This is a genomic window from Helicobacter sp. 12S02634-8 (genome assembly GCF_002272865.1).
GTDB lineage: Bacteria > Campylobacterota > Campylobacteria > Campylobacterales > Helicobacteraceae > Helicobacter_J.
This window is the reverse complement of the sequence record NZ_MLAP01000001.1, coordinates 173015-230685: the sequence shown is the minus strand read 5'-3', so window position 1 is coordinate 230685 and position 57671 is coordinate 173015. Positions and strand designations below refer to the sequence as shown.

Annotated in this window: 53 protein-coding genes, 1 tRNA gene and 1 pseudogene (1 of these 55 cut by a window edge); 30 read left to right on the top strand and 25 right to left on the bottom strand. The window is 41.9% G+C overall.

Annotation, left to right across the window (positions count from 1 at the left end; genetic code table 11):
* Window positions 1-328: the 3' portion of an AAA family ATPase gene (locus BKH46_RS01155; RefSeq protein ID WP_095224978.1), read on the top strand. The gene continues 1349 nt to the left of window position 1, outside the view; only the last 328 of its 1677 coding nucleotides appear in the window; its start codon lies off the left edge, out of view; its stop codon occupies window positions 326-328.
* Entirely contained in the window at window positions 318-851 is a 534-nt protein-coding gene (bioV, locus tag BKH46_RS01150; RefSeq protein ID WP_095224977.1) for a pimelyl-ACP methyl ester esterase BioV, read from the top strand. Before BKH46_RS01155 ends, bioV begins: the two co-directional genes overlap by 11 nt.
* An 85-nt stretch (window positions 852-936) precedes the next feature.
* On the opposite strand, the gene BKH46_RS01145 is transcribed toward bioV, so the two are convergent.
* From BKH46_RS01145 to BKH46_RS01125, 5 genes are read right to left on the bottom strand one after another with little or no spacing between them, the layout of a single operon-like run.
* Window positions 937-1716, bottom strand: coding sequence for a TIGR02757 family protein (locus tag BKH46_RS01145; protein WP_095224976.1), 780 nt, complete (start codon window positions 1714-1716; stop codon window positions 937-939).
* Window positions 1713-3533, bottom strand: a complete 1821-nt coding sequence (gene flgK / locus BKH46_RS01140; RefSeq protein WP_095224975.1) for a flagellar hook-associated protein FlgK — start codon at window positions 3531-3533, stop codon at window positions 1713-1715. Before flgK ends, BKH46_RS01145 begins: the two co-directional genes overlap by 4 nt.
* 8 nt (window positions 3534-3541) lie before the next feature.
* On the bottom strand, window positions 3542-3970 hold the full coding sequence (locus BKH46_RS01135) for a hypothetical protein (protein ID WP_095224974.1): 429 nt from the start codon (window positions 3968-3970) through the stop codon (window positions 3542-3544).
* Window positions 3971-4027: 57 nt separating this feature from the next.
* Entirely contained in the window at window positions 4028-4231 is a 204-nt protein-coding gene (locus BKH46_RS01130; protein ID WP_095224973.1) for a flagellar biosynthesis anti-sigma factor FlgM, read from the bottom strand.
* A gap of 57 nt (window positions 4232-4288) precedes the next feature.
* A complete protein-coding gene (locus BKH46_RS01125) occupies window positions 4289-4498 on the bottom strand; it encodes a hypothetical protein (protein ID WP_095224972.1) in 210 nt (69 codons plus the stop codon).
* Between the two features lie 133 nt (window positions 4499-4631).
* Here BKH46_RS01125 and BKH46_RS01120 point away from each other — a divergent pair, with 133 nt between their 5' ends.
* From BKH46_RS01120 to BKH46_RS01100, 5 genes are read left to right on the top strand one after another with little or no spacing between them, the layout of a single operon-like run.
* Window positions 4632-5789, top strand: coding sequence for a peptidoglycan DD-metalloendopeptidase family protein (locus tag BKH46_RS01120; RefSeq protein ID WP_095224971.1), 1158 nt, complete (start codon window positions 4632-4634; stop codon window positions 5787-5789).
* Window positions 5790-5792: 3 nt separating this feature from the next.
* The gene (locus BKH46_RS01115) at window positions 5793-6398 is read left to right on the top strand and encodes an NUDIX domain-containing protein (protein WP_095224970.1); all 606 of its coding nucleotides are present in this window, start codon (window positions 5793-5795) and stop codon (window positions 6396-6398) included.
* 2 nt (window positions 6399-6400) lie between these two features.
* Window positions 6401-7150, top strand: coding sequence for a plasminogen-binding N-terminal domain-containing protein (locus tag BKH46_RS01110; protein ID WP_143428894.1), 750 nt, complete (start codon window positions 6401-6403; stop codon window positions 7148-7150).
* A 16-nt stretch (window positions 7151-7166) separates the two neighbouring features.
* Entirely contained in the window at window positions 7167-8552 is a 1386-nt protein-coding gene (locus BKH46_RS01105; RefSeq protein ID WP_095224968.1) for an FAD-linked oxidase C-terminal domain-containing protein, read from the top strand.
* A 3-nt stretch (window positions 8553-8555) separates the two neighbouring features.
* Window positions 8556-9038 carry a methylated-DNA--[protein]-cysteine S-methyltransferase gene (locus BKH46_RS01100; RefSeq protein WP_095224967.1) on the top strand — a complete coding sequence of 161 codons (483 nt, stop codon included), beginning with the start codon at window positions 8556-8558 and terminating at the stop codon, window positions 9036-9038.
* Between the two features lie 71 nt (window positions 9039-9109).
* Here BKH46_RS01100 and BKH46_RS01095 read toward each other — a convergent pair.
* Window positions 9110-10993 (bottom strand): annotated as a pseudogene (locus BKH46_RS01095) (motility associated factor glycosyltransferase family protein); the annotation flags it as partial.
* A gap of 76 nt (window positions 10994-11069) precedes the next feature.
* Window positions 11070-12614 (bottom strand): flagellin B, encoded by a 1545-nt coding sequence (locus tag BKH46_RS01090; protein ID WP_095224965.1) that lies wholly within the window; start codon window positions 12612-12614, stop codon window positions 11070-11072.
* A gap of 128 nt (window positions 12615-12742) precedes the next feature.
* Between BKH46_RS01090 and topA the strand changes: the two genes are divergently transcribed.
* Both topA and BKH46_RS01080 read left to right on the top strand, forming a co-directional pair.
* Window positions 12743-14944 carry a type I DNA topoisomerase gene (topA, locus tag BKH46_RS01085; protein WP_095224964.1) on the top strand — a complete coding sequence of 734 codons (2202 nt, stop codon included), beginning with the start codon at window positions 12743-12745 and terminating at the stop codon, window positions 14942-14944.
* A gap of 2 nt (window positions 14945-14946) precedes the next feature.
* Window positions 14947-15873: a radical SAM protein gene (locus tag BKH46_RS01080; RefSeq protein ID WP_095224963.1), complete on the top strand. Its 927-nt coding sequence runs from the start codon at window positions 14947-14949 to the stop codon at window positions 15871-15873.
* Here BKH46_RS01080 and BKH46_RS01075 read toward each other — a convergent pair whose 3' ends face one another.
* Both BKH46_RS01075 and BKH46_RS01070 read right to left on the bottom strand, forming a co-directional pair.
* Window positions 15874-17178: an NCS2 family permease gene (locus BKH46_RS01075; protein ID WP_172402513.1), complete on the bottom strand. Its 1305-nt coding sequence runs from the start codon at window positions 17176-17178 to the stop codon at window positions 15874-15876.
* Between the two features lie 268 nt (window positions 17179-17446).
* On the bottom strand, window positions 17447-20044 hold the full coding sequence (locus tag BKH46_RS01070; protein WP_095224962.1) for an AAA family ATPase: 2598 nt from the start codon (window positions 20042-20044) through the stop codon (window positions 17447-17449).
* A 204-nt stretch (window positions 20045-20248) separates the two neighbouring features.
* Here BKH46_RS01070 and BKH46_RS01065 point away from each other — a divergent pair, with 204 nt between their 5' ends.
* The 13 genes from BKH46_RS01065 to mog all read left to right on the top strand — a co-directional run bounded on the left by BKH46_RS01065 (window position 20249) and on the right by mog (window position 28986).
* On the top strand, window positions 20249-21589 hold the full coding sequence (locus BKH46_RS01065; protein ID WP_095224961.1) for a S41 family peptidase: 1341 nt from the start codon (window positions 20249-20251) through the stop codon (window positions 21587-21589).
* A gap of 9 nt (window positions 21590-21598) precedes the next feature.
* Window positions 21599-22309 (top strand): phosphoribosylaminoimidazolesuccinocarboxamide synthase, encoded by a 711-nt coding sequence (gene purC / locus BKH46_RS01060; RefSeq protein ID WP_095224960.1) that lies wholly within the window; start codon window positions 21599-21601, stop codon window positions 22307-22309.
* An 11-nt stretch (window positions 22310-22320) separates the two neighbouring features.
* A complete protein-coding gene (gene purS / locus BKH46_RS01055; RefSeq protein ID WP_095224959.1) occupies window positions 22321-22566 on the top strand; it encodes a phosphoribosylformylglycinamidine synthase subunit PurS in 246 nt (81 codons plus the stop codon).
* A gap of 3 nt (window positions 22567-22569) precedes the next feature.
* Entirely contained in the window at window positions 22570-23220 is a 651-nt protein-coding gene (gene purQ / locus BKH46_RS01050; RefSeq protein ID WP_095224958.1) for a phosphoribosylformylglycinamidine synthase subunit PurQ, read from the top strand.
* A 12-nt stretch (window positions 23221-23232) separates the two neighbouring features.
* Window positions 23233-24324, top strand: coding sequence for an SH3 domain-containing protein (locus BKH46_RS01045; RefSeq protein WP_095224957.1), 1092 nt, complete (start codon window positions 23233-23235; stop codon window positions 24322-24324).
* Window positions 24314-25009, top strand: a complete 696-nt coding sequence (locus tag BKH46_RS01040) for a lysophospholipid acyltransferase family protein (RefSeq protein WP_095225037.1) — start codon at window positions 24314-24316, stop codon at window positions 25007-25009. Before BKH46_RS01045 ends, BKH46_RS01040 begins: the two co-directional genes overlap by 11 nt.
* A gap of 46 nt (window positions 25010-25055) precedes the next feature.
* Window positions 25056-25131: transfer RNA gene (locus BKH46_RS01035), tRNA-Val, on the top strand.
* Window positions 25132-25328: 197 nt separating this feature from the next.
* Window positions 25329-25934 carry a GTP cyclohydrolase II gene (gene ribA, locus BKH46_RS01030; RefSeq protein WP_095224956.1) on the top strand — a complete coding sequence of 202 codons (606 nt, stop codon included), beginning with the start codon at window positions 25329-25331 and terminating at the stop codon, window positions 25932-25934.
* A 12-nt stretch (window positions 25935-25946) separates the two neighbouring features.
* Window positions 25947-27191 carry a molybdopterin molybdotransferase MoeA gene (locus BKH46_RS01025; protein ID WP_095224955.1) on the top strand — a complete coding sequence of 415 codons (1245 nt, stop codon included), beginning with the start codon at window positions 25947-25949 and terminating at the stop codon, window positions 27189-27191.
* Between the two features lie 12 nt (window positions 27192-27203).
* Window positions 27204-27455: a MoaD/ThiS family protein gene (locus tag BKH46_RS01020; RefSeq protein WP_095224954.1), complete on the top strand. Its 252-nt coding sequence runs from the start codon at window positions 27204-27206 to the stop codon at window positions 27453-27455.
* A 10-nt stretch (window positions 27456-27465) separates the two neighbouring features.
* Window positions 27466-27903: a molybdenum cofactor biosynthesis protein MoaE gene (locus tag BKH46_RS01015; protein WP_095225036.1), complete on the top strand. Its 438-nt coding sequence runs from the start codon at window positions 27466-27468 to the stop codon at window positions 27901-27903.
* A complete protein-coding gene (locus BKH46_RS01010; protein ID WP_095224953.1) occupies window positions 27903-28463 on the top strand; it encodes a molybdopterin-guanine dinucleotide biosynthesis protein MobB in 561 nt (186 codons plus the stop codon). The genes BKH46_RS01015 and BKH46_RS01010 overlap by 1 nt, the downstream gene beginning before the upstream one ends.
* Window positions 28456-28986, top strand: coding sequence for a molybdopterin adenylyltransferase (gene mog / locus BKH46_RS01005; RefSeq protein WP_095224952.1), 531 nt, complete (start codon window positions 28456-28458; stop codon window positions 28984-28986). The genes BKH46_RS01010 and mog overlap by 8 nt, the downstream gene beginning before the upstream one ends.
* 210 nt (window positions 28987-29196) lie before the next feature.
* Here the strand turns inward: mog and BKH46_RS01000 are convergent, their stop codons facing one another.
* Window positions 29197-29745: a DUF4149 domain-containing protein gene (locus BKH46_RS01000; RefSeq protein WP_095224951.1), complete on the bottom strand. Its 549-nt coding sequence runs from the start codon at window positions 29743-29745 to the stop codon at window positions 29197-29199.
* Between the two features lie 47 nt (window positions 29746-29792).
* Here BKH46_RS01000 and yaaA point away from each other — a divergent pair, with 47 nt between their 5' ends.
* The gene (yaaA, locus tag BKH46_RS00995; RefSeq protein WP_095224950.1) at window positions 29793-30584 is read left to right on the top strand and encodes a peroxide stress protein YaaA; all 792 of its coding nucleotides are present in this window, start codon (window positions 29793-29795) and stop codon (window positions 30582-30584) included.
* A gap of 63 nt (window positions 30585-30647) precedes the next feature.
* Complete coding sequence (locus BKH46_RS00990; RefSeq protein WP_095224949.1) at window positions 30648-32498, top strand: pyruvate/oxaloacetate carboxyltransferase; 1851 nt, start codon at window positions 30648-30650, stop codon at window positions 32496-32498.
* Between the two features lie 9 nt (window positions 32499-32507).
* On the opposite strand, the gene BKH46_RS00985 is transcribed toward BKH46_RS00990, so the two are convergent.
* From BKH46_RS00985 to BKH46_RS00965, 5 genes are all read right to left on the bottom strand, one after another.
* Window positions 32508-33398: a DMT family transporter gene (locus tag BKH46_RS00985; RefSeq protein WP_172402512.1), complete on the bottom strand. Its 891-nt coding sequence runs from the start codon at window positions 33396-33398 to the stop codon at window positions 32508-32510.
* Window positions 33399-33524: 126 nt separating this feature from the next.
* Window positions 33525-34328 carry a ferritin-like domain-containing protein gene (locus BKH46_RS00980; protein WP_095224947.1) on the bottom strand — a complete coding sequence of 268 codons (804 nt, stop codon included), beginning with the start codon at window positions 34326-34328 and terminating at the stop codon, window positions 33525-33527.
* Window positions 34329-34409: 81 nt separating this feature from the next.
* Entirely contained in the window at window positions 34410-36449 is a 2040-nt protein-coding gene (locus BKH46_RS00975; protein WP_095224946.1) for a hypothetical protein, read from the bottom strand.
* Window positions 36446-38722: a dynamin family protein gene (locus BKH46_RS00970; protein ID WP_095224945.1), complete on the bottom strand. Its 2277-nt coding sequence runs from the start codon at window positions 38720-38722 to the stop codon at window positions 36446-36448. The genes BKH46_RS00975 and BKH46_RS00970 overlap by 4 nt, the downstream gene beginning before the upstream one ends.
* Before the next feature lie 45 nt (window positions 38723-38767).
* Window positions 38768-39271 carry a peptidylprolyl isomerase gene (locus BKH46_RS00965; protein ID WP_095224944.1) on the bottom strand — a complete coding sequence of 168 codons (504 nt, stop codon included), beginning with the start codon at window positions 39269-39271 and terminating at the stop codon, window positions 38768-38770.
* A gap of 92 nt (window positions 39272-39363) precedes the next feature.
* Here BKH46_RS00965 and BKH46_RS00960 point away from each other — a divergent pair, with 92 nt between their 5' ends.
* A complete protein-coding gene (locus BKH46_RS00960; protein ID WP_095224943.1) occupies window positions 39364-40284 on the top strand; it encodes a hypothetical protein in 921 nt (306 codons plus the stop codon).
* Window positions 40285-40358: 74 nt separating this feature from the next.
* Here BKH46_RS00960 and tsaD read toward each other — a convergent pair whose 3' ends face one another.
* Complete coding sequence (gene tsaD / locus BKH46_RS00955) at window positions 40359-41408, bottom strand: tRNA (adenosine(37)-N6)-threonylcarbamoyltransferase complex transferase subunit TsaD (RefSeq protein WP_095224942.1); 1050 nt, start codon at window positions 41406-41408, stop codon at window positions 40359-40361.
* A 63-nt stretch (window positions 41409-41471) separates the two neighbouring features.
* Between tsaD and BKH46_RS00950 the strand changes: the two genes are divergently transcribed.
* Genes BKH46_RS00950 through hypE form a run of 3 tightly spaced genes read left to right on the top strand, consistent with a single transcriptional unit; the run spans window position 41472 to window position 45845 of the window.
* Window positions 41472-42482, top strand: a complete 1011-nt coding sequence (locus tag BKH46_RS00950; protein ID WP_095224941.1) for an agmatine deiminase family protein — start codon at window positions 41472-41474, stop codon at window positions 42480-42482.
* A gap of 12 nt (window positions 42483-42494) precedes the next feature.
* Window positions 42495-44774, top strand: coding sequence for a carbamoyltransferase HypF (gene hypF / locus BKH46_RS00945; RefSeq protein WP_172402511.1), 2280 nt, complete (start codon window positions 42495-42497; stop codon window positions 44772-44774).
* A 60-nt stretch (window positions 44775-44834) separates the two neighbouring features.
* On the top strand, window positions 44835-45845 hold the full coding sequence (hypE, locus tag BKH46_RS00940) for a hydrogenase expression/formation protein HypE (protein WP_095224939.1): 1011 nt from the start codon (window positions 44835-44837) through the stop codon (window positions 45843-45845).
* Here the strand turns inward: hypE and BKH46_RS00935 are convergent.
* Complete coding sequence (locus tag BKH46_RS00935; RefSeq protein WP_172402521.1) at window positions 45842-47071, bottom strand: ammonium transporter; 1230 nt, start codon at window positions 47069-47071, stop codon at window positions 45842-45844. The genes hypE and BKH46_RS00935 overlap by 4 nt on opposite strands.
* Before the next feature lie 118 nt (window positions 47072-47189).
* Window positions 47190-47537, bottom strand: a complete 348-nt coding sequence (locus BKH46_RS00930; protein ID WP_095224937.1) for a P-II family nitrogen regulator — start codon at window positions 47535-47537, stop codon at window positions 47190-47192.
* A gap of 136 nt (window positions 47538-47673) precedes the next feature.
* Between BKH46_RS00930 and ciaB the strand changes: the two genes are divergently transcribed.
* A complete protein-coding gene (gene ciaB / locus BKH46_RS00925) occupies window positions 47674-49545 on the top strand; it encodes an invasion protein CiaB (protein ID WP_095224936.1) in 1872 nt (623 codons plus the stop codon).
* Window positions 49546-49679: 134 nt separating this feature from the next.
* On the opposite strand, the gene BKH46_RS00920 is transcribed toward ciaB, so the two are convergent.
* The 5 genes from BKH46_RS00920 to rplI are packed head-to-tail and all read right to left on the bottom strand — an operon-like array spanning window position 49680 to window position 53930.
* Entirely contained in the window at window positions 49680-50675 is a 996-nt protein-coding gene (locus tag BKH46_RS00920; RefSeq protein ID WP_095224935.1) for a L,D-transpeptidase family protein, read from the bottom strand.
* Between the two features lie 20 nt (window positions 50676-50695).
* Window positions 50696-51598, bottom strand: a complete 903-nt coding sequence (gene era / locus BKH46_RS00915; RefSeq protein ID WP_095224934.1) for a GTPase Era — start codon at window positions 51596-51598, stop codon at window positions 50696-50698.
* Window positions 51598-52914, bottom strand: coding sequence for an HslU--HslV peptidase ATPase subunit (hslU, locus tag BKH46_RS00910; protein WP_095225035.1), 1317 nt, complete (start codon window positions 52912-52914; stop codon window positions 51598-51600). The genes era and hslU overlap by 1 nt, the downstream gene beginning before the upstream one ends.
* Before the next feature lie 20 nt (window positions 52915-52934).
* Window positions 52935-53480 carry an ATP-dependent protease subunit HslV gene (hslV, locus tag BKH46_RS00905; RefSeq protein ID WP_095224933.1) on the bottom strand — a complete coding sequence of 182 codons (546 nt, stop codon included), beginning with the start codon at window positions 53478-53480 and terminating at the stop codon, window positions 52935-52937.
* A 3-nt stretch (window positions 53481-53483) separates the two neighbouring features.
* Window positions 53484-53930 carry a 50S ribosomal protein L9 gene (gene rplI, locus BKH46_RS00900; protein ID WP_095224932.1) on the bottom strand — a complete coding sequence of 149 codons (447 nt, stop codon included), beginning with the start codon at window positions 53928-53930 and terminating at the stop codon, window positions 53484-53486.
* Window positions 53931-53985: 55 nt separating this feature from the next.
* Here rplI and BKH46_RS00895 point away from each other — a divergent pair, with 55 nt between their 5' ends.
* Complete coding sequence (locus BKH46_RS00895) at window positions 53986-54633, top strand: SprT family zinc-dependent metalloprotease (protein ID WP_095224931.1); 648 nt, start codon at window positions 53986-53988, stop codon at window positions 54631-54633.
* A gap of 23 nt (window positions 54634-54656) precedes the next feature.
* On the opposite strand, the gene BKH46_RS09770 is transcribed toward BKH46_RS00895, so the two are convergent.
* Both BKH46_RS09770 and BKH46_RS00885 read right to left on the bottom strand, forming a co-directional pair.
* The gene (locus BKH46_RS09770) at window positions 54657-55871 is read right to left on the bottom strand and encodes a hypothetical protein (protein WP_275542174.1); all 1215 of its coding nucleotides are present in this window, start codon (window positions 55869-55871) and stop codon (window positions 54657-54659) included.
* A gap of 305 nt (window positions 55872-56176) precedes the next feature.
* Complete coding sequence (locus BKH46_RS00885) at window positions 56177-57382, bottom strand: 2,3,4,5-tetrahydropyridine-2,6-carboxylate N-succinyltransferase (RefSeq protein ID WP_095224930.1); 1206 nt, start codon at window positions 57380-57382, stop codon at window positions 56177-56179.
* Between the last annotated feature and the right edge of the window lie 289 nt (window positions 57383-57671).

Below are 57671 nucleotides of genomic sequence, written 5' to 3'. Positions count from 1 at the left end.
TAAGAGCGAGATGAATAATAAAATCAAAGTCCATCTGAGTGGTATCATCGCTTTAGAGCTTATCTGCAAAGAAAAATACACCAATGCCCAAGATGACATCAAAAAAGCGTGTCAAATCGCTAGAGAAATGTGCGAAGAATATGGTATGGCAAGCCGCATTATCGCAAGAGAGGGGGATATTTCTGAAATCCTCACACTTGCTTTTGAAGAGCAAAAGGAATTTTTGAGTAATTCTAAAGAAAGCATACTTTTGCTAGCCAAGCAACTGCTAGAAAAAGAAAAACTCAATAAAGAAAGTATCAAAGAAATCACCCAAAATGTATTTTAGTGGGTTTTGTTTCCAAGGAGAGCAAGAAGTTTTTAAGCCCCTGATAGCAGATATGGGGGCTTATGATGTGTGTGGGTTCAGTCGTGGCGCTCAGAGGGCTTTTGAGTGGGCTTATGAAAGGCTGGAGAATCATTGGCGTATCCAGAAAGTGATTTTGCTCTCTCCAGCGCTATTTCAAGACAAAACCAAGGCTTTTAAAATCGCTCAAATGCGCGCTTTCAAAAAGGACGCACAAGGCTATGTGGAGAGATTTTTGCAAGCAGCAGGGGTAGATAAAGAGATGGAAAGATATATCCATACAGAAAATGTCGATGCGCTGCAGGGGTTGCTTGAGTATGTGTGGAGTGAGGAAAAATTACAAAAAATGCACGCACATCAAGTAGAGATTGAAGTTTATTTGGGGGGAAGAGATGGGGTGATTGACGCTAATTATGCACGCGATTTTTTTGCCCGATATGCGAGGGTGTATTGGATCAAATCGGCCAATCATTGCTTGAAAACTTCTATAGAAAATAAAGCATAGAACATACAAGCAAAGAATATGCAAAAAGAGAGATTTGCGTAAAGATATGCATAAAGTTTGTGTGTTTGAAGTGGTTCAAAAAATGCTAGATTGCTGTTTGGAGTGTCTTTTCTTGCCCGAGTCTATAGAGGGCGAAGTCATATTTTATGGGGTCGATGGGATCGAATTTTTTCAGTGCTTGAGTGGCTAGGATAGCTGCATAGAGGTCATAGGTCTTTCTTTGGAGGAGCTTGAGCTTGTGGCAAGTATGGAAAGTATGCGTATCTAAGGGCAGAATTAATTTTGATGTATCTATCACCCCCTCCCATACTCCAAAATCTAAAGCGTCTTTTCTACTCAACCAGCGCAAATACATATTCCAACGTTTTAAAGGTGAGCTGCCTTTTGGGTTTGGCTTGATAGTGCCAATGAGGAAGTCTAGTCCTCTAGTTTTTGCTATGGGTTCTAATATCTCATAGAGATGTCCCATAGCCAAGTGGATACCCTCGATGACATTTTGATGGCGTCTATAACCCTTAAAAATGAGCTCTCTGATTCGTGTGGTCTGTATGAGCTTGTGGATGGCGATAAAAAAAACTCGGATATCATTAGAAGTCTGGAAGCGATAAAATGGGAAATCTGCTTTTTCAATCGCCCCCACACAAGAAGTGAGGAGTGAAAAATCTAGTCGCTTGAGTAAAAGCAGGATTTGTTTGGCATTGCCATAAGAAAACAGAGCACAAATCAAAGCAATCTCTTCAAAAAATTCGTGGTTTTGGTAGTTTTTGAGCACCAAAAGGGGATCGGGCTTATCTTCTGTGAGCTCAAGGGGATTGTTTTTGTGTGCGTAATGCTGATCTAAGAAAAACTTCAGATCCTCTCTCACTGCTTGATACCTAGTAATGTATCGATCATTTTATCAATAGTGGTGATGACTTTTGCATTGGCTGCATAGCCGCCTTGGAATTTGATGAGATTGACCATTTCTTCATCAATACTGACTTGAGAGATGGCTAAGCTTTCTTTTTTGATAGCTTCAAAGACTGATGTTTTAGTGTCTAGGGTTTGCTGGGACTTTTCGGTATCTGTGGCGATTTTTCCTGAAACATATTGATAAAATTCACTAAGTTTCATGGGCTCAATATTGAATTTATCATCATAAAAATCAACATTTTCATATTGGAGCTGCTGCATCATATTAGCGACATCAAAGTTACCATTGATGGGCGCTAGCCAAGGTCTGATATAGGTAGGGTCATTTTTATATTTTGTATGCAATCGGATATTTTGCGCATTATCCCCTTCAAAAAATGGATTCAGACCCAAAGCCCCTGTGAAGTTGGTGCCATTGTCTTTGAGGGACACATAAAGCCCTTTTGATGGCTCTTTGGCTTGGATATAGAACTTTTTGGCATCGTTATCAAAATATGCTTGGAAATAATCATCAAAATCATTGGTCGCATTGTTATCGTGGTTGTCATCAGTGTTGGCATTGATGGCTTTGATGAGGTCTTGCATTGTGGTGATATCATCGATTTTGATAGTTTTTTTGGCAATTTCTTTACCATCGGTGCTATAGGCGATGAGGTCAAAAGTCCCGTTTTTGATGTTGTAGTTAGTGTCTTTGAACGCTTCATTGTTTTCAAAATCAAGCTGGGCGCTTTCGATTTGGTGGCTAGCGCTTTGGGCATAGATAGCATTGCTTGATTCGATCAGTCCTTTGGCAAAGGAATCTAAAAGATTGATATAATTTTGGAGTTTGCCTATTTTAGTGCCATCATAGCCGCTATTATAGAGCCCAATCAAAGCCCCGACTTTGCCTTGGTTGAGCTTGTCTGTAATATCTACATTTTTAAAATCATCGCCTCTGAAATAGATCCGATTGAGATAATCGGAGTTATTTTTTTTCTCGATACTCAAAGGGTGGAATATCGTCCCATCAACGATATTAAAGCCTTGAGCGATGTTTAAGACATAGCCATCATCAAAATCAGCTGTTTTTTTATCATTGAGTGCGTTGGTTTTGAGATTGCTTTTTGAGATATTGCCCCCGATAAGCTCTTTGAGATGGAACTCTAACTGATCTCTCCTATCGCGGAGTTCATTGGCTTGCTTGAGTATTTTGGGGTCTTCCATTTCTTTGAGTTTTTGATTGATTTGCGCGATTTGTGCACCCAGATTATTGACTTCTTTGATCGTGCTCTCAAGCTCTTGACTTGCTTTTTGCTGGAGTGTGCTAAGCTTGGCGCGCGTGTCTTTGATGTTGTGAGTGAGCACTTCGGTGTTTTTGGCTAGGACTTGCTTTTGGGCAGGGTCTTTGGCGTTTTTGGCTAAATCTTTCCACGCATTGAAATACTGCTCTAAATCATTATAAATCCCCACACCATCGACATCAGGGAAGTAGGCTGAAGCCTCTCTGAGATTGGCAAATTCTGTTTCATAGAATTCGTGGTCTTGGGCAGCCTTGGCATATCGAGAAAACACAAATTCATCATGGACTCTCTGGATACTCTCCACCTCCACGCCTCGACCAACATTTTTGCCCTGCACAGAAAGGGGGGGTTCTGGTTTGGCGATGACTCTTTGTCTGCTATAAAATTCATCGCTAGCATTTGAAATGTTGTTTCCTGTTACATCTACCATCACTTGATGGGCTTGGAGCCCTGTGTAGGAGGTGTTGAGTGAAGATAAAATACCGCCCATATGCTGCCTTAAGCTTGGATTTTCAAAAAACTGCTCTCAGGGGGTCTGTTCCCTTTGTAATCACAGATTTCGTGGGGAATGATCTTTTGGATCAAAGATGAATAAAACTCCGATACAGCAAATACAATGCGTGCGTAGTTGGCATTGAGTTCTTTGAGCTCTTGGAGGTTTTTTTTCATAGCGCCTAAAAGCTCGCTAGAGGTTGCGTCAATGAGGTCATTGAGTGGCTTGTTGGGGAATTGATTTTTGAGATGGAGCATTTCTTGATCGATGAGAGTTTTTTTGCTCTCAAAGGCTTTGATGAGTTCTTGTTTTTTGTGATTGCGCGAAAAGATAATTTCGTGGTGAGCGACCTTGATATCATCAATATCAGAACAAGTCAGCTCTATCAGCGAAGAGAGATCGGAGATGGCACCTTTTAAGTAGCTATGCAACATAAGTTTGATCCTAAAATATTCATTTTTAGACCCCTATGTTTGATGGGATCGCAATGTCTATGATAGGTTAAGCAAATTTGATGCCATTTTTTCAGAAGTTTTTTGTAAATCAACGCGATAAGCGTCTTTTTTGATCAATTCTCTGATTTGAGCGATTTTGTCTGTGATTTCTTTGGCTTCGTGTGGCTTGATACTTTCTGAAGATTTTTTATTCTCATTCATAATCAAAGCAGTATTGAGCGTTCCTACGGGGTTTATCATCTGTTTCTCCTTGGCTTTAGAAGGTATGCATTAATATCGACATAAATATGAAACATTTTAATTAGTTTTTTTGATTTGCTTGAGCATTTCTTCTTTGAATTTAGCGATATCGACAACGCCATTTTGGGGCTTAGCATTTTCAAAAAGCGATACATCGGTATTGGATGCATAAGTATAGATAATGACAAAGGTCATACTATAACAAAAGAGAAAAAAGCAAATTGTGGGAAAAAGCCAATTTTTCCAATCAAATTTTTCAAAATCCATCTCAAACTATCCTTTGGGAAAATGCTGTATTTTTGTGATTATAGCAAAGTTTGCTCTCTATTTTGCTTCCATCGTCGCATTTGTCTAAATAATATATAATCATTTTTTAAATCTTAAGGATTCAAGGCTTTTGATGAAGAAACTTCTACTGCTTTGTTGTTTATTTTTTTCCATAAGCTTTGGAGCTATAGGGGAAAGACTTGTTTGGGATAAGGGTGCTACATTGCTTACTTTTTTTGAGCAAAATGGCATTTCTTTGCGGCTTTATTATAATCTCTCTCCTCAAGATAAGGAGCTGACTGCTGAGATCTATGCGGGGATTTCATATTATGTGTTGCGTGATGAGAATAATGACTTGCTCCAAGCCCTGATTCCTATCAGTGAAGATGTCCAGATACATATTTATAAAGACAAAGAAGACTATAAAATGGATTTTATCCCTATTGTTTCTTTTTCTGTCGAGAAAATCCTCACGCTCGCTGTCCAAAAATCCCCATATCAAGACATTATAGACACAACCCACGATGTCAATCTTGCCAATGAATTTGTCAATGCTTATAAAAAAAGTATCAATTTTAAGAAATTCGTGATTAAAGATGATAAGCTCGCGATTCTCTATACTAGAAAATACCGATTGGGGCGGCCTTTTGGCTCGCCTGATATCAAGGCTGCGATGATTGAAACCAATAAAAAGCCCAACTATATTTTTGCCTATAAAAATGGTCGCTTTTATGACAAAAACGCTAAAGAAATCGCAGGCTTTTTGCTGGAAGTCCCCGTGCAATATACGCGCATTTCTTCGCGCTTTTCTTATGGGCGATTGCACCCGATTCTCAAAGTGATCCGTCCCCACTATGGCGTTGATTATGCTGCGAGAATGGGGACTTTGATCCACGCTGCTGCTGATGGTCGTGTCGTGTTTGTGGGAGTAAAGGGTGGTTATGGGAAGACGATTGAAATCAACCACGGCAATGGGCTCAAAACTCTCTATGCCCATATGAGTGCTTTTGCGCGGGGGATTAGAAATGGTATGTATGTCAAAAAGGGGCAAGTCATTGGCAAAGTCGGGAGCACAGGTGTGAGCACGGGCCCACATCTGCATTTTGGTGTGTATAAAAACAATCGCCCCATCGACCCTCTAGGGAGCATACGCACAGCAAAAAGTGAGCTCAAAGGCAAGGACAAAAAAGAATTTTTGCAAGTGGCACAGGGTTATCAAAAAGAGCTCCAAGAGGCCTTGCAACAATATACATTTGATGAGCAAAAAGCTCATATTTCTATCAAAGGCTAGGTGATGGATTATTTCCCTAAAATCTGCTCGAAAGTGGATTTTGACTCGATGTATTTTGAGCCTTGTGAGCATTCTGTGTATATCAAGCCCAAACGCATACATTACAGAGAAAATGGCAAAGACAAGGTCTGGGATATCGTTTCTTCTCACGATAGCGTGTCTATTTTGCTTTATCATTTGGAGTTTGATAGCTTTTTGGTTGTAAGGCAGTTTCGCCCTGCTGTGTATTTGAGCAATCAAGATGGCTATACTTATGAATTGTGTGCAGGGCTTGTGGATAAAGAGGGCAAGAGCTTAGAAGAGATTGCTTCTGAAGAGGTGCTTGAGGAGTGCGGCTATGGCGTGGAGGCTTTGAAAATCCAAAAGATTGCAACTTTTTATACCTCCACAGGTATTTCTGGGAGTAGGCAAACATTATTTTTTGCTTCTATCTCAGAAAAGGACAAACGCACTGCAGGTGGTGGGATCGATGATGAGTGTATTGAGGTTTTATTTTTGCCCGTATCTAGGGCTTTTGAGTTTATCAATGATGAAAAGATGGCTAAGACTACAGGCTTGAGCTATGCTATCATATGGTATATGGATAAATTTTTGCAAAGGAACAAATAGTGTTGAAGCGATTTTTAAGTCTGGGCGTGTTGGTGTGTTTGGGGGCTGTGATAGCGATGGGAAAGGAATACAATGAAGTGCTTAAAATCAACATAGACAAGGTCGATCCAGCACAAAAAACGCTCACTTTCCCAGCCTATGATCTCAAAGTAGGGGAGAGTGGATTTGTCATCACCAAACTCACTGATTATAATGTCATATCAGCAAAGCTGCAAGTAGAATCGATCCGTGATGGGATTGCTACAGCTAAGTTTGGTGCTTTTGATACAATGGCGCAAAAATATCTCCCCACACCGCGCCTACAGCCCCATACTGGCGATATGGCAGTATTTAGAGAAACCAATAATCGTGCCTTTTTGATTGCGCCTGATGCGAGCACTTATGAGAGGATCAAATCGCAAATCAAAGATGTGATTTTTATGAGTTCTGATTTGATGATGGGGTATTTGAGCGATTATGGGGGGTTTGACCCTAAGCCGAAGTTTTTAAGAAAGGTCTGTGAGGTCTATAGCGTGGGATTGCTCTATGTCGTTGGCACAGGGAGTATTAGCGTCTTAGATTGTCAGAGTCTTGCGCCTTTAGATAAAATCGCCTTTGATACCTCTAAGGTAAAAACCACCTTTGCACCCTTTTTCTCGCGTATCCAAGAAGTCAAGACAGGCAGCCTTGCGAGTGCGTTTTATAGTAAAAAATCCAAAGATTATTTTAGATATTATGATACTTTGATCCAACAAGGCCCTAACTCTAAATAAGAAACAAGGAAATACAATGCTAGATTCCAAGCACATTGCAGCACTTAAAAATATCGTTGGCAACGAAAATGTCTATAATGACCCTGCCCATTTGATTGCTTATTGTTATGATGCGACAAGGGAGCGCTATGCCCCTGAGGGGATTGTCTATCCCAGAGATGAATCTGATGTCAGCAAAGTATTGTCTTATTGCAATGAACATAAAATTTCTATCGTGCCTCGCGGGGCAGGGAGCGGCTTTACAGGAGGTGCTTTGCCTGCTTGTGGGGGGATTGTGCTTGCGATGGAGAAGTATTTCAACCAAATCCTAGAGATCGATGAAAAAAACTTAATTGCTAGAGTCCAGCCCGCAGTGATCAATAAACACTTTCAAGAGAGTGTCGAAAAAATGGGCTTGTTTTATCCCCCCGATCCTGCTTCTCAAGAATACAGCACGCTAGGAGGTAATGTGAGCGAAAATGCCGGTGGAATGCGTGCGGCAAAATATGGGATTACTAAAGATTATGTGATGGCATTGCGCGCTGTTTTGCCTAATGGCGCAGTGATTAGAGCGGGCAAAAAAACAATCAAAGATGTCGCAGGTTTTAATGTCGCAGGGATTTTGATTGCAAGTGAGGGGAGTTTGGCTGTGATTACAGAGATTACCTTAAAACTCCTAGCAAAGCCCAGATTCAAGCAATCGGCTATGGGGGTATTTCCCAATATTGGGAGTGCGATGGACGCTGTGTATAAAACAATGGCAAGTGGGGTCGTGCCTGTGGCAATGGAATTTTTGGATCATCTGACTTTGAGGGCTGTGGAGGAGAAGTTCCATAAGGGTCTGCCTACCAAAGCAGGGGCGATACTCATCACGCAAGTAGATGGAGATATCCCCGAGCAACTCCAATGGCAGCTAGCAAAGATTCAAGAAGTGTTTGGAGAAAATGGCTGCCTTGAGTTTAAGATCGCACAAAATGAAGAAGAAGAAGCGGATTTGTGGTTTGCAAGGCGCAATGCTTCTCAAAGTATCACAATCTATGGCAAAAAAAAGCTCAACGAAGACATTACCGTTCCGCGCTCAAGGCTGCCAGAGCTTTTAGAACATATCGATCGTGTGGGCAAAAAATACGGCTTTAAGATACCTTGTTTTGGGCATACAGGTGATGGCAATGTGCATACTAATGTGATGGTGCCAAACCCTGAAGATAAAGAGGAGTTGCAACGGGGTTATGCAGCGATTGAAGAGATTTTTAAAATCACGATTGATTTAGAGGGGACTTTGAGCGGGGAGCACGGCATAGGACTTTCTAAAGCGCCTTTCATGCCCTTAGCTTTCACTCCTGCAGAGATGGAGCTTTTTAGAAGTATCAAAAGGGCTTTTGACCCTAACTCTATTCTCAATCCCTCTAAAATGGGGCTGTGAGCTGTGCTTGGGCTCAAACATTACTTTTTGGATACGCCTTTAGGGCTAGAGGCTAGGTATATCCATATTTGTGCGAGTGATACGGGCATTAGAGGTGTGCATTTTAGTGATAAGAAAACACATCAAGAAGCACTAACGCCTTTGATATCTTCTTGTATTCAGGCTTTGGAGGGGTATTTTGATGGTTTAGTATTTTCTTTTGACCTGCCTTTAGAAATACAAGGCACGCCCTTTCAAGAAAGGGTCTGGAGTATTTTGCCTCAAATACCCTATGGAAAGACTTGGAGCTATAAAGACTTGGCTTTGCAAGTGGGTTCGATACGCTATTCTCGGGCTGTAGGGGGTGCTAATCATAGAAATCCCATTGCTATAATCATCCCTTGCCATCGTGTGATTGGTAGTGATGGGAGGTTGGTTGGGTATGCAGAGGGTGTGGGGATCAAAAAGTGGCTTTTGGAGCACGAGCAGTCATTTTTGCCCCACTAGATTGATGTTTTTTGGGCTTTTTTAGACTTTTGGGGAGGGGTCGTATTGTGTTGCGTGTTTTGGGGAGAATCCCAGCTTTGGAGGGCTTCTTTGACCGTTTCTATCACACAATCAATCCCACCAGCAAGGCTAAAAAGCCAATATTTATGGGCATAGATCCACTCAAGCTGCTTAGCTTGGGTCTGTAGAGTGTCTTTTGTGTAGCGGACTAGGAGTTTGGCGATATCGAGCTCTTGGTGGAGTATGTATGATTGGATCGCATCGACAAAATAGTCGTTGAATTTTTTATCCTCAAAAAGCTTTTTGATTTTATCGATTTGATTGCTGAGTGTGTTGAGTTTTTTGAAATCGATTTTTTCAAGCTGGTTTTGATGGTTGAGTTTTTCTAGCTCTTCGGTGTAATGGGCGACTTTGAGGAAAAGTTTTTCAATCAAAGACTTTTTTTGCAGCCCATAAGCGATGATGTCTTCACATTTTTCTTTGGCGATTTTGATATTTGCTTGGATTTCTTTTTGTGTGGGATAGGTGAGCTTGATAGGGGCTTTGGGCTTTGTGGTATCGCAAGCTTTGAGTGCGTCTTTAAAGCACATCTCTTTGGTGCCGTGTATCCTAGCTCCCCCTTCGGTGGCATTGATGACTTCGAGTTTATAGGGCGTTTGGGCAATGTCTTTTTCAAAAAATTCTAAAAATAATTTCCAGACCTTTGTCGTTTCTACCTCGCCATTGCCCCCATATTTTTCTATGAAAATCTTCTCTTCAGTGGGCTTGGGCTTGATCTCATCACTCCCATAGAGGGCTTCTTGGGCGTGGCTTTTGCCATCAGTGCTAAAGCTCAAATCCTGTCCGATAAGAATACACCGCTTGAAGCGAGCGTGGACGATGAGTTCATAAGCCATATTGGCCGCACTCATTCCAATCCCTAAATAGCCATATTGATGGAAACCAAAGAGATTAGTATAGCCAAAGGGTCGGAAACTGAATTGCTTCACACCTTTTGTGATCGAGTCTTTGAGCCTTGGGTGCACAATAGAAGTGATAGCAAAGATAATACCCTCTTGGTATTCTTGCGGGGTATCATAATAAAATCTCGCAGTCGCCTCCACGCGCTCTAAGGAGAGCACAATATCGGGTTTGATACCGTGTTTGCATAAAATCGGGAAAGACGCATCGATACAAAACAAAGTCACATAAGGTGCAATCGCTTTGAGAGTATCTAACTGCTTGGTGAGGCTAGGGCCTGTGGATACGATGATAGCAGTGTCTTTGTGCTTGAGATTTTCTAATAAATCTAAAAGCGTGGGCGAGGATAGGACATCAGGCAAGTTTTGAATATGCTGTTTGATACCGATGATAGCGTCTTTTGTGTCATTGCCAATACTGATAATGCTGTGTTCAATGGCTTTGATAAAATATTGATTGAAGCGCAGTATTTCGGATTGATGGCGTTCGTAATAGGGATTGAAAATATGCAAATCATAGACTTTTGAATAAATCCTAGCTTTTTTATCCATTTCAAAAAGAGAAGCGATGAGATGGTAGCTGCAGAGCTTAGAATACAAAAAAATAATGCGATCAGAATATATTTCTTCACAAAAATCTAAGAGATTGAAAATAATAAATAAAATTTCAAGCTCTGGTTCGATCACTACAATCCGTTTGTGCTGCTCATTTCCTAAAAGCAAGCGATAAAACACGCCATTTCCCGCACCATAAAAATACAAATAAGGATAGTAGGTATAGGGCGTGAAATCAGTGATTTTTTGCATTGTTTCATCAAGGGGCTTGCCTAGAAATATCGGAGTATGGGAGTCTTTTTCGATGATATTAAAATTAGCCCCATCGTGATCCATAAAGACTTCAAATTTTTGATTGGGCTTGAAGCCATACAAAGCAAGGGCTAAAAGCGGGTCTTTGACCTTGAGGGCAGCGAGATTTTTCTCATAGATATTTTGCATAAAATTCCTTAAAGCACTCACATATCTACCCCATAGTTGGGCTAAAAGCCCTTATGAGATCAGTGAAATCATAGAGTTATTGGAGGAGTCGGAGGACATTTTGCTGGACAGCATTGGCTTGGGCCATGGCAAAGCTTCCGCTTTGGGCAAGTATGTTGTATTTAGAGAAGCTTGCAGATTCAGCAGCAAAATCCACATCACGGATTTGGGATTCAGCAGCTTTGACATTGACTTGAGTGACGGAAACATTGTTGATGGTTGAAACAAGTTGTATCTGCACAGAGCCTATGTCTGCACGGATTTTATCAAGTTGCGTGCGCGCTGCATCGGCCATATCCATCACCACCATCGCACCTTGAAGGCTTGTTACCCCAGCGCCGATACCTTGTGCGTTCAAGTCAGCTTGAGCGATGTTTGCATTAGCCCCTGAAGCAGAAGCAACATTTGCATCAAAGACCCCACGCAAGGCGCGTAGATTCACGGTGTATTCAGATATGCCTTGCGCAGAGTGCAAGCCGATATGGCTGAAATTGATACCACTGACAATGATATCTCTAGCGTCTGTGCGTGTGAGGGTCAAACGCCCAACAATAGCGTGGTTGAAGCCTGAGATACCTGCGAAGTTCCCCCCGCCAAAGACTTGACCTGAAGCGCTGTTTGTGTGGATAGAAATCGCACGGCCGTCATTGGATTTGAGATTGATCCTCCCTGTGATATCCAAAAACGCTTCCACGCCTGTTTGGTCTTTGACAGAATTCACTGCGTTGATGAGCCTACCATCAGAGTCATTTTTGCGCACATCATTGATAGTCCCTATAGATACGCCATTGATGATAAGCCCTCTGATTGTCCCAGATTGGACAGGCACGCCCCCTGTGGCCATAACATTATAAGAAGCGCGCACACCCAATGTGTTAGAAAAACGATTGATAATCTCGCTCAATGCCCCAATACCCGTGCCTGCAGAGGTTGAGATTTTCGCAGCTTCGATTTCATAGTCATTGACTCCATCGACTTGTTTGAAATTGAGTGCAACTTCTGTGAGGTTTGCCCCTGCTGCAGATGCACGCATTCCTGTGCCATCAAATGAAGCAGTTTCCATGCGGATATGCCCGATTTTATCTGAGCTTGTTGGGCCAATGGAAGCTTTGATAGTGGTGTTGGAGTATGCCCCGATTTGGAATTCTTTGTTAGAAAAGCTCCCTGAGAGCATTTGTTGGCCATTGAAGCTTGTGGTGTTAGCGATGTTGTCTAGCTCTTCAAGGAGTCTTTGGATATCGCTTTGGAGGGCTTTTCTGGATTCGAGTGTTTGTCCATCTTGCGCAGCTTGTATGGCTTTTGTTTTGATGGTATCGAGTATTTTTATCTGTTCGTCCATAGCCTTATCGGCTACTTGTATCATACCGATAGCGTCATTTGCATTTTTGACTGCTTGCCCCAAGCTATCGCTCTGACTCCGCAAACTATCGGCAATAGCCATACCCGAAGCATCATCAGCAGCTTTATTGATCCGAAGCCCTGAGCTGAGCTTTTCTAAAGAACTTGCAAGGTTTCTGTTGTTTTGCACACCGACAGCGTGGGCTGTGAGTGCTGCTATGTTTGTGTTGATCCTAAAACTCATAATCGCATCCTTTGCTAAAATTTGATCTCCAAAGTGCAAGCAAGAGCTGTTCCAAAAAACTTTCTGAGAAAAAAAGAAAAATGTGTTAGAATTTCTGGCTATATTTAAGACTTGATAAAGAGAGATAGATGAAGAATTTGATTATCGTAGAGTCCCCCGCTAAAGCCAAAACTATTAAAAATTTTTTGAATAGTGATTTTGAAGTTATCGCTTCTAAGGGGCATATCAGGGATTTGCCTAAATCTCATTTTGGTATCAAAATCGAGCAAGGGGAGTTTATCCCTGAGTATAAAATCGATAAAGACCATAAAGATATTGTTGCAAAAATCACCTCTTTGGCTAAAAAGGCTAAGGTGACTTATATCGCTACTGATGAGGATAGAGAAGGAGAGGCCATTGGTTTTCATATCACGCAAGCCATAGGCAGAGATGTGGAGAGCTTTCCTAGGATTGTTTTTCATGAGATCACAAAAACAGCTATCAATAATGCTCTAAAATCTCCTAGAAATATCGATATGGATAAGGTCAATGCACAACAAGCGCGAAGGCTTTTAGATAGGATTGTGGGCTTTAAACTCAGTGGGCTGATTTCAAGCAAGATCAATAGGGGGCTTTCAGCTGGTAGGGTGCAGAGTGCGGCTTTGAAAATTATCGTTGATAGAGAGCGAGAAATCAGGGCTTTTGTGCCTGTGGAATATTATACCATTGATGCACTTTTTTCTGGAGGGATCCAAGCAGAATTAGCAGTTTATGAGGGGGAAAAGCTCAAAAAACAAGGCATTACGGATAAAAAATTAGCCCAGAGTATGCTAGAAGAACTCAAAAAATCTTCTTATCAAGTCGGCGAGATTCTGAAAAAAACAAAAAAATCTCCCACGCCTCCACCTTTTATGACCTCGACCTTGCAGCAGAGTGCTTCTAGTTTGCTGGGGTATTCACCATCTAGGACAATGAGTATCGCCCAAAAGCTCTATGAGGGCGTAGAAACTAATAAGGGCGTGATGGGCGTGATCACTTACATGCGAACAGATAGTCTTCATATCGCTCAAGAAGCCCAAGAGAGTGCAAGAGAGAAGATTTTGTCTGATTTTGGCAAGGAATACTTGCCCCCAAAGCCCAAAAATTACGCCACCAAGAGCAAAAACGCCCAAGAAGCCCACGAGGCAATCCGTCCTACTGATGTTGCCTTTACTCCACAGATTGCTAAGGCCTATCTCAAGCCCGATGAACTCAGGGTCTATACTTTGATTTATCATCGTTTTTTGGCCTCTCAAATGGTGGATGCAGTTTTTGAAAGCCAGAGCATTACATTTGTATGTGCAAAAGGTGTATTCAAGGCTAGCGGACGCAAGCTCATTTTTGATGGGTATTATAAGCTTTTAGGGAGCGAAGATAAAGACAAGCTTTTGCCTGATTTAATGCCAGAATCTCCCATCAAGCTAGAAGAAATCCAGAGCAATCAGCACACCACAGAGCCGCCTGCTAGGTATTCTGAAGCCTCTTTGATTAAGACCTTAGAGGGCTTGGGGATCGGCAGGCCTAGCACTTATGCTCCCACGGTTTCATTGCTGCAAAATCGAGAATATATCATCGTAGAAAAAAAGCAGATTTTTGCCCAAGAGAGTGCTTTTAAGGTCGTGGAAATGCTTGAGGTGTATTTCAATGAAATTGTTGATGCAAAATTCAGTGCGAGTATGGAAGATAAACTCGATGATATTGCACAAAATAAGGCAGATTGGCAAAAAGTATTGATAGAGTTTTATGAACCTTTTATGCAAAAAATCACAGATGGCAAGCTCCATATCCCCTCACAAAAAGTCATCGTTCCTACAGGCGAATTCTGCCCCCAATGTGGCAAAGAATTAGTCAAAAGAAGCGGGAAATATGGCGAGTTTGTCGCTTGTAGTGGTTATCCAAAATGCAAATATATCCAACCCCAAGAGTCCCCACAGACTCCAGTAGAAGAGGGTGGGGAGCTGTGTGAGAAATGCGGGAAGCCAATGGTAAAAAAGCGTGGCAGAAATGGTGAATTTATTGCTTGCAGTGGTTATCCTGAGTGCAAGAATACTAAATCTTTGAAAAACCCCTCTGGCAAAGCCCAAGTATCCCTAGAGGTCAAATGCCCAGAGTGTGGGGGAGATATTTTGCTGCGTAAGAGTAGGCGAGGGGCGTTTTATGGTTGCGGGAATTATCCCCAATGTAATTTTATCTCCAACCACGAACCCATAGAAAAAAAATGCCCAGAGTGTGGCTATATGATGGCACAAAGAACCTATAGGGGCAAAAATATATGCGAGTGTATCAAATGCAAACACAGGATTGAAATGTAACGATGGAAAATATTGTATTTGGGCCTGTCATATCCCGCAGATTTGGGCTGTCTTTAGGCGTGGATCTCTCACCGAGTGCTAAGCAGTGCAATTTTGATTGCTTGTATTGTGAGCTAGAGGGAAAGAGGGCGATGGCAAAGATGGAGGAGGTCTTAGAGCTTGAAGTTTTAGTTCAAAGTGTCTTGAAAGCTTTGCGTCAAAATCCAAAAATCGATGTTTTAACCATCACAGCAAATGGCGAACCCACGCTTTATCCGTATTTGTTTGAGTTCATGGAAGCTATCAAGCCCTATGTGCCATCAAATGTAGCGACTTTGATTTTAAGCAATGGCTCTCGATTTGGCCATAAGGAAGTGCAGAGAGCTTTGTGTTTGTTTGATATTGTTAAGTTTTCTTTAGATGGGGCTGATACAGAGAGCTTTTTGCGTGTGGATAGACCCCATAGGGATATTTCTTTGGGGGGGATACTTGAGGGAATCAGGGATTTTGCTAAGATTTATCACGGAGAGCTTGTCGCTGAAGTGCTCTTGGTCGAGGGGGTCAATGACACAGCAAGCAATATCCAATCGATTGTAAAATTCTTACAGCAAATTTCTGTGAGTCGCATAGACCTTGGCACAATCGATAGACCCCCAGCCCATAAGGCAAACGCACTCAGCTATGAGCAGTTATCAATGATTGCTAGGGAGTTTGAGGGAATGTATGTGAGCTTGCCATTACGGAAGCAAGATATGGATTTTATGGGGCTAGCATACTCCAAAGAAGCACTGATTGAATTTATCGCTAGGCGACCTGTGAGTGTGAGCGAGGCTCTAATTTTGTTTGAAAAAGCGACATTGGAGCGATTGGAAATATTATTGCATGAGGGGAAAATATCACGCAAAAAGGTCGCTAATCTGGAGTTTTATACCCTCAAAAGAGAGAAATAATCAGTTTTGAAATACAAAAGGTATCACGCTGATAGCAAACAAAATCAAAATACCCATATTGATACGTTGCCATTGTCTTTGGAAACAACACATCAAAACATAGACGATAAACCCACTTGCTAAGCCTGTAGTGATCGATGAGCTCAAAGGCATTAAAAGAATCGTAAAAAAGCTCGCACACCCAATGGGGAGGTCTTGGAAATTGATATGCCTGATTTCAGCAAACATCAATGCCCCCACCACAATCAGAGTCGGATAGATTGCATAATCAGGGATCGCACTAAAAATAGGGAGAAAAAACAAAGTCAGTGCAAAGAAAATCGCACAAAAAACAGCACTCAAGCCCGTGCGCCCACCTGAGGCCACCCCTGCAGAGCTTTCTAAAAAAGCTGTCGTTGTTGATAGTCCGAATGCTGCACCTGCTGTTGTTGCAATCGCATCAACTTGCAGAGTTTTTTCTAGTTTTTTGTCCTTGCCACTTGTGTCTTGAAACATATTGGCCTTTGCTCCCACGCCCGCTAGAGTCCCCAAAGAATCAAACAAATCTGTAATCAAAAGGGCGATAATAGCTGGAATCAGTGCGATATGGATCACACCAGCAAGGTCAAATTGCAAGGCGATCCCTGAAATGCTTGAGGGCATGGAGAGGACTTTTGATGGGGTGGTGGCAAATCCTAAAATCCAAGCAATCAGGCTGCAAGCCAAAATCCCTATGATAAATGCCCCTTGGACTTTAAGGGTGTGTAACAAAAGCATTAAAATCACACCAAAAATACCCATCAAAATCTGTGGAGAGCTGAGATTTCCTAGAGTCATCAGTCCTGAGGGCGTGATGGTGATAAAGCCCAAAGATTTCAGACCAATCGTTGCAATAAACGCCCCAAGCCCAGCGCACAAGGCAAAACGGAGGTCTTTAGGTATGCTTTGCATGATCCAAACTCTAAGCCTTGTAAATGAAATGATTAAAAATATCACACCCGATAAAAACACTGCCCCCAAAGCCTGCTGCCAGCTTAGCCCCATGCCTTGGACAAGTCCATAGGTAAAATAAGCATTTAGCCCCATTCCCACGCTCATAGCCACAGGAGTATTTGCCCATATGCCTGTGAGTAAGGTGGCTAGGGCTGTGACTAGTGAAATTGCAGTGATGAGTTCATCTTTTGGCATGCCTGCTTGTGAGAGGATTTGAGAGCCTACAGGAATAATATAAAGCATTGTCAAAAATATTGTAAAGCCTGCTAGGGCTTCGATTTTGATATTTGTGTGGTTTTGTTTGAGCTGAAAAAATCGATCCAAAAACCCCATTACTGCCTCCAGTGTCTGATTGAGATGGGGAATTGTAAAGTATTTGTTCATAAAAGCAAATAAAATACAATCAATTTATTCGGTTTTTGCAAGCTTTAAGCTTTGGATAAGACTGCAAGCAAGCCTTAAATAGATATATGGCACTTTTATAATGCCAAATGATTGCAAAAGCTATAGGCGACACAACCCCCCCCCTCTCTTTTTTGATGGCTTGAAGGTAGGTTTTTTGGGGAGTGGTGTGAGGGAGAGGGAGGGAGTGAGAGAGAGGTTAGACCTGAGTGATTTGGGGGATAATACCTCCACTATCTCCATCACCTCCATCTTGGAAGTCAAATCGCACGATACTCCCCTCGCTGACTTTGTCTTCTAAGATGAGATCTGCAAGCCTGTCTTCGACCTCTTCATACAAAGCCCTTTTGAGTGGTCTTGCACCATACACAGGGTCAAAGCCGACTTTAGCGATAAATTCTTTTGCTTTTTGTGTGAGCTGGAGTGTGATACCTTTTTCAGAAACTTTTTTAGCGATTGTTTCAAACATAATATTGACAATCTCAATAATGCCTTGCAAGCTCAAGGGATTGAAAATCACAATATCATCTAAACGATTCAAAAATTCAGGCTTGAAATACTGCTTGAGTGCTTCACGGACAGCCTTTTCCCTCTCGGTGGTATCAGAGATTTCTATGATTTTATCACTAGCAATATTGCTTGTGAGGATAATGATAGTGTTTTTAAAATCCACACTCACCCCTTTATTATCCGTCAAACGCCCATCATCAAGGACTTGGAGCAAGACATTGAATACATCAGGGTGCGCCTTTTCAATCTCATCAAAAAGCACTACAGAATAAGGTTTTCGCCGCACTGCCTCTGTAAGCTGCCCGCCTTCTTCATAGCCCACATACCCTGGAGGTGCCCCGACTAATCGGCTAGCAGCGTGCTTTTCCATATATTCACTCATATCAATACGGATCAGATTTTTATCACTATCAAAAAGAAAATGTGCCAAAGATTTCGCACTTTGGGTCTTACCCACCCCAGTAGGCCCTAAAAACAAAAAGCTTCCAATGGGTCTGCTCACATCGCTCAAACCTGCTTTGTTTCGTTTGATCGCTCTTGCAATCGCCTTGAGTGCTGTATCTTGCCCCACCACGGTTTTTCTCAAAGCATCTTCTATGCCTAAAATCTTTTCTTTTTCACTTTGGAGCATTTTTTTGATAGGGATTTGCGTCCAGCGACTGATGATACCAGCGATACTTTCTTCTGTTACGGCGTTTTTGAGTAATGTGCCATGCGCTTGCATTTTGTCCCATTTGGCATTGAGCTCTTTTTCTTTGGCTTCATTTTGAGGGATTTTGCTGTAATCGATTTCTGCAGCTTTGTTGTAATCACCATTGCGTTTGGCTAGCTCAGATTCTCTTTTGAGTGTATCGATATCGTTTTTAATCCCTGCAATTTCTTTGAATACAGATTTTTCATTTTCAAATTGTGCTTCCAAACGGATTTTTTCTTCATTGGCGTCGCTGAGCTCTTTATGGATTTCTTCGATCCTTGCTTGGTTGCTCTCTTTTTTCTCCATATTCAAGGCTTGTTTTTCGACTTCAAGACGTTGGATTTGTCTTTTGATTTGAGAGAGTTCTGTGGGTTCAGACTCGATTTGCATTTTGAGCTCAGCAGCCCCTTCATCAATCAGATCTATCGCCTTATCGGGCAAAAATCTATCTGTGATATAGCGGCTAGAAAGCTTGGTAGCTGCTATGAGGGCTGAATCTGTGATATTGACATTGTGATGGGCTTCAAGCTTTTCTTTTAGACCACGCAAAATTTGCAAAGCTTCATTGATGGTGGGTTCATTGAGCGTGATGGGTTGGAATCGCCTTGTGAGGGCAGCGTCTTTTTCAAAATATTTGCGATATTCTTTCAGAGTGGTTGCCCCGATGGTATGGAGCTCGCCCCGTGCAAGTGCAGGTTTTAAGATATTAGCTGCGTCCATACTGCCCTCAGAAGCGCCTGCCCCTACGATGGTATGGATTTCATCGATAAAGAGTATGATATTTCCAGCCTTTTTTACCTCTTCGATCACTTTTTTCAGACGCTCTTCAAACTCTCCTCTATACTTAGCCCCAGCGACTAAGGCACTCATATCTAGGGCAATGACTTTTTTGTTTTGCAAAGAAGTTGGGACTTCTTTTTTGATGATTCTTTGCGCGAGCCCTTCAACAACTGCAGTTTTCCCTACACCCGGCTCTCCTAGGAGGATCGGGTTGTTCTTGGTCTTGCGGATAAGGATTTGCATCATTCTTGAGATTTCTTCATCACGACCAATGACAGGATCAAGAGTGTTTTCTAGGGCTTTTTGAGTGAGATCGATACCAAATTTTTCCAAAGATTCCAGATTGGAATCATCATTTTCACTCTGTATCTTTGCCCCACCGCGTATGCTTTCTAGGGTTTTTTTCAGTTCATTTGTATCTATATATTTGCCAAAAACTTGCATGAACGCTTCTGACTTGATATTAGCGATGATAAAAGTATCTACAGCAATGTATTTATCGCCATTTTTTGCACTCATTCCCTCTGCTTGATGGAGCGCATCTTGGAGTGATTTGCTGAGTGTGATACTTTCTTTGGCGATATGAGAGCTTTTAGGCAGCTTGTCTGTGAGGCTTTTGGCTTCAAGCTCTAAGGCGATTTTATCGATATTCATTTTATTGAGGGCTTGATTGAGAATCGATTGTGTGTTTGTGAGCATTGCCCAGATAATATGGGCTGTATCGACTTCTTGATTTTTACCATAAAGTGCTAAAGAAACCCCTTGATCCAGAGTTTCTTTGAGTTGGTGGGTCATTTTTTCAAATAAATTCATGAACGCTCCTTGTCATAATGGGATAAAATTTTATATGTCGAGTATTATATAAGTTTAGTCTAATAATGTCAAGTTATTTTATTCAATTATGCTAAAACTTTTCAAATTGAGCTAAAAGGCTTGTTTGTTTGATTAAAATAATGAATTTTTAGATAAAATCCTAAGTTCATTAAAAACAACTTTCAGCAAATACAGGAAAATGAGATGAATAAATTTTTTGTTTCTGGCGTGCTTGCGTCATTTTTGGGCGTGTCCTTAGTGTTAAATGGACTTTATGCCAAAGATGAAGCCAAAGATAATAGTGTTGCCTCCCAGCAGCAAAGAATAGAAGCTTACAACAAGCTCACCAAAGTCATCAACACAATCGAAGCCTATTATGTCGATAATGTAGGGATCAATGAGATTGTAGATAAGGCAATTGAGGGGCTTTTATCCAATTTAGACGCCCATTCAGCGTATTTGACTGAGAAAAAATTCAAAGAATTAAAAGTCCAGACAGATGGTGAATTTGGTGGTTTGGGGATCACTGTGGGTATGAAAGATGGCGTGCTTACCATCATCGCACCACTTGATGACACCCCAGCGAGCAAAGCAGGGCTCAAAGCTGGAGATGTGATTTTAAAAATCAATGGTGAAAGCACCTTGAATATGACTATTGATGATGCAGTCAATATCATGCGGGGCAAGCCAAAAACCTCCTTGAAGCTCACTATCGTGAGAAAAAATGAAAACAAACCTCTTGATTTTGATATCATGCGCGATATTATCCGAGTCAAGTCTGTGCACGCTAGGAAAATCGATGGGAGCAAATACCTTTATATCCGAGTCAATTCTTTTGATAAAAATGTGACTGAAAGCGTGGTCAGTGAGCTCAAAAAAGCAGGAGCGATTGAGGGGATTGTCCTTGATTTGCGTAATAACCCAGGTGGCCTACTCAATCAGGCTGTGGAGCTTTCAGATTTGTTTATCAAAAATGGCGTGATTGTTTCTCAAAAAGGCAAGATCAAAGAAGAAAATATCGAATACAAAGCCGATGGCAAAGCTCCTTATCCTACTTTGCCGATTGTTGTGCTTGTCAATGGGGGGACAGCGAGTGCTAGTGAGATTGTTTCAGGGGCTTTGCAAGATAATGACCGAGCTTTGATTGTTGGTGAAGATACCTTTGGAAAGGGTAGCGTGCAGGTTGTCTTGCCTATTGATAAAACTGAAGCTATCAAGCTCACGACTGCAAAATATTATCTCCCTAGTGGTAGGACAATACAAGCTGTAGGTATCAAGCCCGATATTATCGTGCATCCTGGGGCTGTTCCTCAAAATGAAAGTAGCTTTGAAATCAAAGAAGCTGACTTGAGAAACCACCTAGAAAATGAACTAGAAAAGACCGATACTGCGAGCAACAAAAAAGATACTAAAAAATCTGAAACCAAAAAAGATCAAGAGCAAAAAAGCCTCACACAACAAGACATCAACCGAGATATCCAACTCAAAACTGCCATTGATGTGCTGAAGGCTTGGAATATCATCAAAACACCGAATAAAAAATAAGGTCGGGATATGAAAAAAGTAAAAATGCTTTATGAGGGGAAAGGCAAAAGGCTTTATACCACCGAGGAAAAGGGTATTTTGATTGCTGAATTTAAAGACGATCTCACAGCATTTAATGCCGAAAAAAAGGGGAGCGAGCAAGGAAAGGGTGCATTGAATTGCAAAATCAGTTCTTTGCTTTTTGAATTACTAGAAAAAAATGGCTTCAAGACCCACTATATCAAAAGACTTGATACACAAAATATTCTATGCAAGCAAGTGGATATTATCCCTATTGAGGTCGTGAGTCGCAATGTAGCAACAGGTTCATTGAGTAAGCGTTTGGGTATCAAAGAAGGCAGTGTGCTGCCCTTTGGGCTTGTGGAGTTTTATTATAAAGATGATGCTTTGGGCGATCCTATCATCAATGATGAGCACTGCAAGATACTCGGTATCACACAAGACCAAGAAGAATTGGACTTTTTGCGCACGCAAGCTAAGAAAATCAATGCTTTTTTGAAAGATTTTTTTGCAGCTAAACATCTCAGATTGATCGACTTTAAGCTTGAGTTTGGCAGAGATGGGGAGGGGAATATTATCCTTGCTGATGAAATCAGCCCCGATAGCTGTAGGTTTTGGGATATGGATACTAATGAGAAGCTAGACAAAGACCGCTTCAGACAAGACCTAGGCAACCTAAAATTGGCCTATGAGGAAGTCTTAAGGCGCATTACCAACTAGGAGAGGGCAATATGAAAATCACCATCAACACAAGCCTTAAAGATGGGGTCTTAGACCCTCAAGCCAAGGCAATCATGCACGCATTGCAGACTTTGGGTTTCACAGAAGTTACAGATTTAAAATTAAGCAAAAACTTTACTCTTGAGTTTGCACACGATGATAAGCAAAAAGCTCTTGCTATGGGCAAAACTATGGCCGAAGAGCTTTTGGCAAATACCGTGATAGAAGACTATCGAATTATTGAGAAGGAAGACTGAGAAATGGTCGCTATTTTGTGCTTTCCAGGGACAAATTGCGAGCGGGATATGCAGTATGCTTATAGGGATATTTTGGGTGCGCCAAGCCAAATTATCTGGCACAAGCAAAAGACTCTCCCTCAAGGCACAAAGCTAGTGGTGATTCCTGGTGGGTTTAGCTATGGAGATTATCTGAGGAGTGGGGCTATTGCGAGATTTTCTCCAATCATGCAAGAAGTGATTGCTTATGCTAGAGATGGGGGGCTTGTTTTGGGGATTTGTAATGGATTTCAGATTTTGACAGAAGCAGAGCTTTTGCCAGGTGCGCTCAAGAGAAATGAGGGGCTTTGCTTTATCTCTAAACCACAGACTCTAGAGGTGTGTGATACCCATAATCGATTTTTGTCTGATTACTCATGTGGTGCGACTATCACTTTACCCATCGCGCACGCTGATGGCAGTTATTATGCAGACGCAAAGACATTGCGTGCTATGGAAGCTAATGGCCAAATCTTGCTCCGTTATAGCCCCAATCCCAATGGCTCACTTGAAGCCATCGCAGGTATTTGCAATCAAGAAAAAAATGTTTTTGGTCTAATGCCCCACCCAGAACGCGCCATAGAGCCATTGCTCGGTGGAGTCGATGGCTTAGCAATGCTGCGCTCTTTGCTTTAAAAGGGAAAATGGATGCAGATTTTTTTGCGCATTTTGCTTGCTTTAATAGCGCTGACACTAGGAGTCTTGCACGCACAAGAAGAGCGCGCAAAAATCATCTATGTAAAAGCTCTCAATGCCGAAGAATACACTAATAAGCCTGTCTATGTTGGCGAAACTATCCCCATCACTTATAGCTTACTTCTTTTTTCTAACGCGAGATTTTCTGGCACAGAATTTATAGGAGGGATCAATACTAGCAAGATTGTTTTAAAAAACCCTGATACCAAATGGAAGCTCGCAAGTGATGGCTCATATCAAGCTATCTATCGCTATAAAATCAAATCCACTGACGCTGTTATCCCCTCTTTGCGAGTGATTGCTGTTTCAAGCGATGGCGATTATACTGATTCTTCTAGTGCCCCTGCTATCAAGCTCAATGCCATTGATTTATATCAAAACAAAGACTATGTGGGCGTATTGGCAGATAAATTTCGTATCATCGGCTATAAGACAAAGATTTATGACGATGCTAATAATATTTTGGTATTTGAGATGGAAGCAGACCATTCCAATTTGGAAGATTTCAAACTGCCCGATATCCAAAAACAGGGCTTTGAAAGCACGCATTTTGGGGACACACACTCTGATGGTATTTATTATTGCATTATCCCTAAGCATATTCAAAATATCTCTTTTGAGTATTATTCTTTGGAGGAAAAGCATTTCAAAAATATCACCTTACCCATTGTCCCTGTTGATGATACTATCAGCACACAAGATGATATCAAGCCTAAAAATAATTTTTTAATCTTTAGCAATCTAGTCACAATCGTTTTGATGGCTGCTTCAGTGGTTTGTTATTTTCTCTGGCGACGCAAAAAGGTCTTTTTGGCTGCTTTTGTTGTGTTTTTGATATATTTGCTTTGGAATATTTTTTCTGTCCATCAAGCCGTATTGCTTAGCAACAAGCAAATACGCATTTTGCCCACGCACAATTCTACGATTCTTGAAACGACAAAGTCCAACACTCAAGTAGAAATTATTGGCAAGCACGGGAAATATTATAAAATCATGACTGCAGATGACAGGATTGGCTGGGTGAGAAAAGATGATGTTCGGTAAAATACGAGCTATTTATATGACATTGTTGATTGGTGTGGGATTGGCGTGCATTATTTGTGCTATCTTTTTTGAAAAAGGCAAGCAAAATGCTAGACATTGCAGGAGATGGTGCCGATTTTTCTTTGCATTATCAGGGCTCAAGCTTCAGAAAATCGGGGAGTTTGACACAACTGCTACAATGATTGTGATGAACCATCAGAGTTTGAGCGATATCATTTGTCTTGAGGCTTTCCACCCTAGAAATATCTGCTGGGTAGCAAAAAAGGAGCTGGGCGATATCCCTTTTTATGGGTATGCTCTAAAAGGTCCAGAGATGATATTGATTGATAGAGAAGATAAAAAGGGCTTAGCATTTTTACTCAAACACGCTAAGGAAAAACTCGAGCAGTCCCGACCTTTGGTGATATTCCCAGAGGGCACAAGGAGCAAGGGAGGGGAGAATTTTTTACCTTTTAAGCCCGGTGCTAAGCTTCTTGCAGAAAAGTTTCATCTCAAAATCCAGCCTATCGTGCTTATCAATACCCGAAAAATCTACAATACCAAACCGCTCCAATCCACTCAAAATACTGCTAGAATGGTGCTTTTAGAGGCTTTTGAGCCCAAGGAGGGGACAGATTGGTATGAGCAGCTCCAATCACAAATGCATCAAATTTACTTGAAACATTATCACGAGCTGAATTCTTAAGGTTTTTTTATTGTTTTTATAGTAAAATGCCAAGCTTAGTTTTTAAGGTCGCGTAGCTCAGTTGGTAGAGCACTACCTTGACATGGTAGTGGTCGTTGGTTCAAGTCCAATCGCGGCCACCATTTCCATTTTCTCTTGCATATCATATTCTAAACATTGATACATTTTTTTCCTCTAAAACCACCTATTTTGCGAGTTTTTATATAAATTTTTCAAGTTCCTTTAATTTTCTGTGGGTATTTTATGCTATAAAAAGCACTTACAAAAGTAGTCTTGATTTGGCTATAATTGTAAGAAACTAAAAACTAAAGGATATTTTTTGGAAAAACTTGAAGTTTCCCATCAAGCTAAGCTTCCTACGCGTTTTGGGGATTTTTTGATTCAGTCTTTTAGGGAGCTGCGTATGGAGAAAGATTGCAAATGCCCTATAGAGCATTTAGTCATTTTTACTCAAAACTTACCGAAAGTCCCTCTTGTGCGAGTGCATTCAGAGTGTTTGACAGGCGATGTTTTTGGCTCTCAAAAGTGCGATTGTGGGGGGGAGCTAGCCCTTGCAATGGAGAAAATCGCCCAAGAGAGCAAAAACGGGCGAGGTGGTATGCTGGTGTATTTGCGTCAAGAGGGCAGGGGGATTGGTTTGTTCAATAAAGTCAATGCTTATGCCCTCCAAGATAAGGGCTATGACACCGTTGAGGCCAATGAAGCGTTGGGGTTTAAAAGCGATAATAGGGATTATTCTATCGTTGGTGAGATTTTGAAATATTATGGTATCAAGAAAATCCATCTACTCACCAATAACCCCAGAAAAATAGAAGCGATGGGTCAATATGTCGAAGTGATCCGTGATAGTATCATTGTCCCTAGCAACTGCTATAATGAAAAATATTTAGCGACAAAAAAGTCCAAACTAGGGCATTTGCTCTGAAATGAAACAACAATGAAAACAAATATCAGCTTTTCTCAAGCCATTGAAATCCTCCAAAATGAGTCCATCGCCCCTGTGGGTAAGGAAAAAATATTTTTTGGCGATGCCCTAGGTCGGACTTTGGCAAGTGGGGTGTGCGCTAGAAATCATATGCCCCGATTTGAAACCTCGAGTATGGACGGCTATGCAATCAATGCGGCTGATATCGACTATCTCCAGACTCAAGGGCTGCATTTAGTGGGGGTCAATCCCGCTGGAGAAGAAAAAGAATTTGCCCTCATACCTCAAAGCGCTATCAAGACTTTCACAGGTTCTAGAATGCCCCAAAATAGCGATACAATTGTCATTGTCGAATCAATCGTGCAAAAAGATGGCAAAATATTCCTAGCTCCCCACGCTCCACGCCCCAAAAAGGGCGATTGGGTGCGGCATATTGGAGAAAACTACCATCAAGGCGAAGTGCTTTTAAAGGCTTCTTCAAAAATAGGAGCTTATGAAATAGGGCTTTTGGCCGATCTCAATCAGGTGTTTGTGGAGGTTTATAGGAAGCCTAAAATAGCTATTTTGAGCGGTGGGGCAGAGGTGGTTGAAGTTGGCGAGGAGGCCAAGGGGGTCAATTGCGTGCGTAGCGTGAATAACCATCTCTTAAAAGCCTTGGTGCATACAATGGGTGGGGAAGCCCTTTTGTATCCCATAATGCCTGATGATAAGGACGCTATCACTGCAATGCTTACCCAAGCCCTCAAAGACTGCGATATGTTATTAGTGAGTGGGGGCATGAGTATGGGGGATTATGACTTCACCCAAGTATCGCTAGCCCAACTCTGTGAAATTGTTTTCAAAGGCGTGCGGCTCAAGCCCGGTAAGCCCGTAACTTACGCAATCTATCACCATCACGACCAAAAAAAGCCCGTTTTTGGACTGCCGGGGTATCCCAATTCGAGTGCATTGACTTTTTATCTATTTGGGAGCGTGATTTTTGCCAAATTGTTTGGACGGAAATATTCCCATCATTTTCTCAAAGCCTTTTTGGGTGCAGATGTGTATCGCTCAGATACGCGTATGGAATTTCGTGTGTGCGATCTTGAAATCCGAGAAGGACGCTATTGGGTGCATTTTTCTTCTAAGCATATTTTCCAAAGCTCTGTGATCAATAATCTGTGCGGGGATTGTGCCTTGATGGTGCTAGAAGAAAATGGCACTGATCTCAAAAAGGGCAGTGAAGTTGATATTTTGCTTTTTAAACATCTCAATTAAAAGGAGTTTGCGATGGTAGTGGTGGAATTTTTAGGTCCTATAGCAGAGAAAAAGATGGAATTAGAGCTCACTTCGCTCAAAGAGCTCAAAGCCAAGCTCCAAGCAATCCCTAGTATCGCTAAATGGCTGCCTATGAGTGCTTTAGCGCTCAATGATGTTTTGATAGAAGATCTTGATACACCTCTAAAAGATGGCGATCGGGTTGTTGTCTTGCCTCCTGTTTGTGGGGGTCAAAGCAATACTAGAGCAAGCTGTGTCTTTTGAGGCAATGCAAATGCTTGAAATTTATGAGGGTGCTTTGCCGACTATGGAGATTTATCAGAGATGGGAAGTGGAAGCTGCTAAGAAAAATTTCGGAGCGTTTTGTCTGTTTGTGGGGATTGTGCGAGAAGAAAACGGGATTGATGGCTTGAGTTTTGATGTCTATGAGCCGATTTTTTTGCAATGGTTTAAAGCTTGGCAAGAAAGGGCTTTGCAAGTTGGGGCAATTCTGAAAATGGCACACGCTAGGGGTGATGTCTATAATACGCAAAGTTCATATATGTCTGCTGTGTTATCCAAGCAACGCAAGCCAGCTTTAGGGCTGTATGGAGAGTTTATTGAGGATTTTAAGCATAAAGCTCCGATTTGGAAATATGACCTCAAGGGCAATCAAAGGATTTATGCCCAAGAAAGAAGCCATCTTTTGCCCGGTAGTGGGATTTTGTCCTGATGTCAAAAATCGTAGCTTTCACAGGGAATAGCAATAGTGGCAAGACGACCTTGATAGAAAAGCTTGCTTATCTTTTGAGCCCGACTTTTGCAGTTGCTGTATGCAAGCACGATCCTAAGGGGAAGGCAGTTTTTGACACAGAGGGCAAGGATAGCCATCGCTTTTTCCAAGCCCACGCTGATGTGGCTATTATCTCACCGACCCAAACAACCATCATGACCCACACGATAGCACGTCCACCATCGCATTTGCCCCATCAAGCCCATCAAGCCACTCACGCCCATCAAGATGATAACTCTGATAGCCTTGAGTGGCTTTATCGAGTGTTTGCACATAAAGATTATATTTTAGTTGAGGGGTTAAAGTCTTTAGCACTCCCAAGGATTTGTGTCGCTAGAGGAATTATCGATACTTCTTATATCGAGTTCAGCAATGCCTTTGCTGTCGATCAGACTACAGATACGGCTTGCTTGCCCCCTTGTATGCCTATTTTAGATCTCAATAACCCCAAAGAGGTGCTAAAATGGATCGACCAATTTGGAAAGGAAATCAATGGATAAGATAAAAATCGGTATCGTTGTCGCTAGCGATAGGGCGTTTAGTGGGGTTTATGAGGACTTGAGCGGGAAGGCTATCCAAGAAGTGTTGTATGCATACATTGCCAATCCATTGGATTATATCTATCATCTTATTGAAGATGAGCAATCCCAAATCGAAGACACACTCATCAAGCTCTGCGATCAGAGTCAATGCGACCTTGTAGTCACTACAGGCGGCACAGGCCCTGCCCCAAGAGATGTCACGCCTGAAGCCACAGAAAATGTCTGCGAGAAGATATTACCTGGTTTTGGAGAGCTCATGCGTCAAAATAGCTTGAAATATGTCCCTACGGCTATTCTTTCTCGACAAACAGCAGGTATTAGAGGAAAAACCTTGATTTTAAATCTCCCTGGCAAGCCCAAGAGTATCAAAGAGTGTTTAGAAGCAGTGTTTCCTGCTATCCCTTATTGTATCGACCTCATCGGTGGGGGCTATATAGAAGTGCGTGAAGAAAATATCAAAGCCTTTCGCCCCAAGGCCTAAAAGGCCAAGGCCATATCAGGTCATATAAATTTTAAGACAATCAGCAATTTTAAAACAATCAGCCTGTTTTTAAAATATCAGTCCCCTCTCTCTTTTTTTCACCCAAAAAAATTGCAGATATTGATTTTATCTGTCAACTCATAACTCATAATTTATAAAAGCCATATGCATTAAAAAAGAGTGGAGCTTTAAAATCCCCAAGTCAAGGGACTAAGAGGATTTTTTGCGAGATGTTTTGGGAGTGCTTTTGCTGGCTTGTTGGGTTGGTTTGCGTGAAAGGAGGGTGATACGATAGAGAAAAGAAATGCTTAAAGTGGCTAGCAAAAGCTTGAATAGAAATTCACTCTGTGTGTGCATACTTTCAAACTCGGGTGTGGCTGTGTAGGCAGCACCCATATTTTGGGCTTCTAAAATATGCGGGGTGTAATAAAGCGTGAAGACAAAAATCAGCACCACGCTCAAAGCATTGACAACCAAAAGAAACACAGAGGGCTTAAAAGAGGATTTAAACGCCAAAAGCTCATAAATAATAATGACAATCGCTAAGGAGTTGAGCAAGACATTGAGTTTAATGAAAATTTGTGTCATCAAAATCCCTGATTCATATTGCGTGATACTCAAATCAGGCAAAAAAGAATACGCACTGAAAATCACAGGCGCGACAATCGCCCCAGAGATAACCAACGCACCGATACCTAAACCGATCAGCCAGAGGTAGATTGCGTTGATGATATGGATAATGGAAGCCAATTGATTCATTTGAACTCCTAAAAAAATATGTATAATGATACCAAAAGGAGCATAAATTGAAAATATTATTCAGTCCAAGTGAGGGCAAAAGGCACACTGAAATATCTAGGGCACAAGCAGATTTTAGCTTTTTAGATGATTTACCCTCCAAAGGGGAGGCATTGAGAGCACATATCGCACGCTATAGGGAGCTTTTGAATCAAGATGATACAATCATAGCTAAAATGCTAGGTTTTAAGCATTTGGGCTCTCAAGGTGCTATGGATGAATTGCTTTTATGCACGCATTTAGGCAAGACTAGCACAATAGAAGCGATACGACTTTATGATGGGGTGTCTTATAAGGCTTTGGATTTTGAGAATTTACCCCAGAGGGCGCAAGAATATGTGCTAGGGCATACACTGATTTGTAGCAATCTTTTTGGGTTGGTGCGTGCGAGTGACAAGCTAGCATTTTATAAATGCAATCAAAATTTTAAATTCCAAGATTTTAGTTTGCAGACTCTCTATAAAAGGCTTGCTCCCATCATTGATGTTTATTTGGGTGATGCGTTGATTTTAGACCTTAGGGCAGAGATTTATATCAAGGCTTATCCTTTAAAGGGGCGAAATATCCGTATAGAGTTTTATCAAGATGGCAAAAAAATCAGCCATTATGCTAAATATTATCGTGGGCTATATCTGAGGGCTTTGAGTTTAGAAATGAGCTCTTTGAAGGGAGAAAGAATAGAGGAGATGGAGCCAGAGAGGATAGAAATGCAGCTAGAGAGGCTTGAAATACAAGGGGCAAGGCTAGCCAAAAAAGATAGCCATCACAACACGACTACCTTGGTTTATCAGCTCGTATAGACCAAGCTAAAAGGTGGTATCATCAAATAACAACAAAACAAACCAAACAAAGGAGATAGGGAAATGATAAAGATTACTGAAAATAGCTTGCGTGATGGACATCAATCTTTGATAGCTACGCGTTTGAGGACACAAGATATGCTAGAGGCTGCAGCATTGTTTGAAGCAGTGGGATTTTATAGCGTGGAAGTTTGGGGTGGGGCGACTTATGATACTTGCTTGCGTTATCTAAAAGAAGATCCTTTTGAGCGCTTGGCTGCCCTCAAAGGGGTTTTTAAGACCACGCCTTTGCAGATGTTATTACGGGGGCAAAATCTCGTGGGCTATCGGCATTATGCAGATGATGTTGTGAGAGAATTTATTGCTTTGAGTGCAGAGGCAGGGATTGATATTTTTAGAGTGTTTGATGCACTCAATGACGCAAGAAATCTCAAAACTTCTATTGAAGCGATCAAAAAGCAAAATAAGCACGTCCAAGGGGCAATTTGCTACACCACCTCACCTGTGCATACGATTGCTTCTTTTGTCGCGTATGCTAAGGAGCTTGTTGCAATGGGCTGTGATAGCCTAGCGATCAAAGATATGGCAGGCTTGCTGCGCCCAATGGAGGCGTTTGAATTGATTAAAGCGCTCAAAGCAGAAGTGGGAGTGCTCATTAGCTTACACACGCACGCAACAGCGGGTTTTGCTTTTGGAGCGCATTTGAAAGCTTGCGAAGCGGGGGTGGATATTTTGGATTTGTCTAATTCAGCCTTTGCAGAGGGGACTAGCCACCCTTGCACCCAATCAATGGTCGCAGCCTTGCAAGGCACGCCATATGATACCTTGCTTGATCTTTCTTTGATGGAAGAGGCCGCAGGGATTTTGAGAGAAAAAAGAAGCAAATACAAAAGATTTGAATCTAGCTATAACCAAATAGACACACGCGTCCTTTTGAACCAAATCCCTGGTGGGATGATCTCTAATCTCGCCCAACAGCTCAAAGAACAAGACGCTTTAGAACAAATCGATGCACTTTTGCTTGAGATCCCCTCTGTGCGTCAAGATTTTGGCTATCCACCTCTTGTGACCCCAACAAGCCAGATTATCGGCACGCAAGCCCTTTTGAATATACTCTCTAAAAATCGTTATGAACATCTCACCAAAGAGTCTAAAAACCTTATCAAAGGGCTTTATGGCAAGACGCCCGCACCCATTTGTGCAATGCTTCAAGAAAAGGTCTTGAGCGAGGGAGAGGAGATATTTAGGGGGCGGAGCGCTGATTTGCTGACTGATGAGCTTTTGGCAGCCAAAGAAGCTTGCAAAGACTTTGCTAAAAGCCCTACAGATGTGATTTCTTATGCGATACTTCCAGCAGTGGCTAAGGTATTTTTACAAGAACGGAACGCAGGGAATCTCACTCCTGAACCTCTGACAGAAACATCACAAAGCACAACAAGCAAGAGTCAAAATCATAGCAATACCCAAATCCCTGAGGTTTTTGAGGTGTGTGTCAATGGTAAAAATTATGAAGTTATATTTTGTGGGGCAAATCATACAGAAGAGATGGGGCAAAATCAGATACAAAATATGACACTTAAAATTGGCAATAAGACTCAAAATATCGTATGCAATCAAGCTTTGCCCTCAAAATTGCCAGCTAGCACGCCAGAGCCTACTACGCCCGTTGCGCCTAATTTTGAGAGCTCTGATCCATCAGGGCTTATCAAATCGCCCATGCCAGGGGTGGTAAGCAAGCTGTGTGTGTCTGTGGGGGATTGCGTGCAAAAAGGTGCAATGGTAGCGATTTTAGAAGCAATGAAAATGGAGCACGAGATCCTAGCTCCCTTTGATGGTGTAATCAAGCATATTGCTGTGTCTATGGGGGATTGCGTGCAAAAAGATTCTGTTTTGGTGGTGATTGAGAATACTTAGCTTTTGGGCCTATCTTTTGGATTTGGTGCCCAAGGGCTTGTAAAGATGGATTAAATAAATCCCAAGCATTGCAAAAATCCCGCCAATGATTGTGTTGCTTTTGGGGACTTCGCCTAAAATGAGCCAAGAAAATAGCACGGCAAAAATCGGCACTGAAAGCATAAAGCTCCCGCCTTTGTTGATTCCAAGTGTGCTGATACCTTTATAGAAAATCGTTGTAGCAAAGGTCGTGCAAAGCAGAGCAACTGCAACCATACAAAACCAAAACCTCCCATCAAGCTCGAAGAGCTCAGAGGAAGAAAAGAGCAGCGAGGGAGAAAAGATGATCGAGCAAAAAAGCGAAGAATAAAAATTGAGCGTGATGGCATTGATATGGCTTGTTGCGCTTTTTGAAGCAAGATTCACACACCCCCAAAGCAAGGCAGCTATCAAAAAAATGAGATTAAAGGGGGTCAATAAGGTTTGTAGATTACCCACTCCCATCAAAAAACCCCCTGATATCAAGCCAAGCAATAAGCCGATTTTTTCTCGCCCTAAAAGCGTGCTTCGATAGATAAAAACTCCTATGAACGAAGCGAGTATGGGAGCTAGAGTCGTGACAATCACCCCAGCAGCCCCTGCATTGCCAAAGAGTAGCCCTAGATAAAATGCTAAGGTATAAAGTGCGTTGCAAACAGAAGTGAGCGCTACACTTTTATAACTTTTAGAGGGGATAGCAAAAGGAATACGCAAAAAAAGCATTAAAGGCACAAAAGAGAGCGCGACAAGCCCATAACGGATTGAGGCGATTTTAAAAGGCGAGAGATAAGCTACCATAATCTTAGAAAGCGGCCAAGACAGCCCCCAGAGCATCATCGCCACTAAAAGCAAGAGGGCAAATATCGTTTCTTTGTGTTTCATGGTGTTCCTTGTCATTTTTCTTTTTGTGTCTGTATTACTTTTTGATGGGGTCAGTGTGTAATTATAACTTAAATTTTATGCTAGGGTTGGAGTGAGAGATAGGCATAGAGAAATATCCATCGTTAGTTAGCGCTGCTTGAAATCTTGCAGTTTTAAAATCTCTTTTTGGCTAAAACCTGCTTGGAGGCGGGCAGAGGTATTGAGAACTTTGCCTTTGAGGGTGAAGGCACTGAATTTTTTTATCAGCTCAAAAAAGGCATACTCGCTAGGTTGGGAATACTGCCACCATCGATTACCCTTTTGGACGTGCGTGATTTCATCATTGAAAATAATCTCTAGGGCATTGATAGCTTGTAATTTGATGGGGTGTGTGGATGTATGGAGCTTTTGGATAACGAAGGGATTGGCATCAAGTCCCATTGCTTCAATCCCGCGATGCACCAATCCCATACGCTCAGCAAATGAAGAGCTTGTCAGCACCATGGCTTCAAAGAGATTGCTATGCACAGCAAAAGAGCCATAAGCAAAGCCTAGCTCGGTTAGAATCTCTCTTAAAAGCCTAAAATGCTTGATTTCTTCAGAAGCCACACACAGCCAATCTTGATAATACGCCAAAGGGAGATCTCTGAACCGATAAGCAGCATCGAGGGCTAAATCAATGGCACTATATTCGATATGGGCGATGGAGTGGATACATTTAGCGAGGCTTTGAGGGGAGGAGAGGGACTTGGGGCGTGAGATTTGAGTGGGGTGGATAATGGTGCAATTTAGGGCATAAGAGGGGCTTGTTTGTAGTTTGATGGGTGCTATAGACTCAAAGTAAGTATTGCCCGATAAAAAATCATCATAAAAGGCTTCAAAAGATGTGATTTTGATATCAGGGTTTGAAGCAAATAATATCGGTTCGAGTGTGGAGAAAAATTCCTTCATTTAGATCTCTTTATATAAATCAAAAGTCCGATAGCAAGGAGCAAAAAGACAATTCCTTCATGGATTAAGGGGGTGTAGCTCTTAAAGTCCATCAATGCTTTTGCCCTCCTTTGCTTCGATGTTTGTAATGAGGGTGTCGATGGTTTGTGTGAGCGATTCTAGGTCTTTGATCTTTTTTTCAACTAGGAGCGTTTTTTCTTCTTGGAGTTTGTCTATGTCTGTTTTGAGATATGCAAAGATTTCCTTCAAAGAGCCCTCGTTTTCCAAGAGCATATGGGCGTATGCTTGGGTAGAAAAGTCTGTATCAATGAGTGCTTGGATCTCTTCTTTGCTGGGCTTTTGGGCTTTGGGGGTGTAGTGGGCGCTTGCTTGTTTGATGTCTTGGTGCAATCTGTATTCAAGAGATGTGAGGGTGTGCTGGATAGAGAGTTTGCGGGTGCTTTGAAGCATAGCAGCACTCTGGGAAAACAAAATCTGTATTGCTTGGTTGGTTTCTAAAATACACTCGATGAAATCAAGCATAATGTTTTCATAGAGCTTGGAAGCAAAGATACGCAGATTGTTATAGCTAAAATCACTCAAAATAGCCTCTCTTTTTTTGATGAGTTCATTTTGTGCTTGCCATTTTTTCAGCTCAGCGCTGAAGTCATCAATAGATTTTTCAAAAGCCATATCAAGCATAGTAGCGAGTTTTGAGATTTTATAAAGGAGGGCTTTGTGGGTTCGGTATGATCGGGATTTGGGGTGGAGAAGCTCTGAGGAGATGAGGGCTGTGTCTATTTTATAGGTGGTGTAGCGGTCTTTCTTGCCTTTGAGGGTTTGTAAGAAATTAGGCGAGGTGATGGGTATGGTGATGGTTTCAGGCAGCGTATGGGCTTGAATAGATTCTATGATGGTGTTGTGATCAGAGGCTAGGCTTTTAAAAAATAATTCTAATTCTTCAAAAGTCCGATCCCTTAGCCCATCAAAGGAATCTTGAAGCTGCTGGAGTTGCCTTTGGAGCAAGGAGAGGAATTTGGCATAAATATTTGTGATTTGTGTGTAGCTTTTTTTGATTTTATAGACTAAAGAGAGTAATTCTTCTTTGATGAGCTGTTCTCTTTGGTGTTTAGCCCTTGGGATAAGGGTGGAATTGAGTTTGTTGAATATGGCTTCAAGGTTGATAGCTTGCTTTTGGAGATGTGTGGGGATTGTGGATAGATGGGTATAAAAGACTTTGATGGATTGATTGGCTTGTTCAAAGGCTTCAAGCAAGAGCTTTTGGTGACTAGCGGGGTCTTTGGTCTTGATGGTGGTGTAGTGGCAGTAGAGTTTTTGGAGCTCTTTTTGCACGAAAAACTCTCCATCAATCCCCAATTCTCTATAAAGCACCATCGCAGATAAGGGCAAAATATCGCTAAAAACTTCTCCAAAATGTTCCTTAGCAAAGTTGAGCGTGGGAATGATATCTTCAGATTTTGCGAGTATGTCGATGTGGGTGAGGACACACAAAGAGGTGGCAGATTTTTTAGCGATGTGGGCTTTGAGTGCATTGAGCTCTTCAGCATTAGCAAGATCATCAATGCGATTGAGCCAGATGAGGACTTCAGAGGTTTGGATTTTATCGATACTTTCATTGAGGGCTTCAGGGTCGTCTAGGGAAATATCGGGGTATTTGTAGATGGTGTATTCTTTGAGCATTGCAAGGGGGGATTTGATCTCAAAATAGCTGATTTTATCGAGCTCTTCGGGGGTGAGGGTATTGAGAGAGAGGAGGTTGAGCCCGCTGGCTTCTTTGTTTTTGTGGTAGGCGATGATGGATTTTGTGTGTCCATAGCTGATGATATAGGTTTTGTGTGAATGCATGGGGTCGCTAGGGAGGATATGGCTTTTTAAGATTGTATTGATAAAGGTCGCTTTGCCATTATTCCCTCCACCCATAATGGCGATTTTTATGGGTTCTTTGGCTTTTTTGCTGATATTTTTCAAGCAAGTCTTGAGCTCTATAGATGGGGCAAATCGCTCATCGGTGATTTTATAGCTGATTTCTTTGAGTAGGCCTTTGAGATCGGATTCAAAATGTGGGGCGAGCTCACTTTGAGTGGCTTCATATTGCTTGATAAAATCTGAAATATAGCTCATTTGCTGCCTTTGAGTTCTTTGAGTTGCTTTTTGATACTTTCTTGTAAGGGTTTGCAGTGCAATCTGGGGGCATCTTGAGGGCTTATTTGGATGGGAGCAGAGTGGGTGATGATATATTCTAGGGCGTCTAGCATTCCATCGATAGATTGCAAAAATGCAGCAATATGCTTGTGGGTTTTTTCATCGAGATAAATCGTGATACTCTTAAGGCTGATTTCAAAAGCCCTATCGATGTTTTCTTGAATATCCTTGAGCTTTGCGCCATCTTTGAGGATATAGCTGATATATTTTTTGAGTTCGTTGGTATAAAGATTGAGTTCGCCTTGTGTATAGGGGTATTGGCTCGCTTTGATGATGGCTTTTTGATACCATAAAAGCAGGTTATTTTCGCTATCTTGCAAGGGCAGGTTGGTATAGGCAAGCCCTAGGTCTTCGATGAAATTTTTTATTTTTTTGTTGCAATTTTCTTGCGTTTTTTCTATGAGGTATTTAAGGCTATCTCTGAGATTATCAGCTATGATGTCTTGGAGTCTTTGGGCGTTGATGCGTTTGTTGTGAGAGATTTCATAGGAGATGAAATCGATGAGATGGCCTTTGAGATTGAGCCCAAGATCTTTGATTTTGATTTTGGAGTTTTTTGTTGCTTCTTCAATGGCCTTGATGATTTTTTCACTCAAACCAATAGCATACGCCCGACTTTCTTTGAGCTTTGGGGCAAGCTTTTGGGGTGGGTCTTGAGGGAGCATTTGGAGGCTTAAATATTTTTCTATCCCCCAATCAAGCAGCATATATGCGTGGGAGAATAGATGTCTTGAAAAGCTAGTGGGCTGCTTGAATATGATACTATTGATGTATTCTTCTAGGGCAAAAATCCCCGTGTCTTCAATATCATAGCCCCGCGATAGGGCTTCATCGGAGCGATCTGTCCGATGCAATAGCGCTAAAATCCCTGATACTGGGATAAAATCGATTTTTGCAATGTCTTTTTTGAGCTTTTTGCTATCGGTGTGGGGGCTGTTTTGGATTGCTGTGATGATGTCTTGACTCAAGTGCTTCATTTCTGGGAGGTTGATGAGATCAGCGCGTGTGAAAATAATCAGTATTTTTTCGAGATTTTCATAATGGATTATATGGGAGAGAAAATCAATGTCTTTTTGCAGCAAGGGCTTAGAGGCGTTGATGAGATAGAGCGTGATCACGCTATGGGCGATGGAGTTTTCGATTTGATGGGTTTTGAAATTGAAATGCGTGTTGGTATTGGGGGTATTGATGAATACAAGATTGTTTTTGAGTAGATTGATGGGGGAGTAGATGGTGATTTCTTTGACCAAATAAGACATCTTAGAGGGGTGTTCGCTGCTAGCATAGGCCTTGATTTCTTCGGGCTTGACTTCTATGGTCGTCCCTTTGGGCGTGATGAGGGGCTCGACATAGCTAGCAAAGGAGTTTTGAGCCTCTTTGATGGCGACTTGGAGTTCATCATCAAAGCTCGCATTATCAATCACCCCCTCCCACTCGCTTTGTGTCAGAAATGTGATTGTCCCTTTTGCTTGGGGGTCATGGGTCAGTGTGATTTTGTTGGTTGTTTCAGGTATGGCAGAAATGGGTAAAATCTCTTGGTGCAATAAGGCATTTAAAAGTGTCGATTTGCCCGATTTAGCCACCCCACATACAGAGATTTCAAACTTTTGATTGCATATCTTTTGGATCTGGTCTGTGATGAAATCTTTGAGCCAAAGGGGCAGGGCAGGGGCACTCTGGAAAAGTTCTAAAATATGCTTGATGGCTTGAATATGCCCATCAAACCAGCTATTTTGGATATCAAAAACTTTATTTTTCTTAACCTTAGGGGGTTTGGAGTGTTTTTTGAGTGTGCCTATGAGGCTATGGAGTTTATATTTGAAGCTTGTTTTGATACATTGCTCTTCTTCATATAAAATCACACCTTTAATCTTGAGCCCCCCTAAATGCTCAAATATCCCCTCGATCATCTTGCGAGTGCCTTTATTTTGCAAATAATCCAGCAGAGATTTTTGCAATGCAAGGACAGATAAATGTGCGTGGGGTATTTGGAGTCTTGCAAGCAGTGCGGCAAATAAGGGCATATGGAGAAATATGTCTTTATTTCTGTTGTTATAGCTCAAGATGATAGCAAAAACTTCTATAACACAAGATGTATCCAACACCCCAAAATCGACTGCTATACCCTCTGGGGCGTCTTGAGAATAGACCAAAAGGAAGAAGTATGCAGCGATGTCATTTTTTGTTTCCATTGAAAGCCCTTTGGTTGCAAGGCCTATAAGCCTTGCTTGTGCTGTTTATGCCTTTGGCTTGCTCTCTGTGATAGAGATAGATTCGATGGTGTCATCTTGTTTGAGTGTATCAAGGACTGCTAGGCTTGCTTGATCTGTGGGGTCGATCTGTCCAAAAACGGTATGCTCGCCATCTAAATGGGGCAAGGGGACAAAGCACAAGAAAAATTGACTCCCCCCTGTATTGCGCCCTGCGTGTGCCATAGAGAGTGCGCCTTTTTTGTGCTTATTGGGATTGCCCTCTAGCTCGCATTGGATCTGATAGCCCGGTCCCCCGCGCCCACTGCCCTCTGGACAGCCTCCTTGTGCGACAAAACCTTGTATCACGCGATGGAATTTCAAGCCATCATAAAAATGTGCTTGTGCCAATGACGCAAAATTCGTGACTGTTTGTGGGGCATTATCAGGGAAAAGCTTGATACACATCTCACCTTTATTGGTCTTTATCAGTGCGTATTGGAGCTTTTGGAGTGCTGCTGGATCGATTGTATATACTTTTAATTCTGGCATTTTATATCCCTTCAATGATTGTGATTAAACTCAAATGCAATTTTACCGATTTTAATCTTTGAAAATCAATAATTTGAAGTCGGGATATGTAAGTGGGTCAGAAAAATTTTCCTTTTATCCATTGTGCTGTTTGCCTTGTGTTCGCTTCATATATGGGTCTTAGGGCTTCTGAAGACACATTAGAACTCAATGAAGAAACTCCCCAGACAAATACGCAAGCCCTCAACTCCCCCTCCACATATGCCATGCATGACTCCATTTCTCTGCTCACCCCCACAGATCTCGCTCATCTTGATACTTCCTCGCATTTTTCCCAAGCTTTCAGATGGATATACAGCACGGTATTTATCACAGCATATTTTGGCGATGGGACGCTCAAAGAGGGCTTTGCATTGCTTTTAAAAGATGGATTTTATCTGACCTCATCAGAACTCACCTTTACAGAGGGCTTGTATCCTCAAAAGATCTTAGCGCGTATGCAAGATGATAGCGCTAAGCCCTTGATTTGTATCGCGCAGCTACAGCTCAAAGCCCTTGATAGCACAAAAGGACTTGCATTGCTCAAAACCTCTGCTTTCACAGATGATTATTGCAACACCCGTCCAGAGAGCTATTATCACAAAAGGATTTATGAAAAATACGCTCAAGCAATCTTTTCTCCCACCCCCACTAAAAAGCTGATTTTAGGGGGCTTGTATTACCCTGTATTGCAAGATTCTGATACCTTTGGTATCCGCAGGACTATCCCCATCAAAGAAGAAAGCCATTATGATGGCACTTTGGCTAAAAAAGTATCTTATGGCTATTCTTTGCCAAACACCTCTGGGCAAGCCCCCATTTTTGGCAAGCCATATTTCAATAAAGATGGTGAGTTTTTGGGGATTTTTAGTATCGCTTCTTCTTCAGTGCCTATTTTGATAAAAAAAGAAATTATTCAAGAATTTATCTGCAATCTCAAAAAGAAAAATATTTTTGCCCCCAAAAACTCTGGCTGTCAAGGGGGCACAAGCTAGCTACACAAGGGAATATGCAAACTAAAAGTGCAAGTATCCAAGCAGATTTTCCTCCATCTAGGGCAATCTAGGGTCTAGGGCAAAAATTCACTTGCTCCACTTTTTGGAGAGGCTTGCAGATCTTGAGGGTGTGTGAAGTCTTTGTTGTGGTATTTTTCAAGTGCAGCGCGCCCGATCATAGCAGCATTATCAGAGCAAAACTCCAAAGGCGCTAGCAACAATTCACAACCAAAAGAATCACAGAGCGTTTTGAGCTTTGCGCGCAGATACATATTCGCACTCCCACCCCCCACAATGCAGAGGTGTTTGATACTATGGGCGTGGGTTTTGTTGGCTTGGAGGTATTGGGTGATATTTTTTATCAGATGTTCGCACGCCCTTTGCTGAAAGCCCGCACATATCGAAGCGATAAATGCTTCTTGCGTGGTATCTACTCCATTTTCTTGGGCTTTGAGTATCGCAAGGCGCACAGCGTTTTTAAGCCCTGAAAAGCTAAAGGCTAGCTCTTGAGAGTGCTTGAGCGGGAGGGGGAAAGGGGCGGCTTGGTTGGGCGGGCAAAGGGAGGCGTATTTTTCGATGATAGGACCCCCCGGATAGCCAAGAGATAGCATTTTAGAAACTTTATCAAAGCTCTCTCCAAAGCTATCGTCCATACTTTTAGCGATGATACGCATTTGTGTTGGGCTTTGGGCTTGGATAATGAGGGTATGCCCCCCTGAGATAAGTAAGACACTCAAGGGGAAAATGGCCTTGGGCTGGTTGATGAATAGAGAATAAATATGCCCTTTGAGGTGATTGACCCCGATGAGTGGGAGGTTTAAGCTAAGAGCGAGCGCTTTAGCCATCATCAGCCCTTCAATGAGCGTGATACTCAAGCCCGGTTCTGTGGTGACTGCGATAGCTTTTAGGGCTTGGAAACTCCCGCCAAGAAAAGCCTTGGTTTGTGCGAGGATTTGGGGGAGGGCTTGGGCGTGTAGGCGTGAGGCAATCTCTGGGACGACCCCTCCATAGGCGCTGTGTGTGTTTTCTTGAGAAATCTTGATATGGAAAAGGAGCTTGGAAGTTGCAATTTCAGTGAGGGCTATGGAGCTATCATCACAACTGCTTTCTATGCTTAAAATCATTATCGTTCCATTTTATAAGGTAAAATTATCTATCAAATTATAACCAAAATTAAAAGGTTCAAAATGCAAGGAAAGACCAAACGATTCAAGGCCGAATGGGAGAGGCAAAGGGCTGTGTTGATGGCTTTTCCCCACGAAAAAAGTGATTGGATAGAATCCATAGAAGCTGCAAGGGAAAATTTCTTAGCAATCATCAGAGAAATCGCACGATTTGAGCCTGTGTGGGTGTGTATAGACCCTGATGATTTGATCGGCAAGGCTATGTTGCAACATCTGCAAATCCCTCAAGTCAAGCTCCTTGAAATACCAGTCAATGACACTTGGGCACGGGATTTTGGCCCTATCAGCATTGAAGAAGATGGGTGCGTGAAGCTCTTGGATTTTGGGTTCAATGGTTGGGGCTTGAAATTCCGTTCTGATAAAGACAATCAAGTCAATACGCGACTGAGCGCAGCAGGGATTTTGCCCCATGCAATGACAAAAATGCCCCTCATACTTGAGGGGGGCAGTATCGATACAGATGGGCAAGGCAGGCTTCTTACCAACACGCAATGCCTCCTAGAGCCCAATCGCAATCCCCATTTATCCCAATCCCAGATTGAAGCAAATCTCAAAGAGGTTTTGGGCGTTCAAGAGGTTTTATGGCTGCATTCAGGGTATTTGGTTGGTGATGATACTGATGGGCATATCGATACTCTAGTAAGGTTTCTCAACCCCCAAACAATCGCTTATGTGCAGTGCGAGGATAAAAATGATGTGCATTATGCACCTTTGCAAAAAATGCAAGATGAGCTCTTAGCGCTCAAAAACGCACAAGGCAAGCCCTATACATTAATCCCTCTCCCCTTGCCTAGTGCTATTGATGATGGCAAACAGCGCTTGCCAGCGACTTATGCAAACTTTTTATTCATCAACAATGCACTGCTTGTCCCTACCTATGGGGATAAAAAAGACGCCCAAGTCCTTGAAATTTTACAGAAAAATTGCTCCGATAAAGAGGTGATAGGCATTGATTGCCGCACGCTCATCAAGCAGCACGGAAGCCTACATTGCGTTACAATGCAGATTTATTAGCAGGTGATATATTTGAGTGCTAAATATATAAAAATCCTTATCAAAGGCATTGTGCAAGGGGTGGGGTTTAGGCCTTTTGTCTATCGTATCGCGCAAGATTTAGGCACAAAGGGCTGGGTCAAAAATCTTGGTGGTGATGTTGAGGTGGTTTTAGAGCACCAATGGAGTGAAAAGTTCATAGCCATACTCACGCACAAGCTCCCACCCCACGCACGCATTGATAGCATGCAGATGGAAGATTGTGCTTTAGAGAGGGAATTAGAGGGCTTTGAGATCGCAAAGAGTCGAGCAAAACGTGCAAGCATAGAGAGTTTATTGCCTAAAGACATTGCACTTTGCAAAGACTGCTTGCAAGAGATCTCAGACCCCAAAGACAGGCATTATCGCTATGCCTTCACTACTTGTGCCCATTGTGGCCCTCGATATAGTATCATCACAGCACTCCCTTATGATCGCAAAAATACGACAATGGCACCTTTTAAGATGTGTGTAGATTGCCAAAGAGAATATGACAATCCTAGTGACAGGAGGTTTGGAGCACAGCCAAATTCTTGCCCAAAATGTGCCATTGAACTGCGATTTCGTGATACAAACAAGCAATGGAGCTATGATGAGAGTGCGTTGCAAGGCTGTATCCACTCACTCAAGGCAGGTGAGATTGTCGCTATTAAGGGCGTGGGGGGCTTTGCATTGGTGTGTGATAGCAGAAATGATACGACACTCCAAAGACTCAGGTCAAAAAAACACCGCCCAAAAAAACCTTTTGCACTGATGGTCAAAGACCTCACAATGGCCCAAGCCCTCACAAAACTCACTCAAATAGAGCTAGAAATTTTAAGCAGTCCTGCAGCCCCAATCCTTTTAGCCCCAAAACGTGCTTATCAGCCATATTCTGCCTTGATTGCCCCAGAGATTGAAACACTAGGGATTATTTTGCCCTATAGTGGGATACACCATTTGCTGTTTGCTTCCCTTGATTTCCCTATTGTTTTTACGAGTGCTAATGTAGGAGGAGAGCCTATCATTGCCTCTTTAGAGGAGTTGGAGGAGAAACTTGGCAGTGTATTTGATAGTGTGCTAGATTATCCCCGAGAGATTGTGCGCTCTATTGATGATAGTGTGGTGAGTATGCTAGGGGGCAAGATGGGCGTCATGCGCCTAGGGCGAGGGCTTGCACCCTTAGATATTAGGCTTGATATAACAAAGAGTTCTAAGCTATGTGTGGGTATGGGCGCTTCTCAAAAATCTAGCCTGACTTATGGGGCGAAAAATCAATTTTTGATTGCACCTTATATCGGGGATTTGACAAATCCTGCAAGTATGCAAAGATATGAAAATATATTTGATTTTTTCAAGGAATTTTATGCCTTGACTCCAGATGTTTTATGTTCAGATTTGCACCCAGATTATCATTCTAGTATTTTAAGCGCTAAAAAATCCATACAAATACCTTGTGGGCATATCAAACTCCAGCACCATCTCGCGCATTTTTATGCAGTATTTGCTGAGGCGATCTTGCAAGATAACTCCATCACGCCCCAGACACAAGTTTTAGGCATTATATGGGACGGGACAGGTCTAGGAGATGATGGGAGCATATGGGGTGGAGAGTTTTTTTTAGGGAGTTTGCAAGAGGCGGTGCGTGTGGGGCATTTTGAAAAACTCCCTTTGATTGGAGGGGAAGCTGCGATCAGAAAAATCTATAAAATCGGCTATGCTTTAGCCCTAAAACATCGTATAAATGGCTTGATAGAGCGATGGGAACAAAGAATCCCTCCTAGTGAAAGCCAGCTTTTAAAAACAATGCTAGAAAAAAATATCAATACAATCCACACAAGCTCAGTCGGTAGGCTCTTTGATGCTGTGGCTAGTTGGTGTGGGCTGCTTGAAGAGAATAGCTATGAGGGCGAATCAGGGGTGTTGCTAGAGAGTGCTGCTGCAAAATGGGAGGGTGATAGCTTTTATGACTTTTTGCTTGAAGATGGCGTGGTGGTGTATGCCCCAATGCTCGCACAAATGCAAGAAGATATTCTCTCAGGGGCTACACATAAGGTTGCGGGCAAATTTATCAATACCTTAGCGCAGATTGCTTGGAGTATGAGTGAGTGCTATGCAGATAGGCCTGTAGTGTTTTCTGGAGGGGTATTTCAAAATAGGACTTTATGCGATAAAATACAACATATTTTTGAATCTAGGGGCAGAAAGTTTTATATGCATAGGCTCTTGCCCCCCAATGATGCTTGCATTTCTTTTGGGCAGGCTGTGTATGCAATGTATCAATCAGGGCACTAGCCCCATAAAATCAATAGATTTGCTATCAAAATTATATTTTATTTGGACGAAAGGTTATCAATGGAAACAATCACATTAGCACACGGAAATGGCGGTAAAGAGGGCAATGAGCTCATCGAAAAGGTATTTGAAAAATATTTAGGAGCATTTTTGCTAGGCAAGGGCGAGGACGCAGGTGTGTTTGAGGGCTCAAAGGCTAAAGGGTATTGCATGAGCACAGATTCTTATGTGATAAGCCCGATATTTTTTGCAGGAGGGGATATCGGCAAGCTCAGTGTTTGCGGGAGCAGCAATGATGTGAGTATGATGGGCGCAAAACCCAAATACATGAGCGTGGGTTTTATCTTAGAGGAGGGCTTTGCGCTTTTTGAGTTAGAAAAAATCCTTGCTTCGATGGCAAAAGAGCTTGCATACACAGATATTAAGCTCTTATCAGCTGATACAAAGGTCGTTCCCAAGGGCAATGCTGATAAAATATTTATCAATACAACAGCCATAGGTGAGCTGCAAATACCCAATATTTCAGCCAAAAATATCCAAGATGGTGATGTGATTATTTTGAGTGGAGATATAGGGAGTCATGGAAGTGTGATATTTTGTGCACGTAGTGAAATAGGACTGCAATCAGGGCTAATGAGCGATTGCAAACAACTCTATCCAATGCTAAAAAATGTATTTGCTGCTAATGTTTCTTTGGTTGCGCTCAGAGATGCTACAAGGGGTGGCTTAGCTGCTGTGCTCAATGAATGGGCAAACACTTCAGATGTGGATATTCTCTTAGAAGAAACAAAAATCCCTATCGCCAAAGAGGTGCAAGGAGTGTGCGAGATATTGGGGTTAGAGCCATATTCTTTGGCTAATGAGGGCGTGTGTGTGCTGTGTGTGAAGGCTTGTGATGCACAAGCAGTGTGTGAGATATTGCAAGCACACCCCGATGGCAAGCAAGCTGCTATCATCGGGGAAGTCAAGAGTAAAAGTAGCACCACCCCTAGAGTGCTCTTGCAAAACTCTTGGGGGACAAAAAGATATTTAGACTGCCCACAAGGGGAGCTATTACCTAGAATCTGCTAGATTCTATAGGCCTCTTCGCCGTGGATACTGATATCAAGACCTTCAAGCTCAGATTTCTCACTCACTCGCAAGGGCGTGAATAGAGAAATCAGCCAAAAGGTCACAAAACTCACAAAACCAGAAAGTCCTGCACAAACAAAAATCGCAAAGATTTGCTCAAGCAATAAATCAGGACTCCCACTGATGAACAGCCCCTCGCCTAGAGTCCCTGCTCCAGTGGCTGCTTCATTGATACTTGAAGAGGCAAACAAGCCTGTGGCAATCCCTCCCCAGATCCCTCCGATCCCATGAAGCCCAAAAGCATCCAAAGAATCATCGTATTTGAGTTTTGATTTCAAATAGCCAAGGGCTAAAAAACAAATTGGTGAAGCCAAGATACCAATAAGCACGCTAGAGAGAGGGCTGACATACCCTGCTGCAGGTGTGATGGCTACAAGTCCAGCGACAGCCCCTGTGATAGCACCCAATAAGGTGGGTTTAGAGTATTTGATCCACTCAAGTGCGATCCAGCTTAAAACCCCGCTAGCTGTGCATAAACAAGTTGTGATAAAGGCATTGACAGCGATAGCATCTACAGCCCCTGCGCTCCCTGCATTGAAGCCTAGCCAACCGACAAAAAGAAGCATAGCGCCTAAAAATGAGTAGGGCAGGGAATGGGGGAAGATTCCAGTCATTTGCTTGCGTTTGCCTAAAAATAAAGCGCCCACTAGCCCTGCGACCCCAGCACTGATATGCACCACGCCACCTCCTGCAAAATCAAGCGAACCACCTTTAAGTAGCCAACCATTTTCGCTCCATATCCAATGGGCTAAAGGATCATAGACTAAAGTCGTCCAAATCAGAGCAAAAACAATCAGCACACCAAAACGGATACGCCCGACAAAAGAACCTGTGAAAATTGCTGCAGCGATGATAGCAAACATCATCTGAAAGGTCATAAATAAACTATTGGGAATACCATTGGCGTTGTTGCCCTCAAGATTGCTCGCACCCAAATGCTCCCAACCTCCCAACAGACCACTCCCTATATCCCCTCCAAATGCTAGAGTATAACCGAGCAAGACCCATTGGATCGAGATAACACCAAACATAACTAGACAATTCATCAAAACACTCAAAGAGTCTTGAGTGCGCACCATACCTGAATAAAACACAGCCAAAGCGGGCGTCATCAGTAAAACGAGCAATGTGCATATAATCATAAAAGATGTATTGATACCATCGATTGATCCCCCTTGCAAGCCTCCTTGTGCAAAAGCAAGGCTAGGAATCAGCCCCAAAAGACCCAAAACAACTATTTTTTTTAACATTTTACCCCTCCTAAAATTGATAAATCTGAAGTGTTCAGATGGCTTCTATTCCCTCTTGTGCTGTGCGTATGCGTATGACATTTTCTACAGGCAATAATACGATTTTGCCATCTCCGACCTTGCCTGTATTGAGGACGGATTTTGCTAGGAGAATAATCTCTTGTGCTTGGGATTGTGTGGCGATGATTTCAACGCGAATTTTTGCGATCATATCCACACGCAAGGCATTCCCTCGATAAACTTCAGTCTTTCCTTTTTGATTCCCATACCCACTCACTTGCAAGATACTCATTCCCTTGATACCTATACCTTCTAGGGATTCTTGGAGTTCTTTGAGCTTTTCTTCACGAGTGGTGATTTCGATTTTGAATATTTTCTCCATTAAAACACTCCTTTAAAATTTGAGAACACATATTGTGATTCTCAAAATATATTGTATATTCATTTTGCTTAAGTATTCATTTTTGCTGATTATAATGCGAGATAAACGCCCTCAATACAGAGCAAGGAGTATGTCTATGCAAACAATCAATGATATTTCTAAAAAAACTCAAAAAGATATAAAAATCTTTTATACTTTGATACAAAAAAATTCTGAGGAAATTCAAGGGATTTATAAAATTTTTGATGATTTCAAGCATTGGGAACGCCACCCTTATGCCCCCACGCTCTCTCTTCTCATCAAGCGGCTAGGGCTAGAGCCACAAAAGCCCGTGATGATGGCCTTATGTGATCGGATTGCCCATCTCAAAGAAGCTCCAATGATCCAAATCCTCAAAAAACACCATAAAAGTTCTATTGATATTTCTATCGCTAAAAGGCTTTTGCTGAATTTTGTGAGTAGTTTTTATGCTAAAAAACACCACGAACTTATCTTAGAAGTCTATAAACAAGGGCTTTTTGACGCCTTTTATCGGGAGCTTTTGATGGGCGTGCATACAATCGGTCTGGCGATGAATAATTTTTTTGAAAGTTGGCAAGATGTGCTGATTGATGGGATCAATAAAGATATGCAAAAATCTTATGGCAATATGCAGGCACTAAAGCTTTTAGCCCCCACGATAGACACTGAAGAGATACAAGGGCATATGATTGCTTCAGATCGGAGTTATTCTATCCCCAAAAGACTAGGCGATACATTTATTGCAATCCCTTATGCTAATGCCTTTGATATTGAGATCGTTGCTATTGTTCGGGCTATAGAAAAGCTTTTAAGTAAGCTTGGAGCACTTCCTGATACGATTTATGACAAAAAAGAAGCCTATTTGAAGTATTTTCAAGCCCTCAAATGTGCCTTTGCCCAAAAGGACAAAAATAAACTCATCGCAAGCTGGCGAGAGGTGGATATGTGTTGGATGGCGATAGATACGCCCTTTCAGGTGGGGCACCCCCTTGAATACTATGAAGACAGATACCGACACGCTGTGGCCCCTGAGTGGGACTTGAGGATCAGTAATCCTGATAAAATCGCTGATAAACGCGTGCCAGAAAGCATTGAGGTGATGTTTGCACAATATGCCTCTAAGCTTGCAGCCCCTAGAGCACTCAAAGATTGTGTGCAAAAAGCCCTCAGAAATGTCAAGGTCTATAATGGCTTGCCAGGGCTTTTTTATGGGGCTGATATGAACGGGCTTTTTTCTGCGCAAGTTGTCCCTAATGATGAGGTCGTCACGCAAAGATTTGGTAAAAAAATCTTTGCTTTTGGAGATAAAATTATCCAATCAGCACGCAATAAACCAAAAATGAAATTGAGTTATGAAACCTTTGAAACATCATATCTGCAAGCTCGTAGGGATATTTTGTTTGGTAATGAGCCTTTATGGCATTTGGTGTATGATATCACCACTAATGGGCATGAATTTGGGCATATTCTTTGGATAGAAGAAGACACGCAGAGATTGATGAATATTGATGGGGAGTTTAAAAATATTGAAGAGTTTAAAGCGACTGCGGGGGGCTTGGTGGCGTTTTTTGAAAATCCTTATACACAAGAAGAGTTTGAAGCTGTGATTGATGATACTCTTTGTAGGGCTGTGGGGCTGATGGCTTGGAGGGAGCAAGAGGAGGTGCTGCCTTATTATTGTGAGGGAATGATCCATTTGTATGGGGCTTTTGAGAGTGGTGTGCTTGTATTTGACCCAAGCTCTACTCCGGTGCTAAAGGTAAAAAAAGACAGATATGGGGATCTGAAATTGTGGTATATGCGTATTTATGAGTCTTTAGCGCAGCACTATATCCAAAAAGCGCCCGCTGATATGTGGCTGCAAAATTTTGTATCCAAAAAAGCTAAGGGCTATAGTTCTACTTCAAAGCTTGCTTATGTATTCATAGAGTGGTATTGGCAAAAATACCAAGAAATGGGTCAAGAGGTCTTAGAAGTATCCAAGTAGTCCATATAGTTTATGGGGTCTATGTAGTTCTTATGGGGGAGGGATTAAAGCCAATCTGTGTGGAGAGAGGGGAGGAGGGGGCGAGTGCTGCGGGCGAGTAGGAGATTTGGTGTAGAGGGAAGTGATAGGAGGGATTATTTTTCGGTCAAAATAGAGATTTTGCCATCTTTGAGTTGGAGATATAATTCTTTTTTGCTATTAGAAGTGTAGGTGGGCTGATTGTTTTTATAAGCAGAGTAATTTTGCATGAAGCTGACTTTAAAGAGTGCCTTTCCACTTTCATTGGGGTAGGGGGAGATATTGATATCTGAAAATAGGATTGTTTTTTCTTCTTTTTTGTCAAAAATGCGCTTTTTGTAGTCTTTGAAACGTCCAAATCTCATGCCATCATAGCGGATAAAATCATTGTCATAAAAGGCAAGATAAGTATTCAAATCATTTTGAATCCACGCATCACGCCAAGCGTATAAATCGCTCAAAATCACTGCTAGCTCTTCTTTTGTTGCGGGTTTGAAATCGTTCTCATAAGTAATCAATAGGGCTTTTTTATTGCCGATGAGCTTATCGTATTGGCTAAGGGTTTGGTTTTCAATAGCGATACAGCCTTTTGTGTTGAGATCTTCTCGGTTGCCATTGAGGGGGAGTCCGTGGATCCAGATACCATAGCCTGTTTTTTTCTGTATCTTGTCATAAGTATTTGGATAGCTTGTCGCAAAGGCCATGGGTCCATAATATTGATTCAAATTGCCTAATCTTTGGGTGATGTCATAGACACCTATGGGCGTGGTGAGATCGCCCTCAATTTTTTTATTGCCCTTGCCTTTGCCCACAAGAGCACTCGTTTGATTGATTTTTTTGAGATGTCCATCGTTGATTGCATACAGACTCAAATCAGGGATAGATTTATCTGAAACAAACAAAAACTCCAATCCCTCATAGTATCCATAATCCGTGTCTTTGTCTTTGAGAACTTCAAGCCAAAAATCTTTTTGCTTCAGATAATTTTCTAGTATCGATTGTGTCGCCTCCAAGCCCTTGGTGCGATAGGTTTGGATAATATTGATGGCTGTATTGTCCATTCCATAAAGCAGACACAATGCCAACAAACTAATGCTCAAAACAAACCTCATAACCTCACTCCTTCACGCTTTTAATCTTCAAAATCATATCCAAAATTCTTGAGTTTTGCCCTTTCCTTGCTCCATGATTTTTGCACAAAAACATTTAATTGTAAAAAAACCTTTTTTTCGCTCAAAATCTCTAGTTTCTCTCTTGCTTGCTTGCCAATGCGCTTGATAGTCTGGGCGTTTTTGCCGATGACCATACTTTTTTGACTTTCTTTTTCGACAAAAATCTTTGCAAAGACCTTATTGAGATGATCGCTCTCGATAAATTTTTCTATCTTGACATCGCTTTCATAAGGGATCTCATCACTCAAATTATTAAACACACTCTCTCTGATGGCTTCTTTGTAGATATATTTGAGATTTTCATCTGTCAAAATCTCTGTGTCAAAATACGGAGGAGAGAGAGGCAAATGTGTGCTGACTTCTTCAAGGAGCTCTTTGAGATTGATAGATTTTTGCGTGCTGATGGGGAGTAGGGACAGGAATCTATTAGCATAGGGCTGATAGCTTTGGATTTTTTTTAAAATTTCTTCTTGGCTGGCTGTGTCGATTTTGCTTAAAATCAAAATATGGGGTTTTTGGGTGAGGGATAAAAATTCTTCATAATACTGGGTTTTATCGTGAATACCTGCCATGAATACACACAAATCACAATCTGCAATCGCCTTCATCGCCTCTTTGAGCATGAACTGATTCAAAAGCTTTTCTTGATGGTGCAAGCCGGGTGTATCGACAAAGATAATCTGGGATTGCACGCCATTTTTATCTCTAAAAGGCACGATCAGATTCATCTTTTTTCTTGTTGCATTGGCTTTGTGGGAAACTAGGGCAATATCTTGCTGGAGGAGCTTGTTTAAAAGTGTGCTTTTACCACAATTTGGACGCCCAATGAGGGCAACAAAGCCCGACTTGAATCCCCCCTCCATCAAAGGATATACCTAGCCAAATCAACATTTTCTACCAAATCACTCAATTTCTCATCGACCAATGCTTCTGTGATACGCACACTCTGCCCTTGATAGCTATCAGCATCAAAGCTAATATCTTCTAGCACCCTTTCTATGGTTGTATGCAGTCTTCTAGCGCCGATATCTTCAGTCTTTTGATTAGCTTCATAAGAGAGCTCAGCTAGCTTCCTTAGGGCTTTATCATCAAATTCAATACGCACATTTTCAGTCTGCAATAAGGCCTGATACTGCTTGATGATAGAGGTTTTAGTCTGTGTGAGTATCTGATACATTCTCTCACTATCCAAGCTATCAAGCTCCACGCGCAAGGGGAATCTCCCTTGCAATTCAGGGATCAAATCGCTAGGCTTACTCAAATGGAACGCCCCTGCAGCGATGAATAAAATATGGTCAGTTTTGACTTGCCCGTATTTGGTATTGACCATACTGCCCTCAACAATAGGGAGCAAATCTCTCTGCACGCCCTCTTTGCTAGGGTCTTGGCGTGTGCCCTCTTTGGAGCTCACAGCGACCTTATCGATTTCATCGATAAATATCACACCCGCTTCTTGCGCGCGCTTTAAGCCCTCGATTTTAATCATCTCAAAATCCAATATCTCTTCAGAAGCGTCTTGTTTGAGTGCTTCTTTGGCTTCTTTGATGTGCATTTCTTTTTTGATTTTTTCTTGTTCTTTGCTCAAGACCTTGATAATGCTTTCTTGGACTTTGATGATTTCTGGGGGCATATTATTGTCTGAATCGATAATTTTTTTACTCAGCTCAATCTGGACTTTCGCATCGTCCATTTCGCCATTTTTGACCCTTTGTTTCATCTTAGCAAAACTGCTTTCATATTCTTGCTTTTTGCTCTCACTCACGCCATTTGGCAAGGGAGGTAAGAGTCTTTGGGTGATTTTTTCGATAACAAAATCTTCTATTTTTTCTTTAGAGGCCTCTTGGTGTTCGTTTTCAACAAGATTGATACTAGCTGATACGAGATCTCGCACCATCGACTCCACATCTCTGCCGACAAATCCCACTTCGGTGTATTTGCTCGCTTCGACTTTGATAAAAGGGAGACCCATGATTTTTGCCATGCGTCTGGCTATCTCTGTCTTACCCACGCCAGTAGAGCCAATCATTAAGATATTTTTAGGTGTCACCTCTTCTTGGAGTTCCTTAGGGAGGCATAGGCGTCTGTAGCGATTTCTCAAGGCAATAGCGACAGATTTTTTGGCATTTTTTTGCCCGATGATATATTCATCTAAATACTGAACAATTGCTTTGGGAGTCATATTTAACTTGTCTTGTACGTTCATTGAAGCTCCAAAATTTTAATATTTGTATTGGTATAAATGCAAAGATCGCCAGCTATTTTAAGGGATTCTTCTACAAGGGCTTTAGGGTTCATGGACGCAAAACGATCGAGTGCCCTAGCTGCACTCAAGGCATAATTGCCCCCACTGCCTATAGCAGCTATTTTATTGTCTTCAGGCTCTACAACATCTCCAGTCCCACTCAAAATATAAATAAAATCTCTATTGAGCACAATCATCATCGCTTCAAGCTTGCGTAAATATTTATCCTTTCTCCATTCTTTGCTAAATTCCAAAACACTCCGGACTAAATCCCCCTTTCGCCCCTCAAGGATCTTCTCAAACATATCAAACAAAGCAAAGGCATCGGCTGTGCTGCCTGCAAAACCGCTCAATACTTGATTGTGATAGAGTGCGCGAATTTTAGTGGCATTAGACTTCAAGACACAATTTCCAAATGTCACTTGCCCATCTCCACCAATCACAGCATATTTTTTGCCCTCAAACTCTCCCTTATATCCCAATATCGTTGTTGCTTCAAACATCAATCACTCCGCTATCACATCGATTTTAAGCACTCCTAAAATCCCATGACCTAGCTTGACATCGATTTCATAGATACCTGTGCTTTTGATGGGAGTTTTGAGCTCAATGTGCTTTTTATCTAAACTCAAATGGTGGGACTTCTCAAGTGCTTCAACAATCTCTTCTTTTGTGATAGCACCAAAGAGCGAGCCATTAGCACCAACTTTTTTGATAATTTTGAGTGTAATGCTTTCTAAAGAGCTAGCAAGCTGCTTTCTTTCTGCCATCTCTAGGGCTTCTAGCTCGGCTTTTTTCTTTTGTTCGGCTTTGTATTTGTTGATGACTTCATTGCTAGCGTGCTTTGCCTTGCCTTTTGCAATCAAGAAATTTTGACCATAGCCATCTTTGACTTCGTGGATTTCTCCGGCTTTCCCCAACCCCTTTATATCCTCTGTCAATAAAATTTTCATTTTAATCCTTTTTAGGTAATATTACTCAAAATCTTATCAAAAAAGAGTAAGGCTTATGGAACTTTTGGATACATTGGGTATCAAAGACTCTGTCATATTCAAGAAGACAAACAACAAAAACCCACGCATCAGTATCAAGCAAGAGGGGATAGTGATTGTGAGTATCCCACATTTCTACACCAAAGACCAAACCCTAAAGCTCCTATCCACCCATCAGCAGTGGATCCAAAAGAATCTTGAAAAAATCAAGCATAGCCATTTGCAAGTCCAAGAACTCTTAGATACACACCGCAATGAGATTTTATTTTTTGGCAAGTGGATTGCACACACTCCAAATATCAATCTATCTTTTTTAAAAAAATCCCTCCTAGAGTATCTCAAGACCAGAACAGCCCAAATTGCCGCACACATGGGACTTGAATATACCAAAATCTCTGTGCGTGAGAGCAAAACACGGCTAGGAAGTTGCTCATATCAAAATAACTTGAGCTTTTCGCTTTTACTTGTTTTTGCCCCTGCGTATTTGATCGATTATGTCATTGTCCATGAGCTTTCTCATATCGTGCATAAAAACCATTCTAGGGATTTCTGGGGGCTAGTGGGGCGTTTCTATCCCCAGCACAAGCAAAGGCGAAAAGAACTGCATCAAAATGTGCGATTTTATATCCCATTGCTAGATAGAATTTCTGCATTATCAAGCTAGTATCATCACTATCATCGCCTGAATCATCGCCCTAAGGAATTGGAATTTTTAGGGAAGAAAAAGCTCCCATTATTGGGGCGAGGGTAGAGTAACTGCTGCTTGAAAATCCTATAATTATCACAGCCTGATTGCAAGCCGTTATCACACACATAAGCAAACAAATCCAAAGCCCTCTGTGTGTCTTGAGGGATACCCAATCCTCTCTGATACAAGACAGCTAGATTGTTGCAACTCCCAATCATACCCCCATCACAAGCAATCTGAAAATACTTCGCAGCATAAAAAAAGCTCACAGGCGCACCAGAAGTCCCATTAGCATACATCCAGCCCAGATTAGCACAACCTGCGATATCTCCGGCATTGCACGCCAAATAATTCAGATCCACAAGCCCAAGCCTTGCTTTATCGATCCCATAAATATTGTTTGTATTAGACATCAAGCCAAGATTATAGCAAGCCATATCGCTCCCTGCTTCGCAAGCAAATTTATAGTATTCTAGGGCTTTGAAATAATCTTTTGGCACTCCATCACCATTAGCATACATCCACGCTAGATTATTACAAGCTAGCAAATCTCCCCCTTGACAGCCCGTCATATAGAGCTCTGCAGCTTTTTGTTTGTCATTAGCGTCGGCATTTTTTTGATAGTCATAAATCATTGCTAGATTCGCACAAGCTGTCGCATCGCCCCCACTGCAGCCCATTTCATAATAACGCGTAGCCTTTTGGACATCTGTTTGGATCCCCACGCCGTTCATATACATCGTGCCTACGCCAAAGCACCCCGCAGGATTCCCCTCATCACAAGATTGTGCAAATAATTTAAAAGCTGTTTTGTAATCCCCCATTTTAGCGGCCTTGATACCTGCTTGGAGTATGGCATCAGCTCCTTCAGGGGGCGTGAGATGGTCAGTGAGCGGGACGGGCTTAGGGACAATGGGCGTATCGGGCTCGGGATTGGGTGCGAGGATAGGTGCGGGATTTCTTTGGGTATTTGGAGTAGGTGGCGTGTTTGAGGCAGGTGGAGTATTTGAAGATAGAGGAGGGGCTTTAGGGGTAGTTGTATCATTGGCTGGGTTGGAGTTTCTATCTGGAGTTTGTGCTTGGGTGGGGGCTTGTGTTTGAGGGGTGGTGGGAGTGGCAGATTCTTGGGGCTCAGCAGCACTGAGTGTATGCACATTGCTCATAACACCCACAAGCAGGGCAATCAAAATATTTGTTTTTATCCTTTTTTGCATCAGTCTAGGCTCCTTGTGTTGGCAAATATTTCTAAGAATATCTGAAATATCTCTAGCGAAAGCAAAAATAATACCAAAAGTCACACTCGCTCTCCCTCGCTCTTTTATATCGCTATGTCTTTTTTTAATCTTTTTTATTTAATCTTTTTAATCTCTGCATATAGCAGCTATCGTTGCCCCCCCCCCTTTTTTTTCTTTATTTTTTTCTGATTTTGGATAGAACAATAAATTCTTAAAATCTAGCAATTCAATCAATCAAGTGCTAATAAAACTCTGTAAATCCATATTTAAGGCTATTGATTCTATCAATGCAAGGCTGTATTGAGCTCTATTTTTCTATTACTCCTAAAAGCAATCATTTTTCCACTCGTGCTTTCTTGTCTGAAATGCAGACCATTTTTTCCTGAAAGATCTTTGCCCTTATAGAGCCCATCTGAGTGGATAGCAAACTCTGTGTTGATTTGGGCAATTTTTTTGGCTTCACTCTCAGTGATTGCAAAGATTGTCCCAGCTAAAACAGCAATACCCCCATCGACAATACACCCATCTCCCAAGCTGATACCCGTAGAGCTATTCACGCCCAAAAGACAATTTTTACCAATGCTAATGGGGGCAGAATTCCCTCCACTCAGCACGCCTAAGATACTAGCCCCTCCACCTATATCTGTGCCCTCTCCGATGATGACAGATGAAGAAATGCGCCCTTCGTTCATACAAGCCCCCAAAGCCCCTGCATTGAAATTCACATAGCTTGCACCGGGCATTTGTGTGTAGCCGCCATTGCCCAAATAAGCACCAAATCTAGTTTTGGCTGTGTCTAAAAGTCTGATGTTGTCGTATTGGGGGATAACTTGCATGAGATATCGGGGGAATTTATCGACAAAATCAATACAAGGATAGAGCCCTTGCATTTTGAGGGCGATTTCATTTTCTCTGAGCCACGCAAGCTCATAAGGGCGATTCCCGCTCCAAGCGACATTTTGCAAAAGCCCAAAAATCCCGTCCAAAACCAAGCTCCTAAGCTCTGCTTTGCCTAAGGAGAGGGCTAAGAGCTTGAGATAAGCAGTTTCTACACTCTGGCATTTGGTGTCTTTAAAAAGTGCGACAAAATGGAATAAAAATCGGCCACTTTCATCTCTAAGGCGCCCTGTATCTAGGGCTTTCTTGAGTTCTAAGACAGCTTGAATATTTTTGTGATTTGTTTTGTTTTGGATTGCTTCGTTTAAAAAGGGCGTATAAAGCTCCAAAGCCTTGTATATAAACCCCTCATCAATCCCATACACACACTCACTCTCGCTTATAGAGATTTGATTTTCAGGATTGAGTGCGTGCATAAACACGGCATAAGAGCCGAGATTTTCATGACTCCAATTTAAGAGTGGATAAGTCGCGCAGAGCACATTGCCTGTGAGCTGACCTCTGTCAATTCTGGCAATGCCAAAACCCAGCGGGGGCTTATAATTGGGCGATTTTTGGTAGCTATCTACAAAAGCTTTGAATCTGTCTATCATCGTAATTTCTCCTCAAGAAAGGTTTTGAGTGCTATTTATAGTGTGATTTGTTTGAATAATCAATAAAATATCTATAAATCACTCTGATATTATCCCAAATCCTTAGTTGTGTTTGTGCTCGGATAGATTAAATATCCATTGGATCTATGCTCGTATGGCAGAAAAAGGTCTTTTTCTACTCCCTAAAATACTCCACAATAGGCACGCAACTAGATTGCAAAATTCTTGGGTAATTTGTCAATAATTTATCAAGAAATTAAGTAGATTTGGCTTATTATTCATTATATAT

Coding starts and splice junctions, on each gene's coding strand:
- BKH46_RS00930 (WP_095224937.1), bottom strand. CDS start 47,537: ATGGAGAAAATATTCAAAATCGAAATCACCACTCGTGAAGAAAAGCTC.
- BKH46_RS09770 (WP_275542174.1), bottom strand. CDS start 55,871: ATGCAAAAAAGGATAAAAACAAATATTTTGATTGCCCTGCTTGTGGGT.
- BKH46_RS01090 (WP_095224965.1), bottom strand. CDS start 12,614: ATGAGTTTTAGGATCAACACAAACATAGCAGCACTCACAGCCCACGCT.
- BKH46_RS00975 (WP_095224946.1), bottom strand. CDS start 36,449: ATGAGCTATATTTCAGATTTTATCAAGCAATATGAAGCCACTCAAAGT.
- BKH46_RS00885 (WP_095224930.1), bottom strand. CDS start 57,382: ATGATAGACAGATTCAAAGCTTTTGTAGATAGCTACCAAAAATCGCCC.
- BKH46_RS01115 (WP_095224970.1), top strand. CDS start 5,793: ATGGATTATTTCCCTAAAATCTGCTCGAAAGTGGATTTTGACTCGATG.
- BKH46_RS01025 (WP_095224955.1), top strand. CDS start 25,947: ATGAAAACAAATATCAGCTTTTCTCAAGCCATTGAAATCCTCCAAAAT.
- flgK (WP_095224975.1), bottom strand. CDS start 3,533: ATGGGCGGTATTTTATCTTCACTCAACACCTCCTACACAGGGCTCCAA.
- BKH46_RS01040 (WP_095225037.1), top strand. CDS start 24,314: ATGTTCGGTAAAATACGAGCTATTTATATGACATTGTTGATTGGTGTG.
- BKH46_RS00990 (WP_095224949.1), top strand. CDS start 30,648: ATGATAAAGATTACTGAAAATAGCTTGCGTGATGGACATCAATCTTTG.
- purQ (WP_095224958.1), top strand. CDS start 22,570: ATGGTCGCTATTTTGTGCTTTCCAGGGACAAATTGCGAGCGGGATATG.
- hslU (WP_095225035.1), bottom strand. CDS start 52,914: ATGACTCCCAAAGCAATTGTTCAGTATTTAGATGAATATATCATCGGG.
- BKH46_RS01105 (WP_095224968.1), top strand. CDS start 7,167: ATGCTAGATTCCAAGCACATTGCAGCACTTAAAAATATCGTTGGCAAC.
- BKH46_RS01045 (WP_095224957.1), top strand. CDS start 23,233: ATGCAGATTTTTTTGCGCATTTTGCTTGCTTTAATAGCGCTGACACTA.
- mog (WP_095224952.1), top strand. CDS start 28,456: ATGGATAAGATAAAAATCGGTATCGTTGTCGCTAGCGATAGGGCGTTT.
- BKH46_RS01120 (WP_095224971.1), top strand. CDS start 4,632: ATGAAGAAACTTCTACTGCTTTGTTGTTTATTTTTTTCCATAAGCTTT.
- hslV (WP_095224933.1), bottom strand. CDS start 53,480: ATGTTTGAAGCAACAACGATATTGGGATATAAGGGAGAGTTTGAGGGC.
- bioV (WP_095224977.1), top strand. CDS start 318: ATGTATTTTAGTGGGTTTTGTTTCCAAGGAGAGCAAGAAGTTTTTAAG.
- ciaB (WP_095224936.1), top strand. CDS start 47,674: ATGCAAACAATCAATGATATTTCTAAAAAAACTCAAAAAGATATAAAA.
- purC (WP_095224960.1), top strand. CDS start 21,599: ATGAAAAAAGTAAAAATGCTTTATGAGGGGAAAGGCAAAAGGCTTTAT.
- BKH46_RS01080 (WP_095224963.1), top strand. CDS start 14,947: ATGGAAAATATTGTATTTGGGCCTGTCATATCCCGCAGATTTGGGCTG.
- BKH46_RS01075 (WP_172402513.1), bottom strand. CDS start 17,178: ATGGGGTTTTTGGATCGATTTTTTCAGCTCAAACAAAACCACACAAAT.
- BKH46_RS00950 (WP_095224941.1), top strand. CDS start 41,472: ATGCAAGGAAAGACCAAACGATTCAAGGCCGAATGGGAGAGGCAAAGG.
- tsaD (WP_095224942.1), bottom strand. CDS start 41,408: ATGATTTTAAGCATAGAAAGCAGTTGTGATGATAGCTCCATAGCCCTC.
- era (WP_095224934.1), bottom strand. CDS start 51,598: ATGGAGGGGGGATTCAAGTCGGGCTTTGTTGCCCTCATTGGGCGTCCA.
- BKH46_RS01010 (WP_095224953.1), top strand. CDS start 27,903: ATGTCAAAAATCGTAGCTTTCACAGGGAATAGCAATAGTGGCAAGACG.
- purS (WP_095224959.1), top strand. CDS start 22,321: ATGAAAATCACCATCAACACAAGCCTTAAAGATGGGGTCTTAGACCCT.
- BKH46_RS00980 (WP_095224947.1), bottom strand. CDS start 34,328: ATGAAGGAATTTTTCTCCACACTCGAACCGATATTATTTGCTTCAAAC.
- BKH46_RS00965 (WP_095224944.1), bottom strand. CDS start 39,271: ATGCCAGAATTAAAAGTATATACAATCGATCCAGCAGCACTCCAAAAG.
- BKH46_RS01000 (WP_095224951.1), bottom strand. CDS start 29,745: ATGAATCAATTGGCTTCCATTATCCATATCATCAACGCAATCTACCTC.
- BKH46_RS00985 (WP_172402512.1), bottom strand. CDS start 33,398: ATGAAACACAAAGAAACGATATTTGCCCTCTTGCTTTTAGTGGCGATG.
- BKH46_RS00920 (WP_095224935.1), bottom strand. CDS start 50,675: ATGAGGTTTGTTTTGAGCATTAGTTTGTTGGCATTGTGTCTGCTTTAT.
- BKH46_RS01125 (WP_095224972.1), bottom strand. CDS start 4,498: ATGGATTTTGAAAAATTTGATTGGAAAAATTGGCTTTTTCCCACAATT.
- BKH46_RS01135 (WP_095224974.1), bottom strand. CDS start 3,970: ATGTTGCATAGCTACTTAAAAGGTGCCATCTCCGATCTCTCTTCGCTG.
- BKH46_RS01065 (WP_095224961.1), top strand. CDS start 20,249: ATGAATAAATTTTTTGTTTCTGGCGTGCTTGCGTCATTTTTGGGCGTG.
- topA (WP_095224964.1), top strand. CDS start 12,743: ATGAAGAATTTGATTATCGTAGAGTCCCCCGCTAAAGCCAAAACTATT.
- BKH46_RS01015 (WP_095225036.1), top strand. CDS start 27,466: ATGCTTGAAATTTATGAGGGTGCTTTGCCGACTATGGAGATTTATCAG.
- BKH46_RS00970 (WP_095224945.1), bottom strand. CDS start 38,722: ATGGAAACAAAAAATGACATCGCTGCATACTTCTTCCTTTTGGTCTAT.
- rplI (WP_095224932.1), bottom strand. CDS start 53,930: ATGAAAATTTTATTGACAGAGGATATAAAGGGGTTGGGGAAAGCCGGA.
- hypE (WP_095224939.1), top strand. CDS start 44,835: ATGGAAACAATCACATTAGCACACGGAAATGGCGGTAAAGAGGGCAAT.
- BKH46_RS00895 (WP_095224931.1), top strand. CDS start 53,986: ATGGAACTTTTGGATACATTGGGTATCAAAGACTCTGTCATATTCAAG.
- BKH46_RS01130 (WP_095224973.1), bottom strand. CDS start 4,231: ATGATAAACCCCGTAGGAACGCTCAATACTGCTTTGATTATGAATGAG.
- BKH46_RS01020 (WP_095224954.1), top strand. CDS start 27,204: ATGGTAGTGGTGGAATTTTTAGGTCCTATAGCAGAGAAAAAGATGGAA.
- BKH46_RS01070 (WP_095224962.1), bottom strand. CDS start 20,044: ATGAATTTATTTGAAAAAATGACCCACCAACTCAAAGAAACTCTGGAT.